We start from the raw sequence: 57671 nt of genomic DNA, 5'->3' as shown, positions 1-57671 counted from the left end.
TTTCGAACCCAATTCAATTTTATATCTAAAATCAATTCCAGACCTAAATAAGGTTATGATAGTAACTGATTTAAGTATGCTTAAGTTAGGGTTTGTTCAAAAAATCATTGATGTTTTGAATATGAGACACAACAAAGTTGATGTTCGTATTTTCTCTAGTGTAGAGCCAGATCCAAGCATAGAAACTGCAAAAGCAGGTGCCGAAACCATGAGAGAATTTAAACCCGATACTATTATTGCTCTTGGAGGTGGTTCACCTATGGATGCTGCCAAAGTAATGTGGTTGATGTACGAACAACCAGAAGTTGCTTTTGAAGATGTAAGACAAAAATTCTTGGATATCCGAAAACGTGCCGTGAAAATACCTAATTTGGGAGCTTTAGCTAAATTAATTTGTATTCCTACAACCTCCGGAACTGGTTCAGAAGTAACTCCTTTTGCGGTAATTTCAGATCATAAAAAGAATATAAAATATCCATTGGCGGATTATGCCTTTACACCAACGGTAGCAATTATTGACTCGGAATTAACTAAAACAGTTCCTCCTTTTATTACTGCAGATACAGGAATGGATGTGTTGACTCATGCTACTGAGGCTTTTGTTTCTATTGTTGCCAGTGATTATACCGATGGACTTGCTTTACAAGCAATCAAAATGGTTTTCAAATATCTCGAAAGAGCATACAAAGACGGTCACAATGATGATGAGGCACGTGATAAAATTCATAATGCTTCCACTATGGCAGGAATGGCTTTTGCCAATGCATTTTTAGGAATTTCTCACTCAATGGCTCACAAAATTGGAGGGGTTTTCCATACTGTGCACGGACGTACCAACGCAATTTTATTGCCTTATGTAATTCGTTATAACGGTGAAGTTCCTGGAAAACTTTCAGTATGGCCTAAATACACAAATTATAGAGCAGACGAAAGATATTTTGAAATTTGCCAAGCTCTTGGATTACCATCAAAAGGCCCAAAAGATGCACCTACAGTTTACGCTCAAGCTTGTTATGATTTAGCGGTGAAAGTGGGTATCAAAATGAGCTTTAAAGAGCAAGGTGTCGATGAAAAACAATGGCTAGAGAATATCAATACGATTGCTATGAATGCTTTTGAAGATCAATGTACTCCTGCAAATCCACGTTTGCCACTAGTAGCCGATATGGAAGAGATTCTTCGCAAAGCCTATTATGGAGAGGTTTAATGTCATAATAATTAAGTTTAGTTTTTTGAAAGCTCTCGGTTTTAATCGAGAGCTTTTGTATTTTCAATAAAAAAACCCTTGTTTTTACAAGGGCTATATTTGAAATTTATTAGTTGAGAATATTAATTTTTCAAATCTTTTATTACTTTAAAAGCAACATCAACTTCTTCTTCGCTAACCATAATGGTGAATTCGTTTGAAGTCGAAATTACTTCGTTGATGATGATTCCTTCCCAAGCCAAACGCTGAAAAATGAAATAGTAAATACCTGGTACCACAATATTTTCTTTTGGCAATTTTACGGTAATCGAAGCTAGATTTTCTAGTTTTTGAATTAGTTTTTCGGCAGCAAAATGTTTTTCAACCAAATGATTTACACTATTGCTTACTACAATATTAGTTTCGTTTACTCCTTTGGAGGAGGTATAAAAAATATCTGGTAACGAATTGATATCGCTAATTAAATCGGCTTGTTTGTTTAATACGGTATCCGAAACGGCAAAAGTGTAATCTGTTAGAGCAGAACGAACTGTTATTTCGCCAATATTTTTGATTACTTTGTTGATTTTGTGGTTGAGTCGAAAATCAAGTTCTTCGGTTAAACGTTTTAGAGCCATCACGACAGCTCCTTGTTTTACTTCTTTGCCGAATTCACTTTCTAATTCGGTCATAATATTTCTCGACAAAGAGGTCAAATTAATAATTCCTAACGATAAGGCGTTAAGTAAAAATGGTTTTGTTTTAATGTAATTTTCGACAATAGATGAAACGGTTTTCATAGCGGTTAGTTATTTTACGTAGTTTTACTTAGTTTTAGGAGCGCAAATCCAATGCAAATATACATAAAAAACATTTTGTTACAAATATAACATTGTTAAATTTTTTCAAAAGTGAAAAAAAGCATCTGTAAGGTGTTCAATTTCAAAGGTTTTTTTGTTGTTTTCATCTGAAAATGCAGGAATAACGGTTGCTGTGATGGCAATAATGTCGAAACGAATATCTAGATCTAGATCTTTTTGATTTACGTATGCATCTACGGCTTTTACCAAAAGTTGGATTTTTTTGGGTTTGACAAAATCTTGAGGCAATCCAAATGCTGTAGAAGAGCGGGTTTTAACTTCTATTATGGCCAAGGTATTGTCGATTTGTGCAATGATGTCGATTTCGGCTTTTTGAAAAGTCCAATTGGTTTCCAGAATAGAATAGCCATGATTTTGCAGATATTCTACGGCTAATTCTTCTCCTTTTTTTCCTAACTCGTTATGTTCGGCCATTGAGATTTTAGATTGAGGATTAACGATTTTAAATAACAGAAGAAAGAGAAAAGACTTTTGTATTTCTACTATTTCAAATTTATAATCCTGTTCTCTTTATTCTGCTCTCTTTACTCAAAAACAACCGTACCGCCTTTTTCATTTACTTCTAATGTCACGGTATTTCCCATGATTAAGGCTCTGTTGTCATGCAAATGTCCTGCTGGAAAGTTATAGAGTATAGGAATATTATATTGTTGGGTTACTTCTTGAACAATTTGGTTGGCATTTTTTCCCCACGGAATTTCATTGTCATTCATTTTTGTCATTCCTCCAACGATAATTCCTCGAATGCTCTCGAGGCAACCATTTCGTTTAAGGTTCATCATCATGCGATCGATGTGATACAGATATTCGTCTAAATCTTCTATAAACAATATTTTGTTGTCACAATCAATGGCCGATTTAGAGCCTAATAAGCTGTACAAAATGGATAAATTTCCGCCTACCAATTCGCCTGTGGCTTTACCAAAACGATTCATAGGAAAAGGATCTATATGGTAGGATAAAGGTTGGCCAAACAGAGCTGTTTTTAAAGACGAGATAGATTCTGGTGCTGTTCTTGCTATGCTTACAGGCATTGTACCATGTATAGATTTGAATCCCATTGTATTGAGATGATTGTGTAAAACCGTAACATCACTAAAACCAATAACCCATTTTGGATTTTGTTTGAATTTGGTAAAATCTAATAAATCAACAATTCTTACGGTTCCATATCCACCTCGTACACACCAAATTGCTTTTATATTAGGATTGTCCATTTGCTCCTGAAAATCTTTAGCTCGCTGTTCGTCTGTTCCTGCTAATTGATTTAAATTAAGTCCTATTGAACTCCCAATGACAGCTTCTAAACCCCAAGAATGTAATAAATCTAATGTTGGTTTTAGGTTATCTTCGATGTTTTTTCTTGCTGTTGCAACAATCGCAACAGTATCTCCTTTTTGCAAATAAGGCGGTGTAATCATAGTAGTTTGAGCTTGACAGTTTATAGTTTGTAAAATAAAAATAAGTAAAATTGTCGAATAGAATGTACTTCGTTTTTGGATGTAATTTTTGAAATGAATTTGTGGCTTGTACATTTAGAAATGATTTAATAGACTACTTATTTTGTATAAAACAAAGATAAGCAATTATAAACGGCAACAAATAAATGTAATCAAATTACTATATTTACTGAATAGCAACTCTAAAGTATTATAATAATGAAGTTTATAAAAGCAGGCATTTATCTCCTTTTATTGTTTTTTATTTTAAAGGGTAATGCCCAATCTAAATCCTTTGTAATTCATACTCTGGCATTTTATAATTTTGAAAATTGCTATGATACGATTAATGACCCTACAATTAATGATGAGGATTGGACACCAAGGGGTAATCAGCATTGGAACTCTAAAAAGTACCATCAAAAACTCGAAAATTTAGCTCGGGTTTTGTCTGAAATAGGTTCTGGAGAAAATTCGAATGCTCCAACATTTATTGGCGGAGCCGAAATTGAAAACCGAACTGTTCTCGAAGATTTAATCCAACAACCCAAATTAATTGATAAAGATTATGGAATTATCCATTTTGATTCTCCTGATAAACGCGGAATTGATGTAGCACTTTTGTATCAAAAAAAACAATTCCAACCCACTAGTTTTAGCAATATTCCATTGCATATTTATAGAGAAAAATCCGCTATTGATGGTGAATTAAAAACAGATGGTTCTGAAAATCTAGAAATTGAAGATGTTGTTCAGTTTAATTTAAAAAACAATAGAGTTTACACTCGGGACCAATTGTTGGTAAGTGGTTTTTTGAACGGTGAAGAGATTCATTTGATCGTAAATCATTGGCCATCACGAGCAGGTGGAGCCAAAAAATCGAGTCCGTTTCGAGAAGCAGCTGGAGCTTTGAATCGAAAAATTATGGATTCATTACAACGCATTAATCCGAATGCCAAAATTATCACCATGGGAGATTTAAATGATAGTCCGTTTAATAAGAGTGTAAAAAAAGTATTAGGGACAAAAGGGAAAATAGCAGATGTTCCTCAATTAGGAATTTATAACCCTTTTGAAGAATTGGCCAATAAAGGAATGGGTACAATTGCTTTTCGAGATGCCTGGGATATTTTTGATCAGATACTTGTATCCCAAACATTGCTGCAAAAAGATTATTCGAGTTTTCAATTTTGGAAAGCAGGAATTTATAAAAAACCATTTTTAATTCAAAAATCGGGAAGATACAAAGGTTATCCGTTAAGACACTCCCAAACCGAAATTGGTTTTAGCGACCATTTTCCAGTTTACATTTATCTGATTAAGGAAAAAAAATAAAGGTTTAAGACTCCATAAATGGTAATTACTATAAACCAAAGCGTCTGCCTTGTTCTGGAAAAATCAAATCAACTTCTAAATTGTTTTGTTTTTTCAATTGCTCTTTAATTTTTTGAATGTTTTTTGTTGGAGGTTTACGATGCGTAACGATAATTTTAAGGTTTTGCAAAGCTCCTTTTCCGGTAAATTCTTCTAATTTGCTAAGTTCTTTCATCAAATGATTTGGGGTCAAATGTCCGTATAAACTGTTATCTGGTTGTTCATTTGGAAACGAGACTTCGATAAAAATTCCTTTTAATTTTTTTTCTTTTACTAAAGGAGCAACAGTTTGCCATAGCGAACTCAAATCATTGCTTTTTTCGACAGCATCTGGTCCAGTATCACCCAAATAGAGAACGGTATCTTCTCCGTTTTTGATTAAAAAAGCTGTACTTTCAAAGGGTTTCCCGTGCGTTAATGGAAATGCTTTTACCGTCATTGTGGTATTGGTTAATTGCGTCTCTTCATCAAAATCTAATGTTTGAAAATGGTATTTTTTTATTTGATAACCAGGGCCTTGATCCCCAAAATTGGCCCAAGTTTCACCATTGAAATAGTGGTTTTCCATCATTTCCATACACTTTTTGGTAGCATAAACTGTTTTTGAAGAATCGGCAGGTGAGTTGATAATCAAACCAGAAACATGGTCTAGATGTGCGTGAGATATAAGGTATCCTTTGATGTATTTTCTAAGAACTTCACCAGCCGAAACCGAAAACACATTATTTGCAACGGCTTTTTCTATTCCCGCATTGATGGTTCCTGCATCGAGACAGATGTAGGCATCAGATTTGGTAGGGGCTATCAAATAAGCTGAAAGATTCGTTTCGTCAAGACCGCCTTTTACTCCCAAGGGAACAACATCAAAAGTTGATTTTTGAGCCAATAAAGATAATGATGTCAAAAGGAAACAGCTAAGACTATAAATGAAGGTTTTCATGATTAATTGAAATTATTTTGGTTTATAAAAATACTTCCTTCTTTTTTAATAGACGCATTTTTTTGTAAAAATAGCGTAAGAAAACATTTAGTAGCAAATAAGGATTGTTTCTAGATAAGGTTTTTAAAATCAAATTAAAGTTTAATAAGACTCAAGTGTTAAATTTGACCTTAAAATGATATCTTTACAATCAATATAACAATTTCAACCAAAAAAGTTACAATGACAACAATAGCGAATCAGTTTGGGATCAATGAGGCATTAGAAAAATTGGGAATAAAAGCCATAAATGAAGGAACTTCGACTGGAATTAATCATTTTTCGAGTGGAGATATTTTACAAAGTTTTTCACCAGTTGATGGTCAAATAATTGCTTCTGTAAAAATGACGAATGAGGCAGATTACGAAAAAGTAATGCAGACCGCTTCCGAAGCTTTTAAGAAATTTAGATTGATACCAGCGCCACAACGAGGAGAAATTGTACGTCAGTTTGGAGAGAAATTGCGCCAAAATAAAGAAGCTTTGGGTAAATTAGTTTCTTATGAAATGGGGAAATCTCTACAAGAAGGTTATGGAGAAGTACAAGAAATGATAGACATCTGTGATTTTGCTGTTGGCCTTTCTCGACAATTACACGGATTGACAATGCATTCAGAACGACCAGGACACAGGATGTACGAACAGTATCATTCTTTGGGAATAGTGGGAATTATTTCGGCCTTTAATTTTCCTGTAGCAGTTTGGTCCTGGAATACGGCTTTGGCTTGGATTTGTGGAGATGTTTGTGTTTGGAAACCTTCCGAAAAAACACCTTTGTGTGGAATTGCATGTCAAAATATAATAGCTGAAGTAATCCGTGAAAATAATTTGCCAGAAGGAATATCGTGTTTAATAAACGGAGATTACAAAATAGGAGAATTATTAACAGCAGATAAAAGAGTTCCTTTAATTTCTGCCACAGGTTCTACTCGAATGGGTAAAATAGTAGCGCAAACGGTCGCAGCTCGTTTAGGAAAATCATTGTTAGAATTGGGAGGGAATAATGCCATAATTGTAACGCCAGATGCCGATATTAAAATGACGGTAATTGGAGCTGTTTTTGGAGCCGTAGGAACAGCAGGTCAGAGATGTACTTCGACGCGTCGTTTAATTATTCATGAGAGTATTTATGATAAAGTAAAAGAAGCTCTGATTGCTGCTTACGGGCAGTTGAGAATCGGAAATCCACTAGACGAGAAAAACCACGTAGGCCCTTTGATAGACAAACAAGCAGTTGAGTTATATTCTAATGCATTGTCTCGAGTAGTGGCCGAAGGTGGAAAAATTTTGGTCGAAGGAGGAGTCCTCAAGGGGTCGGGTTATGAGAGCGGATGTTATGTAAAACCTGCCATTGTTGAAGCAAAAAACGCATTCGAAATTGTACAACATGAAACTTTTGCTCCAGTGCTGTATTTGATTAAATATTCTGGAACTGTTGAAAATGCAATTGAATTGCAAAACGATGTAGCACAAGGATTATCATCAGCCATTATGACAAATAATCTGCGCGAAGCAGAATATTTTTTGTCTGTTCAAGGTTCTGATTGCGGAATTGCCAATGTCAATATAGGAACTTCTGGAGCCGAAATAGGAGGTGCATTTGGAGGTGAAAAAGAAACTGGTGGTGGTAGAGAATCTGGGTCGGATGCTTGGAAAGTGTATATGCGTCGCCAAACCAATACCATCAATTATACCACCAATTTACCTTTGGCACAAGGAATAAAATTTGATTTGTAGGCGATTTAAGGTATAAAAAAAGCGTCTTGATTCAAAACCAAGACGCTTTCGTTTTTTATATTTTTTAGGATTAATTCAAATTGAATGACGCTCCAATAGTAAATGTAGTTTGATTGTTTAAGTGATCAAAAACTTTGTCATTGTCACTATATTTAGCAATAGGAAAACCTATTTCTGTAAATAGTCCAAATCCATCAGTGAAGAAATAACGACCACCAACATGACCTCCAAAATTACGCAATCCTAAGCTTAAACCAGGATAAATATCCAGTTGATCTACCCCAATTACACTACACAAATTAGCATTAATTCTGAACTTTGCATCAAAACGATCTTCAAATTCAGGTTTTTCTTCATAGTAAGGATTTCCATGATAAATACCTGTAAATTCATCAACGCCTAATAAGTAGCTGGCTACAAATCCGTATGAAAAGTTTTCACCAAGACCAAAATCAGCAGATCCTTGAATTCCAGTTCCTCCGTCTTGAAAATTAATACCCACATTAATTTTGGCATCACCTTTTCCTGAAAAGGCTTGTTGCGCATTTGTTAAACCAAAAGAAGCTAAAAATAAAAGTGTGATAATTTTTTTCATAGTTAATTATATAAATAGATATTAAATTTCTGGCAAAGATACTCTTTTAGATTTTATTTCGGCCTTTTTCAGTGGGGTATAAACTTGGGAGGGGTTCGCTTTGCCAAAATTCTTTGGTATCAATATCCATAATGGTCAATGGTCCTTTGAAAGCAGCACCAGTATCAACATTCCAGATATTGGCTTTTTGTACGGGTACAGTCATGCCAATTCGGGAAACTGGGGTATGGCCAATATAAATCTCGTTATATAAGGTAAAACGTTTAGGATAATAAGGATGATCGTTTTTCATTTTTGGATCCAATGCCAATGCGGTTTCCCACAGCGATCTGTCCCAATAAAACATTTTGGGGAAATACTCAAAATTTACTCCATTCATATTGGTAAAACCAGCATGAATGAACATTCTGTTTTGTTCATCTAGGTAATAATCCAGTAAAGATTCTAGAAATACAATGTGTTTTTGTTTGGTTTGATCGTTTATTTTTTCGTAAGCCAAAACTGTAGCTTCCCCTCCATGTTGGTACCATTGTTCATTGTGCGCATTGTCTTGAAGCCATTCTTTTAGTAAATCGTCGTGATTGCCACGCAGACAAATGACGTTATGAGTTTTTTGTAATGCAATTAAAAAATCAATTACTTGTGGCGATTGGCTCCAACCATCTACATAGTCACCCAAAAAAATGAGCTTGTCTTTTGTACTCACCTGTGCTCTTTCTAAGATTTGGTGCAAAGCTCTCAATCCGCCATGAATGTCGCCTATTACTAATGTTCTCATATTACCGATTTGTTCTTTTACAAAAATAACAGAAAAGTAACACCATTTTAAATTTTTCTAAAAAGTTGAAATTAATCAACAGGAGACAAAAAGGATTTCATGAGAAGGAAAAATTAGCATTGAGCAATATTTCTAAAAAGAGAATAGTAAATTTATGATTTCATTAAGACTTTTTCAGTCAAAAAGGGTTTTTTATCCGTTGAATTGCAATAGTTTCAATAAACAAACTAAGGGAAATTTGCTTACATTTGGGCTTCAAAATGAACTTTTAATATTTTTAAAATGAATGCATTATTAACCTTATTGCTTTTTGTGACCAATTTTGTATGTCAAGTTATTTTAGAAATTGTTACTTGGATAACTGGATTGTTTAGTTAATAAAAACAATCTAAAATGATTTGATGCCATTTTATTGAACATCATATTTCATTTTTCTAAGGATTCGCAATGCTTCTTTAAAAGAAAGATAAACTTGTGGATACGGTTTTAATATTGTTTTGGCATCTATCAATTTTTGCTTCGCATCATCAAAACCATTAATATAGCAAATCATAAGGGTCGAAGGTAAATGGTTCAGATCTTTTCGCTCTCTCTCCGAAAGATTCCTGTTTTTTTCTAATTTTTGTAATAAAGAGATGTTTGAGTTGTAAATGTGATACAACATTTTTTTATTGTATTCAGGTGGTTTAAAAAGAAATTCACGATCAATTTTATAATACCCGTTTTCATAAAAATGAATAATTTGTTGTTCCAAAGGGTAATAGCTCGTTCGGTCATTTAGTCCAAGAGGTACATATTCAATAATGGTAAAACTATCCTCATTATAGATAATTTCAACTACATCTTGAGATGAATAAAACAACTTGATTTGCTCGTTAATCAATTCAATATCAACTCGGGATAAATAGGTTTTGTTTCTGGATTTCTTGGCAACACCAGCCCAGCAAATCACAAATAATTCTTTAAAGACTTTATATTTTGGTGCCATATCTTTATGGCGATTATTCATAAAATCAATTACTCCGTCAAGAGTGTATTTGATACTGTTTCTGGAACTATTTTCAATATCAATAACGGTTTCAGTATTTTGAAAAACTTTTTCTATTTCACCTTCAACAGGCATTGTATTACTACCTCGTCTGATGAAGACAGTATTGGCTAGAATTGTGTGTATGCCTTTTTTAAAAAATGAAATTTTGGTATTGGGTTTTATCGTAACTAGCCCAACAACTTTGTCTTTTGGAAGATTAGGAAAAGGAATATTCTCGTATTGAATTCTAGGTGGATTTTCGAGAAAGGCATTTACTAAATTTTGAATCCGGCTATCATCAAAAAAATCATCGCCTACGATTTCATTGTTTTCATCTTCGACACCTACAACTATATAGGAATTGTTTGTGGGGTTTGAATTGGATAAGGCACAAATGTGTTTTAAAAATTTTCCTTTGCCTTCTCTAGTGTGTAAGTTAAGCTGTCTTTTTTTATCATAAAAACTACTCTCATCATTGTGAGCCAATAGGTTTTTGATAAGGAGACGTTTATTAATCATTGCTAAACGAAATCGTTACAATTTTAGATTCTAAATGTACTGATTTTAAATGAGGTCGCTCAAAAAATAACTTTATTTTCATATTATTATTTTAAGGAACTTCGTTACCAAGACTAGTAGTCCAAAGTTTAAACCAATCTTCTAATTCCATTTCAAAAGAGGTAGATTGCATTAAGTTGATAAGTCTATCTTTGTCAGAGGTGCCACAAACTGGTAAAATTCCCGAAGGATGTTTCATGATCCAGTTCAATAAAATAATATCATTGGTGACATTGTATTTTTGAGCCAATTGATTGGCAATTTTTAAAATTCGTTGGGCTCTCTCGTCATTATTCTTAAAAATTGTGCCGAGTGGTGACCAACACATTGGGGTAATACTATTCATCTGTATATGGTCTAGGGTACCGTCCAGCATCGGATTGAGTTGTGTTAACGAAAATTCTATTTGATTGTAGTTTATCTTGGTTTTGGTTTCAATTAAATCACTCTGGCTGGTTGTGAAATTTGACACGCCAAAGGATAAAATTTTCCCTTCAGTTTTTAGTTGAGCTACAGCTTCGGCAATTTCGTCAGCTTGCATTAATGGGCTAGGACGATGCAATAGCAAAAGATCTAAATAATCGGTTTGTAAATTTTTTAAGGATTGTTCGGCCGAAGCTATTATATGTGCTTTAGAATGATCATAATGTTTAATAGAATTGTTTCGATTATCAGCAATTAACTGGATACCACATTTAGAAATCAATTGAATTTTATTGCGATCAATTTTACTTTCGGAGAAAGCATGTCCAAACTCTTTTTCGGTAGTATATCCGCCATAAATGTCGGCATGATCAAATGAAGTAATACCGTTTTGTAGGCATAAATTCATCAAAGAAATCATTTCTTTTTTAGAACAGTTTTTACCCCAAACTCCCCAGGTCATTGTACCGGCAATAATTTTTGAAAATGGAATTTTGTTCATACTGCAATTTAGTATCTCCCCTTAGTATTTACGGGGTTTAGATTATTAATTTGTTCTTAATTATGAATACTTCTTAAAAATAGACAAATACAATCATAATTAGTCCTTAAAATTAGGGAATTCGTAGAAGTTTTAACCATTTTTTAACATCTTCTGTCTAAAAAAAAATTCAATTTGCACCGTAAAATTTAAGATACCAAAAACAAAGGGTTTAAAAATAATAATATGGAACAAAATTCTGCGACTTTAGACATTAGAGCTATCAATGAAAAAATAGAGAGAGAGAGTGCTTTTATAGACCTTCTGACAATGGAGATGAACAAAGTTATTGTAGGTCAAAAACACATGGTCGAACGATTGTTAATTGGTCTTTTGGGTCAAGGGCACATTTTGTTAGAAGGTGTTCCTGGATTGGCAAAAACATTAGCCATAAATACACTTTCTCAAGCCATTCAAGGTACTTTTAGTAGAATTCAGTTTACTCCAGATTTATTACCTGCGGACGTTATTGGTACAATGATTTATAATATTAAGTCGAATGATTTCTCTATCAAAAAAGGACCTATTTTTGCCAATTTTGTCCTTGCCGATGAGATTAACCGTGCTCCAGCCAAAGTGCAATCGGCTTTACTTGAGGCTATGCAAGAAAAACAAGTTACCATTGGCGATACTACTTTCAAATTAGATAAGCCATTCTTAGTATTAGCAACACAAAACCCTGTTGAACAAGAAGGAACGTATCAATTGCCAGAAGCACAAGTGGATCGTTTTATGTTGAAAACGGTTATCGATTATCCAAAAATGGAAGACGAACGTTTGGTAATTCGTCAAAACCTAAAAGGAAGTTTTGAGAAAGTAAATCCTGTAGTTTCTGTAGATCAAATTTTGCGTGCGCAAGAAGCGGTTCGTGAGGTGTACATGGATGAGAAAATCGAAAAATACATATTGGATATTATTTTTGCAACTCGTTATCCAGAGAAATATAAATTAGCTGATTTGAAACCTTTAATCAGTTTTGGAGCATCTCCTCGTGGAAGCATTAACTTAGCTACTGCTGCAAAATGTTATGCTTTTATCAAACGTCGTGGTTATGTAATTCCAGAAGATGTTCGTGCAGTTGTACATGATATTTTACGTCACAGAATTGGAATTACCTATGAGGCAGAAGCAGAAAATGTTACGTCTGTAGATATCATCAATAAAATCATCAACGAAATTGAAGTACCCTAATAGTAATTAGTAAAGAGTGATTGGTAATTGGCTTTTTTGCTTTTGCTATTCACTAATTACTATTCACTAATCACTAAAAGAATGGATACAAAAGAGCTTTTAAAAAAAGTACGTAAGATTGAAATTAAAACCCGAAGATTGAGCGATCATATCTTCTCGGGAGAATATCATACATCGTTCAAAGGGCGTGGTATGACTTTCAGTGAAGTTCGTCAGTATCAATTTGGAGATGACATTCGTAGTATCGATTGGAATGTAACAGCCAGATACAACGAAGCTCACGTAAAAGTTTTTGAGGAAGAACGAGAATTAACCATGATGTTGATGGTTGATATTTCGGGTTCAGAAAGTTTTGGTTCTAGAAATCAATTTAAGAAAGAAATCGTTACTGAAATTGCTGCAACAATGGCTTTTTCGGCTACTCAAAATAATGATAAAATTGGATTGATTTTATTTTCAGATCAAATCGAATTGTACATTCCGCCCAAAAAAGGAAGATCTCATGTACTTCGTATCATTCGTGAGTTGATAGAATTTGAACCCAAAAGTTACAAAACAGATATCGCTCAAGCTTTAAAATTTTTATCAGGTACACAAAAAAAGAAAGCTATCGTATTTGTTATTTCTGATTTTATGGCTGCCGAGTATGAGCATACTTTGAAAATAGCTTCCAAAAAACATGATATTACAGGTATCAGAGTTTATGATATTCGCGAAGAAAAAATGCCAGATTTAGGAATAGTTTCGATGCAAGATGCCGAAACGGGAGAAATAAGATTGATCAATACAGGTTCCAAATCAGTACGTGCCAACTACGAGAAGAACTATCACAATAATGTAAATTATTTCAAAGAAATTTTTAGTAAGTCTGGAGCAGGTGTTGTGAATACACGAGTGGATGAAAGTTATGTTACTAAATTATTAGGCTATTTTAAATCACGATAAGACAAACCTAACAGATTTTTAAAACCTATTAGGTTTAAAATAATATCTAAATGAAAATTAAACTTTACCTACTATTAATATTGTTTTCAACCTCAATTTTTGCCCAACAAAAAAAGGTTGAAACCTCTATAGATACAACAAAAGCTAAAATTGGAGCTGAGTTTAAATTGACTTTAAAAACTTCGGTAGATACGTTGTCTAAAGTGGTTTTTCCAAAACTTAAAATGATTGGAGCTCTTGAGGTAATTGAATCGTATCCGATTGATACAGTTAAGAAAGATGATCGCTATGAATTAATTAAAAAATATGGTTTAACCCAATTTGACTCGGGTAAATACACTATACCAAGCATTAGAATCTTAATCAACAATAAAGAGTTTTTATCCGACTCGATAAAAGTTGAGGTCGCTAATGTTCAAGTCGATACGTTAAGACAAAAAATGTATGACATAAAAGATATTGTGAAAGCACAAGAATCTAGTGACTGGTGGAAATATCTTTTAGGAATTTTGTTGTTAGTAGGCGTTGGTGTTTTTGTCTATTGGTATCTTAAAATTCGTCAGAAAAAAGTAATCGAAGAAGAAGTTTATAAAACTCCTATCGAGAAAGCTACTATTTTACTTAATAGCTTAGAGAAAAAAGAACTTTGGCAACACGGTGATATCAAAGCTTATTATAGCGAATTGACAGATATTGCACGAAATTATATCGAGGAAGCAATTGAGATTCCTGCAATGGAAAGCACTACTTCTGAGTTAATTGAAGGGCTAAAATCAGCTTCGCAAAAAAAGAAAATGAAGCTTTCACAAGAAACTATAGAAAATTTATTTGCTGTTTTAAAACAAGCTGATTTAGTAAAATTTGCCAAATCTACTCCTTTAGAATTTGAGATTACTGAGGATAGAAATAAAATCCAAAAGACAATTTTAACGCTCGATGAAGCAATTCCTGTTGAGGTACCTATTGAAGAAGACACTCTTTTAAACGAAGTACAAAAGCAAAAACAAATTCAAATATTACTTAGAAAAAAGAGAAATCAACGTATAGCGATTGCTGTAGGTTCTGTTGTTTTTTTACTTTTTGCAACCACAACTTATTTCATTGCCACCAAAGGTTTTGATTATGTAAAAGATAATCTACTTGGTCATCCAACCAAAGAATTATTAGAAGGCGAGTGGGTAAAGAGCGAATATGGAAATCCAGGTGTAATCGTTGAAAGCCCAAAAGTTTTAAAACGAATGGACTTGACCAAAACATTACCGAAAGAAGGTATGGCACTCATCAAAGAAATGCAATCCTTTGGGTACGGAAGTTTATTGGATAATTTTTACATCATGGTTTCTACGATGAAATTTAAACAAGAAACCACACTCGATTTGTCTAAAGCAATTGAAAGTTCTTTGAAAATATTAGAAACACAAGGGGCACAAAACATGATTGTTAAGGAAGAAGATTTCCAGACAAACAACGGAATAACAGGTAAAAAAGGATACGGAACATTTACTAGAATTGATAGTAATAGTCAAACAAGTACCAAAATATATTATGAAATTGTGCTTTTTGGACAAGCAGGAGGATTACAACAAATAATGATCCTTCATGAAGAAGGGGATAAATATGCAACAGAATTATCTGCCCGTATTTTGAATTCAATAGAACTTAAATTAGCAAGTAACTAATGGCAAAAATAACCTTTTTAAATCCAGAGTTTTTTTGGTTGTTTCTTCTAATACCTGTTGCAATTGCTTGGTTATTCTGGAAACGAAATCAGCAAACAGCCTCTCTAAAAATGAGTTCTTTGCAGGGATTCAAAGGATCCGATTCTGTATTAGCCAAATGCAAACCAGTTTTGGATGTAATGCGAATATTGGCATTATCATGTATAATTATCGCATTGGCAAGACCAAGAACGGTAGATATTAGTAATAGAACCAAAACAACTAAAGGAATTGATATTGTAGTGGCGGTTGATGTGTCCGGAAGTATGCTAGCCAAGGATCTTAAACCCAATAGAATGGAAGCCTTAAAAAGAGTCGCTTCGGTTTTTGTGGAGGAAAGACCCAACGATAGAATAGGACTTGTTGTTTATGCTTCCGAAGCTTATACAAAATCACCAGTAACCAGCGATAAAGCCGTAATCTTAGATGCTATTCGTAGTATAAAATACGATAATATTTTGCAAGATGGTACTGGAATCGGTATGGGATTGGCAACAGCTGTAAACCGATTAAAAGACAGTAAAGCCAAAAGTAAAGTAGTTATTTTGCTTACAGATGGTGTTAACAATGCAGGTTTTATCGAGCCAGAAACAGCATCAGATATCGCCCAACAGTATGGTATAAAAGTATATACTATTGGTATTGGATCAAACGGAATGGCCGAATCGCCTTATGCAATTGGAGCAAATGGACAATTGCTTTTCCAAATGATGAAAGTAGAAATCGATGAGCAATTGATGAAAAATATTGCCAGAAAAACAGGAGGAAAATATTTTAGAGCAACTAGTAATGATAAATTAGCACAGATTTATAACGAAATTAATAAACTAGAAACCACCGAAATCGAAGAACTGAAATTCTATGATTATGATGAAAAATACAGACCTTTTGCATTATTAGCTGGATTTTTATTATTAGTAGAAATTGGTTTACGCAAAACAGTTTATAGAAGTTTTATATAAAATAGTGTTGTTTGTCTCAGTTTTTTCTGTGACCAAATACTGAAAACAAAAGAATGGAATTAGAAGAGCAAAAATATTTATACTTACTTTTTATACTGCCCGTTGTGGTGGTCATTTTTCTGTATAATTTATATTGGAAAAAAAGAAAACAACGCGAGTTTGGCGATTTAGAAATAATCAAAAGACTTAGTCCAGAACGCTCTGTTTTTAAACCTATTCTAAAAATTATTGTTTTGCTTTTGGCATTAACAGCATTGATTATCGCATTGGTCAACCCAAAAATAGGAACCAAAGTAGAAACGGTAAAAAGAGAAGGTATAGACATTGTTTTTGCAATGGACGTTTCCAAAAGTATGTTGGCCGAAGATGTGGCACCAAACCGTTTGGAAAAAAGCAAACAAATCGTTTCTCAAATTATAAATCAATTAGGAAGCGACAGAATTGGAATTGTGGCCTATGCAGGAAGTGCTTTTCCAGTGTTACCTATTACCACTGATTATAGTGTGGCCAAAATGTTTTTGCAAAGCATGTCGCCAGGAATGGTTTCGTCTCAAGGAACATCTTTAGATGAAGCCATAAAATTATCAGGAACTTATTTTGATGACAAAAGCAAAACCAGCAAATTGCTAATCATGATTTCTGATGGTGAAGACCATTCAGAAGGAGCAACAGCAGCTGCTGAAGAGGCCAAAAAATTAGGAATGAAAATCGTTACTATTGGTCTTGGTACAGAGAAAGGTGGAACCATTCCGTTAAAACGAAACGGAATTGTGGAGAGCTACCAAAGAGATCAAAACGGTGAAATTGTAATTACCAAATTAAACCAAAACAGTTTGGCTACGATTGCCAAAATCACAGGAGGAGGTTATGTTAATGGAAATAATACGCATGACGTTATAGATTATATCAAAGCTACGTTAGATAAAATTCAGAAAACCGAATTTGAAGCTACCCAAATGGCCGATTTTGAATCGCAGTTTCAATGGTTTTTGGGATTTGCTTTTCTTTTGATTTTTGCAGATATTTTCTTGCTGGATCGCAAAACAAATTGGGTAAAGAAACTGGATTTATTTAATGAAAATAAATAAGCTATTAAAACAAGATATCCGTAATCTTTTTTTTGATTTATGTCTTGAAAGGAACCAAAGAAAATGAAAAATACAATTATATACTTACTAGTATTGCTTTTAACTTTTGTAGCCAATGCACAAGAGAAAGACAAAGTTTTGCCTGAAGCAAACGAGGAATATGTAGCGAAAAAATTTGTAGATGCCGAAGCCAATTACAGAATTTCACGCTCTAAATTTCCAAATAGAACAGTAGCTTCCTATAATTTAGGGAATGCCATTTACAGACAAAATCAATTTTCTGAATCTAAATTTGCGTATGCTAATGCCCTAAAAAACTTAAAAACAAGATCTCAAAAACACAAAGCATTTCACAATTTAGGAAATGTTTTTATGAAAGAGAAAGATTATACCCAAGCAGTTGAAGCGTATAAAAATGCATTGAGAAATGATCCTACAGATGAGGAAACACGTTATAATTTTGCTTTGGCCAAAAAAATGCTTAAAGATAATCCGCCTCCAAAAGACGATAAGAATAAAGATAAAAACAAAGACAAGGATAAGGACAAAGACAAGGATAAAGATAAAAAAGACGACAAGAAAGATCAAGACAAAAAAGACGGCGACAAAGACAAAAAAGACGATAAAAAAGAAGGCGATCAAAACAAAAACAACGATGGGAAACCCAAAGACGATCAAGGGCAACCCAAACCAAAACCAGGAGGAATTTCAAAAGAACGTCTAGAAAATCTTTTGGATGCGGTAAACAATGAAGAAAAGAAAATACAAGACAAAGTAAACGCTAATAAAGTAAAAGGAACACCTAGAAAAGCTGAGAAAGATTGGTAATCCTGATTTTGATAGGGTATAATTTTTGGATTAAAATTTAAAATACAAAAAGATAAAACAAATAATGAAGAAATTTTTTATTCTATTTTTATTCTGTTGTCAAGGACTTTTGGCTCAAGTACAATTTGAAGCAAGAGTAAGCAAAACGACGCTCGGACTCAACGAGAGGCTTCGTATTGATTTTGTGATGAATATTGATGGAGATAATTTTGTACAACCTAATTTTGAAGGTTTCAGGATTATAGCTGGGCCAAGTCAACAAGTGAGTCAATCTTGGATCAATGGAAAGACATCTTTTGAAAAAAGTTATTCCTATTTTTTATTACCTACTCAAAAAGGGACATTAACAATCAAACAAGCTGTTATCGAGTTTAACGGCCAGATTTATAAAACACAACCTATCAAAATAAATGTTACCGCTGCTACAGAACAACCAAGAGATCCTAATGATTCTCAAATTTCTGCAGATGATAATCTGTATTTAGTGGCCGATATTACCAATACAAATCCGTATATCAATCAGCCGATTACGGTAGTTTATAAATTGTATTTCAGTTACAATATTGGAATTTCAAACTGGAAAGAGCTTAGTAAACCTAAATACAATGATTTTTGGAGCCAAAACATTGATATCAAACAATTGGTTGCCGAAGAGGGAATGTTTAAAGGGGAAAGATATCGCTATATCGTATTGAAAAAGGTAATTCTATACCCTCAAAAATCAGGAAAACTTCTTATCGAACCATTAGCAATGGATATTGATGTGCAGTTGCCAACAAATCGTAGAGATATGTTTGGTCGTGTCTTGGTTACTGATGGAAATAAAAGAGTTTCGGCTGGAGCCAAAACCATTAATGTAAAAGCGTTACCAGAAGCAGGAAAACCAGTTGATTTTACTGGAGCTGTTGGGAAATTTGATTTCAAAGCAGTTCCTTCTAAAACCACTTTGAAAAACGGGGAAAGTTTAGATCTTGTTTTAAGTGTTGCCGGTACAGGGAATCTAAAATTATTTACGTTGCCTAAACCTGTAGTGCCTAACGCCCTAGAGATGTATGATCCTGTTCACACCGAAAAAGTAAACACACCATTGTCTGGAATGAATGGAAAAATCAGTGATTCCTATACCATTGTGCCTCAATATAAAGGGGATTATGTTATTAAACCATTACATTTTTCGTATTTTGATTTAAATACAGGAACTTACAAAACGATAAGTTCAGATGAGATAAAAATCAGTGTTTTAGATGGGCCTTCGCAATCTGCCGACGCGCAATCTACGGCTAGTGCTGGAAAAAACAGAATTGATCCTGTAGAGCAATTTAGATATATTGATTTAAGAACAGATCTTGTAACCAAAAATGAGCCTCCTTTTTTAGGATCTAATAAGTTCTACACACTATTACTTTTACCATTTTTATTGCTTCCGATAATTGTATTATTTAAGAAGAAAAAAGAAGCTATCGATAGCGATGTTTTTGGAAACAGAATTAAAATGAACAACAAATTGGCCAAGAAATATTTGTCCGAAGCCAAAAAACAGATCAATAACAAGGAGCCTTTCTATGTAGCGTTAGAAAAAGCAATGCACAATTTCTTGAAAGCCAAATTACATATCGAAACCTCTGAAATGAGCAAAGATAATATTCGAGAGTTATTGTTGTCTAAAAATGCAAATCCTCAGGTAGTTAATGATTTTATTGCATTGACTGAGAATTGTGAGATTGCTAGATACGCACCATCATCTAGTGCAACAATACAACACGATTTTGATAAAGCGGTGGTAATCATTTCTGAATTAGAAAAACAGATTTAATTTTCAAATTGCAATTTGATATTTATTTAAAATGAAAAATATTTTTTACATATTCTTATTCATCTCACAAGTTTTCTTTGCCCAAACTGGTTTTGAAAAAGGGAATGATTTGTATAAAGATGGCAAATATGAACTTGCTATAGAAGCTTATGAATCTGTTTTGAAAACCAATAAGGAGTCAGCCGAATTGTATTTCAATCTTGGAAATTGTTATTACAAATTACAAAAAACAGCTCCAGCGATTTACAATTACGAGAAAGCATTGGTTTTGGATCCTGACAATGCAGCAGCTCTAAACAATATAAAATTTGCTCAAAAGAGAACTATTGATGAAATAAAAGTCATTCCAAAAGTAGGTTTTGCAAAATTGCTTCGTGATTTTACAGCCATTTATTCATTTGATGGGTGGGCCTATATTTCAGTTGGGTTGGCAGTGGTTTTTTTGTTGTTATTTATTGGGTATTATTTTTCGCAAACCGTCTTAAGCAAAAGAATCTTTTTTGTATCCATGTTTATCCTCCTTTTATTGGTTCTAATGAGTGTTGCTGTTGCCTTTTTTGAAAAAAACCATTTTGACAACGAAAGAATAGCTATCGTTTTTGCAGAAGCTGCCGAAGTAAAAAGTGAGCCGCAAAATGGTAGTAACTCTATTTTTACCTTACACGAAGGAACCAAAGTTTATGTGGAAGAATCATTAGAAGGTTGGAAAAAAATTGAACTCACCGATGGTACCGAAGGCTGGATCGAAAGTAGTGCGATAAAGGAAGTGAAAGAATTTAAGAACTAAAAACTATTATTACTGATATAAGTTTTATCAAAAAGATATATAGTTTAAAAAAAATAGCCCATAGAATTTCTACTATGGGCTATTTTTTTTAAAGGAAAGAAATGTAATATTTCTTAATAAAAGGTATTTTAAAAATTACTTCCTTGTCTTATCATACCATTTCTCAATTGATGGGAAGATAAACCCAGCCGTTTTTTGAATTGGATTAAAAAAGATTGATTTGTCTAGAGTTTCTTTTTTGGCTAGATAATTTTTATAATTTATTTTTTCAAAAATAGTTAGAAAGATGCTGATGATTAAAACCGTTTTTAGTACCCTAAAAAGCCCGCCTCCTAAATAATTTATCCAACCCAAAAAGGCAAAATCAGCAACTGATGTCAAGAACTTTCCTAGCAAATAGATACCAATTACTACAATTATAAAAGTGAGTACAAAAGCAAATATTTGAATCGTATAAGGATTCCAGTGTAACCAACCAGATAAGATATTTTTTAGAATATCCGAAAATTTTATGGCTACATAAATACCTAAAAGGAGCGAAACAAAAGAAGCAAGTTCTACAAAAAGACCATTTCGAATTCCTTTGTACAAGGAATAACCTAATAATCCACCTACGATAATATCAAAAAATGTCATAATGTAATAGTGTAAAATAGCGCAAAGATAGAAGAATAAAGAAAATTGGGAAAAGAAAACAGAAAAGTCAAATATGCAGTGACTATCTTTGTCGAAATAATTTTAGAACATAGGAATGATTTTTTTTCGAATCATTAATCTTATATCAAAAATCAAATGTCAAGAGATATACAATTAAAAGAACGCTGGGAGCGTTTGGTCACCATACTTTCCAATCAATTTTCGCAAGGAGAAGACCTGGATTTGGATGCCATAATTTATTTAATCGGGGTTCAAGAACTAGGTCAGTTGCATCGTGAATTCAAAAAAGACGAAAAACTCAATTTGATGCACATTGCTATTTGTCGCTTATTAGAACCTTATGGTTTTTATGAATTCGATTTTTTTGATGACGAAGGTTGGCCTCATTATAAAGTGAAAGAACAATTACCATCGTTAAAAGCTGGTGAACAATCGGTTTTGATGAAAGAAGCCATTGTCAATTATTTTCTAGAAAGAGGCCTTATAGATTAGTAATGAATTCCAAATTTTATTTTGAACGGGTTTATTTTATTTAATTCTCACAGATATTTGATGCGTATTTTTACTCTAAATTTGCCCGTCCAAATTCGTTAATGCTATTATGTTTTTCAATTCACTGGCTTTTGCTGTTTTTTTACCTATTATATTTTTACTGTATTGGTTTGTTTTTAATAAAAATAAGAGCACCCAAAATGCAGTATTGATTATAGCCAGTTATTATTTTTATTCCTGCTGGGACTGGCGATTCTTGTTTCTGTTAGTATTTTCCACTTTTTTAGATTATTACACCGGAATTCGAATCGAAAGAAGTAATAAAGAGAGCGGTCGAAAGTTCTGGTTTTGGTTAAGTATTGTAATCAATTTAGGTTTTCTGGGAGTTTTTAAGTACTATAACTTTTTTGCAAGTTCATTTGCCGAATTGCTTACAGATGTTGGATTTAAAGCAAGTCCTCTTTTATTAGATGTTATTTTACCCGTTGGAATTTCTTTTTATACTTTCCACGGTTTGTCTTATGTAATTGATATTTATTACAAAAGAATCAAAGCCGAATATAATTTTGTGGATTACTCTCTGTTTGTGAGTTACTTTCCTCTTTTGGTGGCAGGCCCCATCGAAAGAGCAACGCATTTGTTGCCACAGGTAAAAGTAAAAAGAACTTTCAATTTTGAAACTGCCAAAGAAGGAATCTGCCAATTGATTTGGGGTTTGGTAAAAAAAGTGGTCATTGCCGATACTTGTGCTACTTATGCTAATGCCGTTTTTGACAATTATGCATCAATGAATTCATTGTCATTAATTCTTGGAGCGGTTTATTTTGCTTTTCAAATTTATGGCGATTTCTCAGGTTATTCGGATATGGCTTTGGGAATGTCCAAGTTATTTGGAATCGATTTGTTAAGAAACTTCAATTACCCTTATTTCTCTAGAGATATTGCCGAGTTTTGGCGCCGTTGGCATATTTCGCTTTCGTCTTGGTTTCGGGATTATTTATACATTCCGTTAGGAGGTAGCAAAGGAGGATTGTCAATGAAAATCAGAAACACTTTTATCATTTTTGTGGTTAGTGGTTTTTGGCATGGAGCCAATTGGACTTATATTGTTTGGGGATTTATCAATGCAGTGTATTTTCTGCCATTGATTTTATCCAATAGTAATCGTAACAATATGGGGAATATCGAATTGAAATTCAATTTCGATTCGGCCAAAGTACTTTTGAGTATTTTATATACCTTTTCTATTACATGTGTGGCTTGGGTTTTTTTCAGAGCCAAAACGATAACAGATGCGGTTTTGTATTTGAAAAGAATTGTAATGAACGGTGAATTTACCTCTCAATTCCTTACCAATCAACGATACAATTACGAACTATTGATTATGGTCTTACTTTTTGTTTGGATTGAATGGAACAATCGTAATAAAATTGAACCGCTATCGGGAAAACGAAGCTTGTTAAAATTAGCTCTTGCAATAACTACCATAATGGCCTTTGGAACTTTTACAGATTATAAAGAATTTATATATTTTCAATTTTAATGAAGAAATTTTTAGTTTACATAGTCAAAATTTTAGTGATACTAATTTTAGTAGCAGTGGTTTTGGATGTGCTTTATACTTTTGTTTATTTACAATCTAAAAACAGAGCCAAGATAGATTATGTATTCAATTCTAAAGAGAGAGCCTATGATGTGGTTATTTTAGGTTCTTCAAGAGCCAATAATCATTTTGTTTCTCAGATGTTCGAAGATAAGGGATTAAAAACCTTCAATTATGGAATGAGTGGCGGACATTTGTTTGAAGCAGATTTGTTATTGAAGTTGATGATAGAACGCCAGTATAAAATCAAAAACATAATTCTAGAAGCAGATTTAAATCTTTCTAATGAGCATAGAGCCGATGGGATTTCGGCAAAGTTTTTACCCTACTTGCACCATTCGGATATTATTAAAGAGCATTTTTCTAAAGAACCAGATTTTGATTATTTATACTATATTCCATTTTATAGATATATCGAATTTGATCCTCAAATTGGTTTTAGAGAAGTTGTAAAAACGACTCAGAAAGAAAAATCAAGTGCATTAGCAAATGATGGATATTATCCGTTGGTAAAAAATAAAAAAGGTAATATGAAAAACAATATTGTTAGTCTAAATCCTTTGCCACATAATAAATATTACGAAGACATTAAAAATATTTGCAAAGCCAATAATATTAACTTTATCGCAATAATGACACCAATGTGTGAAAATGTGACTGGAATGAATTATTTTGATAAAGTAAAAAAAACCTACCCAGAGATTTATAATTATGAAAATGTAGTCGTAGAAGATAAATATTTTTCTTCTTGCGGACATATGAATGATACTGGAGCAAGATTATTTACAGCCAGAGTCATTCAAGAATTTTTTTAGCAAATAGCTTAAAATGGACAAGGTTAGAATGTAACCCAAAATTTTGAAGAGAAAGTTTAAATTTTTAAGTCCAAAACTTGAAACAAATTGCTTATTTTTGCAACTTTAGTAAAAGACAGATGATAGATAAGATTAAAGAGTATATTGGTGAAGCACAGGCTTTCTATACTCAAAATCCAGCAGAATTAGAAGCATTTAGAATAAAGTTCTTAGGAAGCAAAGGTTTATTGAAAGACCTTTTTGCTGAATTTAAAAACGTTCCTAATGATCAAAAAAAGGAATTCGGTCAGGTAATTAATTTACTTAAAACATCAGCCGAAGATAAAGTAAAAACCATCCAAGAAGCCTTTGCCAATAATGAAGAAAGTAAAGGAATATACGGCGATTTAACGCGTACTTCCGAACCATCAATTATTGGTTCTCGTCATCCCATTTCATTAGTAAAAAATCAAATTATTGATGTTTTTTCTAACATTGGTTTCAATGTTTCAGAAGGTCCAGAAATCGAAGATGATTGGCATAATTTTACAGCATTAAACTTGCCGGAATACCATCCGGCTCGTGATATGCAAGACACTTTCTTTATTCAAACCAATCCAGATATTTTATTGCGTACTCATACTTCATCAGTTCAAGTTCGCTATATGGAGAATAACAAACCGCCAATTAGAACAATTTCACCCGGTAGAGTTTTTCGTAACGAAGCTGTTTCCTCTCGTTCGCACTGTATTTTTCATCAAGTAGAAGGATTGTATATTGACAAAAATGTTTCTTTTGCCGACCTAAAACAAACGCTTTTGTATTTTACAAAAGAGATGTTTGGAAAGTCTAAAATAAGATTACGCCCTTCTTATTTTCCTTTTACAGAGCCAAGTGCAGAGGTTGATATTTATTGGGGACTAAAAACAGAAACCGATTACCGTATTACAAAAGGAACAGGATGGTTAGAAATTATGGGCTGCGGAATGGTAGATCCAAACGTTCTTACCAATTGCGGAATAAATCCAGCGGAGTATAACGGTTTTGCATTTGGAATGGGAATCGAGCGTATTGCTATGTTATTATATCAAATTGGAGATATTCGTATGTTTTATGAAAATGATGTACGTTTCTTAGAACAATTTAAATCAAGTATATAAATCAAGTAACTATCAAATGGTGATTAGTGAGTTATTAAAAATATCTTACTAATCACTTTTGTTTTTTTTATTTAAATATGAAGAAAGACATAACTATTCCCGAAGTAGAAAACGTATTCATTGCCGCAGTCCAAGAATGGAGTGATGATTTTATGGAGAAAGTGTGGTATGCTTACTTGATAAATGACAGTGATTTTCAATTAGACAGCGTGATGGTTGTTTCAAAAGCTTTTGGAACCATTGATGGAGAAATGAAAAAGACATCACTTTTACGTCATGCTTTTATGGAAATTCCTGCTGTTTCAGTTGTAAAAATTGAAATGATAGAAAAAAGTGTTCTTGCGCTTAACAATGAGTTTATGGTTACTTACTTTATTGGGAATACTTTGTACGATAAGAAATTTATTTTCAAAGCAAATTCTATCAATGAAAAGGATACTGAAGAAGTGCCTATTTTATTTGTAGAGGGAGTTATGGTGAAATAAAAAAGGAGAATAAGTAAAAAAAGGCATTTTTTCAATTAGAAAATGCCTTTTTTGATTTTATAGGAACGATTGTTAATCTAGTTCTTCGGTTAATTTTTTAAATACAACTTTGGCATTTTTTCCTTCGTACAAAATGCTATAAACAGCATCGATAATAGGAGTTTTTGCGCCATAACCTTGGTTGAGTTTGTAAGCACTTTTTACGGCATAATATCCTTCTGCAACCATACTCATTTCCATCTGAGCTGATTTTACGGTATAGCCTTTACCAATCATATTTCCAAACATTCTATTTCTTGAAAATATAGAATAGCCTGTTACCAATAAATCTCCCAAATAGGCCGAATCATTGATGTTGCGTTTCATTTTGTGAACTTTTTTAATAAATTTTTTCATCTCACGTATGGCATTGCTCATAATTACAGATTGAAAATTATCGCCATAGCCCAGTCCGTGAGCGATACCAGCTGCAACTGCATAAATATTTTTTAGCATAGCCGCATATTCTGTTCCAATAATGTCATCAGATATTTTGGCATTGATATAATTGCTGGATAAATTTTTGGCCACAATCGAGGCTTTGTCAGGATCTCCACATGCAATGGTTAAATAAGAAAGTCTTTCTAGGGCTACCTCTTCGGCATGACAAGGACCGGTAATTACACCAATATTGTAATAAGGAATATCATATTTGTAATGAAAATGTTCACCAACAATTAAGCTCGTTTCTGGAACAATTCCTTTGATGGCTGAAAATATTATTTTGTTTTTTAAGGAAACGGTTAGTTTTTCTAACTCACTGTTCAAAAACGCTGAAGGAATTGCAAAAATGATATAATCAGCATAAGCTACAGCTTCGTTGATGTCGTTGGTAAGTTTGAGTTTTGTAATGTCAAATTCTACAGAGCTTAAATAATTTGGGTTGTGTCTGTGATTTTTGATGTGTTCTATTGCAGTGTCATTTCGCATGTACCATGAAATCTCAGGAAGATTTACACATAACATTTTGGCTATGGCAGTTGCCCAGCTTCCACCACCAATTACTGCAAATTTTAAATTATCCGCCATTCTTTAATTAAATTTCACCAAATTACTTAAAAATCCATCAATAAAGCAAATGTTTTTTTTGAGAGAAGCCTTGATTTTATAGGGTTTAGCAACGTTTTTGCTAAAAAAATAATTTTTTTTTAATTTTTTTTGATTTCTACACAATTTTTCTATAATCCTTACGTTGTTAGTTATAATAAAAATTAGGATTAGAATTTAATATGAAGATTGAGTTAGTTAGTTTTGTTTTAGTATTTTAAAAGGCGTTCTTACTGGTTATAAGATCGCCTTTTTTTATTTTATCACATTGTTAATAACTCATCGAGACTATTTCTTTCACTTTTTCTAAAGTAATATTTTGTTTTTCTCCCAGAGCTTTCCATCCTCTTTTTTCAAATCGATCTACAATAAATTCGGCTGTATTGTTTATGTTTTCAGCATTTTCTGAGAGTTGTGTTTTCATTCCCATGGTATGAAAAAAAGCAATAGTTTTCTCAATGGCTTGGGTTGCCATTTCGTTTTCGTTTCCAGTTAAATTAAACACTCTTTTTCCGTATTGAGCTAATTTTTCTTTTTTGGTTTCAAACATCACTTTATATAAGTTTGGCCCAATGATGGCTAGCGTTCTGGCATGATCGATTCCGTAAAGAGCGGTCAATTCGTGACCAATCATATGTGTTGCCCAGTCTGTTGGAACTCCTTTTTGAATTAATCCATTGAGAGCCATAGTACAACTCCACATAAAATTGGATGCCAAATCATAATTGGTTGGGTTTTCAGCAACATCAGGTCCTACCTGAATCAAGGTTTGTAAGATGCTTTCGGAAATTCGATCTTGTAAAAAGCCCGAATGTACATAAGTTAAGTATTGTTCTAAAACATGAGTGTAGGCATCTACTACACCGTTTTGTATTTGTTTTTTGGGTAATGATGTGATAACAGTTGGGTCGCAAATAGAAAATTTCGGAAACATAGCAGAACCTCCAAAATCTAATTTTTCTTGTGTAGTAGCAATGGTTACGACCGATCCAGAATTCATTTCGCTTCCAGTAGCAGGCAATGTCAAAACGGTTCCAAAAGGAATTACAGTTGCTCCTTCTTTGAAAATGATTCTTTTCTTAAGAATGTCGATCGGGTCTCCTTCAAAAGGAACGGCAGCCGAAATAAATTTTACGCCATCTATTACGCTTCCGCCACCAACAGCCAGGATAAAATCGATTTTTTGTTCCCGGATAATAGCAACTGCTTTCATTAAAGTTTCAAAATGAGGATTGGCTTCAATTCCGCCAAATTCGGTAATGTTATAACCTTCTAGACTCTTGCGAACTTGCTCGTGAACTCCATTTTTAAAAATACTTCCGCCTCCGAATGCCAAAAGAATTTTTGAATTTGCAGGAATTAATGTTGGTAATTTTTCTATCTGACCTTTCCCAAAAACCAATTTGGTAGGATTGTATAATTCGAAGTTTAACATAATTATTTATGTGTTTGCTGTTTAAACATCAAATTTAAGAAACCTTTACCCGAATGCTTTTAAAACTATGTTAAGACTTATCTTTTGAGAACCTTTTTACTTTTTATAAAAATTATTGTGGTCTATATAATCCCAAACTTTTGAGGGTAATAGAGGTTGAATGTTTTTGCCTTTTTTGATATTGTTTCGGATGAAAGTTGACGAAATTTCGACAATTGGGGCGTCAATTATTTGAACTTTTGGGTGCGATTTAAGTTCGAGATTTTCTTCTTCAGCTGAGAGTCTTGGATAAACGTAAATATCATGATTTTCTAAAATCACTTCATAGTTTTTCCATTTATGAAGTGTTTTTAAATTGTCTTCCCCCATTATCAATGAAAATTCATGTTGCGGATATTTATCCAGTAAATGAGCTAGAGTATTCACAGTGTAATTGGGTTGAGGTAATTTGAACTCAATATCTGATGGTTTTATTTTTGGAAAATCTTCGGTAGCCAAATAAACCATTTGCAGTCGCTGTTGATCGTCTAGTAAAGTAACTTTCTTTTTGAGTGGATTATGAGGGGTAACCACCATCCAAACCTGATCCAAATCGGCAAACTCAGCCATGTGATTGGCAATAATTAAATGCCCTACATGAATGGGATTGTAAGTACCGAAATAAAGACCGATTTTCATAAACTTAAATGAAAGATTTAAAAATTAAAAGATTTAAAAATTAAGTAGCTTTTCTCAGTTCTTCAATTATTAAATCTTTCAAATGTTAAATTATTTAGAAACAAAATTCTTCACTAATTGATGTGCCTCTTCTAATGCAATTTCCAAATCATAGTTTTTGATAACGACGTCAAATTGGGGTGCAGTTGCGAGTTCAACATGGGCTTTAGCAATTCGCATATTGATTTTGTCTTCGCTTTCGGTAGAGCGCTCTTTTAATCTTCTTTTAAGCTCATCTACACTTGGTGGTTTTACAAATACGGCAAGAGTTTCTTCTGGGAATTTATGTTTGATTCGTAAACCTCCTGCTACATCAATATCAAAAATAACGTTTTTGCCCAAGGCCCAAATACGTTCTACTTCGCTTTTTAGAGTGCCATAAAAATTATCTCTATAGACTTCTTTCCACTCCACAAAATCTTCGTTTCGAATATGGGATTTAAAGTCTTCTAGAGACATAAAATAGTAATCTTTTCCGTTGATTTCCTGTCCGCGAGCTTCACGAGTAGCGGCAGAAATTGAAAATTCTAATTCTAAATCTTCCTGTTTTAGTAAGTGCTTAACAATGGTCGTTTTTCCAGACCCTGATGGTGCCGAGAACACGATTAGTTTTCCTTTTTTCATCCCCTCCTGCCTCCCCGAAGGGGAGGAATTTTTAAGTTAATTTATAATTTATAGCCTCCTAATATAAGTTCCCCATTCGGGGGTTAAGGGGTTACAAAACATTTAATACCTGTTCCTTAATTTTTTCCAATTCGTCCTTCATCATTACGACCAATTTCTGCATTTGTGCATGGTTCGATTTGGAGCCCATAGTATTGATTTCGCGTCCCATTTCTTGGGTGATGAATCCTAGTTTTCTACCGTTGGCTTCTGTTCCGTTGATGGTTTCCAAGAAATAATCGAGGTGATTGGTCAATCGGACTTTTTCTTCGGTAATATCCAATTTTTCAAGATAATAAATCAATTCCTGTTCGAAGCGATTTTCATCAACATTCACTTTCAATTCAGTGATAGCAGTTTGTAAGCGATCTTTTATGGCTTGAATGCGTTCTGGGTCTAATGCCAAAGCGTCATTCATATATTGGCGAATATTGGTAATTCGTATTTGAAATTCTTTTTCTAATGAAAGTCCTTCGTCTTTACGAAAGCTCAAGATATTTTGCAGGGCTTCTTCTATAGTGGTTTGAATTTGAATCCAATCATTCTCGTCTATTTCTTCACGCTCGATTTTCATGGTGTCGGGCATGCGTACGGCCATTTTCATCAACTCGGTTTCGTCGGCATCTGCATAAACTTCTCTTAGTTGACTAATGTATGCTTTTACGATAGGAACATTTACTTTTGTAGAGGTTTGCTCTGCAGTATTTTCAATAAAAATAGAAAAATCTATTTTGCCTCTCTCTAATTTCAAAGCTATTTGGTTACGCAAACCCAACTCCATTTCACGGTATAGAGAAGGCATACGTACGTTTAAGTCTAAACCTTTACTGTTTAGTGATTTTACTTCAACTGTAATTTTTTTGGATGGTAATTGCAAAGTAGCTTTACCAAAACCAGTCATAGATTGTATCATATATTTTTCTAAAAGTGTTCAAAGATAGTTAAAAGTTTGGAGTGTTGCGTATTCCGTTTTTGGGAAGCTTTTGGAGTGGAATGCGATTGCAAAAAAATGATTGCTCTTTACTTTTTTCAATAAAAGGAAATTGAACAGACGAGATTTTTTGTGCCAAACAATATAAGGTCTTTACAACGCTAGATGTACCTGTTGTATGTTGTGTGAGCTGTTTCCAATATAAATTTTATCATTTATAATAAAAACAGGACGACTTAAAAAAGTATAATGTTCTAAGATGTATTTTTTATAATCATCCTCGGTAAGAGATTTGTTTTTTAGGTCTAGAGATTTGTACAATTGTGCTTTTTTGCTAAACAAAGCTTCGTAGCTCCCAGCAAGGCGATACATTTCTTCTAATTCTTCAGTCGTAATTGGATTTTGTTTGATGTCGTGCAAAACCAAATTATGATTTTCCGGTAATGCTTTTATGATTTTTCGACAAGTGTCGCAAGAAGAGAGGTGGTATATTTTGTTCATTTAATTTTTATTTAATTACAAAGGAAAACATTAGATGTGTAAAATGTTTAATTTTATACAAAAAAAACAAGTTATGAAAGAAACATTTGAAGTTAACCTTACAAGCAGAAAAATGCTTAATGCTTTTTTTGAAAATTATTCTTTAGAACAATTGAATAAAGTTCCAGAAGGTTTTACTAATAATTTAATTTGGAACTTAGGACATATTGTAGTGACTCAACAATTATTAGTTTATAAATTATCAGGATTACCCATGATGGTTTCGGACGAAATGGTTAACAAATATAGAAAAGGCACTAAGCCAGAGGGTGATGTAACTCAAGAAGAGGCCGATGAAATAAAAGATTTGTTATTTGATACTTTGCATAAGTTGGAAGAAGATTACAAAAATGGTGTTTTTTTAAATTATCAAGAATATCCTACTTCTACAGGTTTTATTTTGAAAAATGTTGTTGGAGCGATAGAATTCAATACTTTTCATGAAGGTTTGCATATTGGAATTATGATGAGTATTCGAAAATTTGTTTAATTCGGACTTTAAGTTTCCAATAGCCTAGAATTTAAAAACCCAACTTTGAAAAATCATCAAAGTTGGGTTTTTAAATTGTATTAATACATTTTACTCAGATAGATAGTAAATATATCCAACTCCAATATAAGTAAGCCAATCATTGTTTTTGTTTTCGTCGTAGATCTCTTTATTAGGATTAAGACCATCAACCCAATCCGAATTGAAATATTGTGCCTTTACATTAAAGATAAGGTCAGATAATGGACTCAGTTTATAACGGGTACCAAGGTTTAATGCAATAGAAAAAACAGCTTTATTTTCATTAGAAAATCCATAAGGATGTCCATCAGATGAGGTTAGGTATTTAGTAGGAGTAGTATCTGCAGTTCCAAGATTCCCTAATGTTGAGGTTGCTGTAGCAGAGTAAAAACTAATTTGAGGCCCTATGCCGATAAAAGGGGCAAAACTATTAGAAGTTCTTTCGAAATCATGAATGTGTACAAAGCTATATTCTAACATAGAACCAAAACTAAATATCTGTGTAGAACCACGCATTTCTTTTAATAATTTAGAGCCTAAACTATTTTTTTCTGTCCATTCACCATAATGTTGCAAATCAGATTTAATGTAAGACAATTCATTTCTTACTCTAAAATGCTGTGCAAAATAGTTGTTGTTGAAGTTCATGTATGAAAAATTCATGTAGTCAATAAGGGTTATTCCAAAACCTGTGTTTTTTATGTTGGTTTCGAAATCATTACGTTGACCATAGTCTGAGCGAAATTGAACCGCACCAGCTTCTACACCTATAGAATGGGAAATGCCACCCTGAGAAAAGGAAATAAAGGGTAGAGAAAATAAAATTAAAAACGCAATAGCTTTTAGTTTAGACATATATGGTGGTATTTTGGAGACTCGACAAAGATATAAAAACTGATAAGATTGAATTTGTTAAAATAAAAAAAATAAAATAAAAGTACATATCTTTATATTTGTTATCAATACTATATCGTTTTCGTAAAAACGATATTTCTTATGTTGAATTTTTTATAAATTCTTAATAAATGGATAATTTTGATTTAAAATAGTAACAAAAAAGTCAAAATAACTTTAAAATAATGTATGTTTGCTAAATAAATTAAACTAATCAATAAATTTTATACATTAAATTTCATGTCACAAAATATCAAAGATTTCATCGAATCTGTAGCAAAAAAAAACCCAAATGAACCTGAATTTTTGCAAGCGGTGACAGAAGTTGCCGAAACAGTGATCCCTTTTATTGCCGAAAACAAGAAATATCAAAATCAAATGCTTTTAGAACGAATGGTCGAAGCCGAAAGGGTTATTATTTTTCGTGTAGTATGGCTTGATGATAAAGGAATTACACAAGTAAACAGAGGATTCCGTATCCAAATGAATTCGGCAATAGGTCCTTATAAAGGAGGATTGCGTTTTCATCCATCTGTAAATTTGAGTATTTTAAAGTTTTTGGCTTTTGAGCAAACCTTCAAAAACAGTTTGACAACTTTACCAATGGGTGGCGGAAAAGGAGGATCTGACTTTGATCCAAAAGGAAAATCAGACAACGAAGTAATGCGTTTTTGCCAAGCTTTTATGATCGAATTAGCCAAACATATTGGAGACAATACCGATGTACCAGCAGGAGATATTGGAGTAGGAGGAAGAGAAGTTGGGTATATGTTTGGTCAATACAAACGATTACGAAATGAATTTACTGGAGTTTTAACAGGTAAAGGAATTTCTTACGGAGGTTCACTTATTCGCCCAGAAGCAACTGGCTATGGCGATGTGTATTTTGCACAAAGTATGTTGGCTACCAAAGGGGAGAATTTTACAGGGAAAACAGTAGTGATTTCAGGTTCTGGAAACGTAGCTCAATATGCAGCTGAAAAAGCCACACAGTTAGGAGGAAAAGTCGTAACATTGTCTGATTCTAGCGGATATATTTATGATGCAGACGGAATAGATGCCGATAAATTGGCTCATGTTATGTTGATAAAAAATGAATTGAGAGGAAGAATAAGTGACTATGTACAAAAATATCCTACTGCAAAATTTGTTGCCGGTAAACGTCCCTGGGAAGTAAAATGCGATATTGCCCTGCCTTGCGCTACTCAAAATGAATTGAATGAAGAAGAAGCTAAAACTCTTATTGCAAATGGATGCATTTGTGTAGCCGAAGGAGCCAATATGCCATCAACACCAGAGGCTGTTCATATTTTTCAAAAAGCCAAAATTTTGTTTGCTCCTGGAAAAGCTTCTAATGCAGGTGGTGTTGCAACTTCTGGACTCGAAATGTCGCAAAATTCATTACGTTTAAGCTGGACTGCCCAAGAAGTAGATGAAAAACTACAAGCTATCATGACCAATATTCACACTTCCTGTGTGAAATACGGTACAGATGCCACTGGTTACACAGACTATGTAAGAGGTGCAAATATTGCTGGATTTGTAAAAGTTGCCGATGCTATGCTAGCTCAAGGAGTAGTTTAATTTCAATTATTAATTTGACTAAAGCCTTTATCCATTTGGATAGAGGCTTTTTTTGTTTATAAACTATTTGATGAAGAAGATCAAAAAGGAGTAAACGAATGTGTTAAATTAAATTCAAAAAACATTTTCCTTTCCTTTGTGCTATATTTGTGTACCAATTTGTTGTTCTATGCCAAAAAAATTGCTTTCTCTCTTTTTTCTATTTGCGGTGAAAATGACTTTTGCTCAGTCAAATTTGTCTTGGCAAGGATATTTTTCGTATAACGAAATCAAAGCAGTTTCGGAATCGTCAAATACTATTTACGCTGCTTCCGAAAATGCTTTGTTTGCAAAAAACAACAGTACAAACATAATAAAAACATCGACTACAGTCGATGGACTGGCTGGAGAAACTATATCTGCTTTGTATTACAGTCCAACATTTCATAAGACAATTGTAGGATATGAAAACGGATTGCTAATTGTAATTAATGAAGCTGATGGATCGATGCTTAAAGTGGTAGATATTATCAATAAAAATTTGCCTTCTAATAGTAAAAAAATCAATAGTTTCATAGAATACAATGGGATTGTGTATGTCTCTACCGATTTTGGAATTGTACAATTCAATTTAAAAACATCACAGTTTGGTGATACTTATTTTATTGGCGATAATGGTGCTGAAATAAAGGTTTCTCAAATTGCTATTTATGAGGGGTTTATTTATGGGGCAACATCAAGCGGTATCCGAAAAGGAAATATCGCCAATCCTAATTTGATTGATTATAGTCAATGGCAAGTATCGACAGTTGGAGATTGGACAGGAATAGTAGCCTTAGGGACGGCTTTATATGCTGTAAATGCAACAGGAAATATACACACATACAATTCGGTTTCAAATACGTTTAATGCTGTTTTGCAGTTGTCAGAACCCGCTGTAAATTTAAAATCTGCCGCAGGTTATTTAATCATAACCACCACTAATAATGTTTGGATTTATAATGAACAAATGGTCTTAGTACGTCAAATATACAAGGACTTAATTGCAAATATGAATTCAGATTTTAGTTGTGCAACTATAATTTCAGAAACAATTTTCATAGGTACCACTCAAAACGGTTTGTTTACAACAGCATTAGCTGCAGGATCTCTATTTGAAAATATAATACCAATTGGTCCTTCCCAAAATAACATTTTTGCATTGCAAGCTACAGCCACACAGCTTTGGGCAGTATATGGTGATTATGATATTTATTACAATCCGTACCCGTTAGATGATTTAGGAATTAGTAAATACTCAACTTCAGGTTGGTTAAACATTCCTTTTAATGACGTTCTTGGAGCTAAATCGATCAGTAGAATTACCGTAAACCCTACCAATGAAAAGGAAGTCTATGCAAGTTCTTTTTTTTCTGGTTTATTAAAAATAGAAAGTGATGTACCAACAAACCTATACAATCAAAATAATAGCGATTTAGAATCCTTGGTTTTGAGTCCACCAAATCCAGATTATGTCGATATTCGTATCAACGGGACAGCTTTTGATAAATCTGGAAACTTATGGGTGACTAATTGTCGAGTTGCCAATGGTTTGAAAATGTTAAGTTCTGGAGGCCAATGGAAAAGTTATGCAATGGATAAAATTTTGACCACTTATTCCAGTAACGATTTTGGCAGAATCGTAATTGATAAATACGGAACAAAATGGATGGCGACCAATATCAATGGGGTAATAGGATTTAATGAAAGCACTTCAACCTTTAAGAGAATTACTTTCGGAACAGATTTAGGGAATTTGCCAGTTCAAGATGTTCGAGCTTTAACTGTAGATACCAAAAACCAACTTTGGATAGGAACTACAAAAGGTTTAAGGGTTTTGTCTAATGTGAATGATTTTCAAACGGAGAGCCAGTTAACCACCAAAAGTATTATCATAGAAGAAGATAATCAAGCACAAGAATTATTGTCTGAACAATTTATCACCGATATTGAAGTAGATGGAGCCAATGAAAAGTGGATAGGAACTGCTGATGCTGGAGTGTTCTTTGTTTCTTCAAATGGTCAAGAAACAAAATATCACTTTACCAAAGATAATTCTCCTTTGCCCAGTAATGTGATCAGTGATATAAGTATTAATGGCAGTACAGGTGAAGTTTTTATAGCAACTTCCAAGGGATTAATTTCGTTCAAAGGAATTGCAACAACAGCCAATGATAACCTAAACAGTGTATATGTATATCCAAACCCAGTTCGCCCAGAATATACAGGAACAGTAAAAATAAATGGATTACTTAATAAGGCCAATGTAAAAATAACCGACATAGCCGGTAATTTGGTTTACGAAGCTACAACCGAAGGAGGAACCTTAGAGTGGGACACCACAGCTTTTGGGAAATACAAAGTAGCCTCGGGAGTATATATGATTTTTATTTCGGCTCAAGATGGTTCGGAAACCAAAGTCAAAAAAGTAATGATTATTCGTTAATTTAAAGAGGTCATTGATTTTTTCAATCTTTAAATTTTTCAATCTTTAAATTAAAAATGCAAGTCAAAACCAAAGCCATCGTAATTTCGGCCTTAAAATTTCAAGAAAAAAGTCTGATTGTAAAATGTTTTACACTTTCTAACGGACTGAAATCGTATATTGTTCGGGATGCATTTTCATCTCGAAAAGGAAGTTCTAAAGTTGCCTATTTCCAGCCTTTGACAATTATTGATATCGAAGCGGTTCACAAAAACAAAGGAACCTTAGAAAATTTCAAAGAAGTAAAAATGGCTTCCCCTTTTCATTCGATTCATTCCGATATTTATAAAAGCACCATAGTTTTGTTTCTTTCAGAGGTTTTGCATCATTCCATACACGAGGAAGAAAAAAACGAAGCTTTGTTTACTTTTTTGGAAACGGCTTTGCATTGGTTGGATGAACATGACGAAATTTCCAATTTTCACTTGATTCTGATGTTGGAAATTTCCAAATATTTAGGTTTCTATCCAGACACTTCGGATATGGATATGCCTTTCTTCGAAATGATCGAAGGTGTTTTTACCCCTTTTCACGCCGTTAGCTCTTTAACGGAGCATGAGAGTCAGCTTTTCAAAAAACTGATTCAGTTAAAACTGGATAACAATCAAAAAGTTTTTCATGTGATCGAAAGACAAATACTCCTAAAAATCTTAATCGATTACTACAGTTTTCATCTCGACGGTTTCAAAAGGCCAAAGTCTTTGGATGTCTTGAAAGAGGTTTTTACGTGATATCTTAAAACATTTTTCCTTCTTTGGTATATTCTTTTTTTATGCCCTGAATTAAGTGTTGTAGTGGAATAGATTCGTTTTTGTCTTCTAATGTTTTGAGGCAGGCATACTGAATAATATTTACAATATTGGCTCCAGTAATATCATATTTTTTAGAAAGTTCTTTTAAGCAAACCTCATTAGATAATTTAATCCCTTTGGGAAGATTTGCTTCCCATAATTGCAATCGTTCTGAATATTGAGGCATTTCAAATTCGATTATAGTGTGAAATCTACGTGTAAAAGCAGTATCAATATTGCTCTTGAAATTAGAGGCCAAAATTACCAGACCCGGATGACTTTCGATGCGCTGCAGCAAATAAGAGACTTCCTGATTGGCGTATTTGTCGTGGGCATCTCTTACATTAGTTCTTTTTCCAAAAACAGCATCGGCCTCGTCAAAGAATAAAATCCAGTCTTTATTGATCGCTTTATCAAATAATGCTGATAGGTTTTTTTCGGTTTCTCCAATATATTTTGAAATAATCATCGAAAGGTCTATTCTGTAAACATCTCTATTGGTGTATTTCCCGAGCAGGGAAGCTGTCAGGGTTTTTCCCGTTCCTGGAGCACCATGAAACATGACTCTGTAACCGGGTTTTATTTTGGATTTCATGTTCCAATCGTGGAGTAATATGTCATTGAATTTAAGCCAGGTTTCAATTTCTTTTATTTGATTCAGAGTGTTGTTGTTGAGGACAAGATCTTCCCAGTTGAGTTTGGTTTCCAAAAGTTCGGCAGGAAAATTACTGCTCAATTTTGGTTTTAGGATTTTACCAGTTAGAAATTTTTCGATGTATTCCTCTTCCAAAATCAGCAAACCACTCAGTCTAGGTTCTCCAACGGGAACCGAATCAATTTTAATGATTCCTTTTTGATACAAAAAAGACTGATTGTGTAGGTAGTTGTAGAATGCAATTCGGTTCTCCAAATCGTTACCAGCAATAAGAAACTGTGCCGTTTCGCCTGTTGGTAAAATACCGCGATGGTTCTTTGATTTCACTCCCCCAAATTCCGGAAGTTCGCCACCATTGGGCAGATATTCTGAAATAATCGAACTTAAAAAATCAGGTTTGATATGCGGGATAAGTGCCAGTCCCAATAACAGCACCTCTATTTCGTTCAAGTCATTTTCGATAATGAACTCGTTGATAAACCCTTCAGAATCGATTTGATTCAAAACAGGTTTTTCTACAGGATTTTCAACCTGAAAAAGAGTGTCAAGCTGAAAGAGGAATTGGGATTTTAGGTGGGTGAGTATGGTTTTCATTTTTTTATTATAAGGGTTTAATTATTAGCTTATAGCTTATGTTGAGGGAATATTTTTATCCTGACTTTGTTGTTTTAAATTCTATATGGACTAGGTTTTTATTAAGTAAATTATTGATTAGAGAATGGATTGATTTCAAAGAAGTACACATATTAAAAAACACATATTAAGGAGTATTTGGAATTGATTTGCTAATTGGTAAATCAATAGATGTTGTTTTATCACTTGTTGCTGTTATTGCTATATAGGTTGGAATTGGGTTATTTCCATTGTAATTTACTGTGACCTGATAATCAACTATTTCTCCTGAGTCAATAGCATTTCGCACCTTAGTTTCTTCTGATTTCATTCCTGGATCATTTACGTGCGGGTATAATGCCGCAATATTTTCAATATTTCCACCACCTCCAAATTGTGCTCCTAATAAATGTCCTCTTTCATGAACTCCAGATATATAACCTAGAGGAGTAGCTCTAGAGCTATTATTTCTGTTTAAAGGTTTGCCTAATCTAGCAGTTACTCCTTTAGCTCTTCCTGCGTCAAGACTAGCAAAAGTGACGCTGTGAACTCCTGAACTGTAACTTTCCCAACCTCCATTATTATAGGAGTCTTCTCTTTTTCCATAAGTTACCCCATTATCAGCTCTTGCATGAACAAATTTATTACCAGTTAATATTTCATATCTTTGAAACATTGCTAAAACCCATTTTACTCCTGTAAATATTCTAATAGTTTCACCAGCAACTAGTGTAGGAATATTTCCAGTACTTGCAGTTGCAACTTTAGGTTTTTTATAGGCCATCATTTGAACGTAATTATAATCCCAAGTATCGCCACCATCAGTTACTGATGAAATATTAATGACTGAGGAATGGTCTGTATTGACTTTATTTTTAATGGCTTGAGCTTCTTCAAAAGTAATTTCTCCCTGATCTTTTTCCTTTTCTGATTCTGTATCAATTTCAGCAAGTGCTCCTGTAATCGGACCTGATGGTGTTGCTGCTTCGGGTTCACCTCTTCCCATCAGTCTATCCATCAAAGCCATTCCTCTATCGACCGCTTGGTTCACGAGCCAAGTAAGTGCTTGATCGACCATTTCTCTAACGGCTCCAATAATTTCGGCAATTCTTGCTCCAATACCTGTCAATCCTACTTGATTGGCCAAGAAACCAATCACGACTGGCATGGCTTGTCCCATAGTTCTTTCCAGATAATCTGCCGCTATAGTAACATTTCCCCTTGCCAAATCGGCTACTCCATTAACAAAAGAGTTGACCACTTCGAGCATTTCCCGGAGGTATTTTATAAAACTTTGCACTGCATTAAAGAAAGCCATGGCTCCGTTTATCACTGCCATAATTCCTGTTGGATCTAACATGCTCAAAAGTCGGGCGGTAATTCGGTTTACGATGCGTTCCATCACAAAGTTTTTCACGGCATCGAGAACGGTATTCCAAAGGTTGCTGAGTTGTTCTTGTATTTTATCCCAAATAGCGGCCATACCTCGCTCTTGCACATCTTTGATGAAAGTCCAAATGCCTTCGAGAGTATTAATCATACCTCGGATGCGGGCTACTCTCTCGGGACCAATTCTTGGATGTTCGGCCAATTTTTCCCAGATTCTTTCCATTGAGATGTTCAGTACTTCTAGTACCCAAGAGATTACTCCTTGTAGAGAAAAATCAGTTAGGACTGGGATATTGGCATCTCTCAATTCGCTCATAAGCCAACCCGTAACTCCGTTTATTAAATGGGTAACAATATTATCAAAGAACTGAACAAATCCTTGTTTTAAGGCTCTGAGTATATTTTTTAAGAAACCTATTGGATCTCGTTTAATGTCATCGATAGCTTCTAATGCTCTGGTTATGATGTTTCCGATGAGGTCAAAAGGGAAATTCATAATTTCGAGTATGGCAACAATGACGATTCGGATGATTTCGGCCACAAAAGCAATCAATCGCCCTATTGGCTCACCAAATTTTTCGATAATTCTTTCGAATGCATCTAGCGGATGTACCAAATCATCAATGGTCATAGAATCCCAAACATCCGTAAACAATTGTACAATAGATTGCGGAGTCATGTTGAGGGTTTCAACGGCAGCATTGATTTGGCCTACTATTCTGGCAATCGCACCAGATTCTTCCATTTGAGCATATTGTTCTTCTCCTCCGTCCATCAAGCTCATGAATCCTCGGATAAGATTAGGAACTGTTCGCAGTACTACTTGTTGTGTAAAGGGATCTTTCCCAATAATAACTTTTACTAATGAATAACCTCTTATACCACTGGCTTGTTCAGATAGCCAAGCCAATAGAGAATCTTTGACCAGTTCTAAAACTTTTAATGCTACACCCGAAGCAAAATCCCAAACCCTTTGCAAAAATTCTCCTGCTTGTGTAACTAGATTGGTTAGATTGTCTGATATATTTACAAGATTCTCGGGCTGAATAGCATCCCAGGCCATTGTGATTAAGTTGCCCAGATCGGTCAATAGTGAGTCGAAAGTACCTACTTGTGTATCCAGCCAATCGGCAGTCTCTTGTAGTGTTCCTTTTTCGCGCATTTGCTCAAGCTCGGTTTGCCTGTCAATCAATAGCAGAAAATCCTCCAAAATTTCTACAGTTGTTGCGTTTACTTCTTCGCCGCGTAAAGGATCGAAATGGATAATTTTTTTGATGAGTGACCAAGCTTTGTTTTCGGCCAAAAGCGGTTCTGCAACTTCAATTAATGCTTCTTTTATCCACGTGATAATTTGGTCTATTGTCGAGCCAACAAATGAAGTGATTCGGTCAACAATGGTATTAAATTTTTCAACAATTAAATCAATGATTCCTGTGTATGGAAATTGTAAGGCATGCCAAACTTCTTCAACCATATTTAAGATTCCGTCGATAGTTAATCCTAATTCACTTAATCGGCCTTTGACCCAATCAAAAACCTGTTGCAAAATATCGTACTCCTGAAGTTTATCGAATATGGCAGTTCCAAAAGGGACTAATCCCATAAGTCCTTCGATGAGATTAATTGGTGTTCGCTCAACATCGGTTTGACGGAGTGGGTCGTATTCTATGATAACTGTGAATAGGGTATAACCAGGAATATGTCTGGCATCATTGATGATCCAATCTGGGACATAGTCAAGGAATGACCCTTGAATCATTTCGGGGGCTGGTGTAATTTGAGGCTTCATTCGTACCGCAGCACCTTGTTGCACCGTATGGGTTAATTCATGTGCCAGTAGATGTTTACCACTTTGAGTGGAAGGATTGAATTTCCCTTCGTTGAAGTAAATATTATGACCGGTGGCAAATGCTTGTGAACCTAACTGTTTGTTCATTCTCACAGCATTGGCATCGTTATGAATTCGGATTTTGCTAAAATCGGCACCAAAGCCAGACTCCATTTCGGTTTTTATATTGTGAGGCAACGGCGAACCACTACCTTTGCTACTGTTTAAGGCATTTTCCAGATTGTCATCCGGATTGGCATCAGCACCTCCACTCATTTGTAGCGATTGTTCTTCTTCTGCTTTTCCTTGAGTTTCTGTTTCCTTTTTTTGTTGAACTTCTTCTTCGGTTTTTGATTGAATAATTGGTTTTGGCACTACCGAAATCTTAGGTTTTTCAGTTTTTGAGGACACTTCAGAAGTTGCCTTTTCAACCAAAGGTTTTTGTTGGATGGTTGCCTTTTGTTCCTCTTTGGGTTTTTCTTCTTTTTTCTGAATTTTTTCTTCCGGTTTTCTTTGAATTATTGTTTTTGGTTTAGAAAAAACAGAGCCAATTTCTCGTGTTTCTCTTCTTTGGAAATCGAGTTTATTTTGAATAGACAACTCTTTCAATTGAACAACTGGAGTAATGGTTTCAATTAAAGGTTTTTGTTGGATTTTCTTGTTTTGTTCTTCTTGTTTTTGAATAGAAGAAGCTAATTTTTTTTGGGTTAAAGGGGAAGGTGAAAAAAAGGAATCTTGGATTTTAGGTTGTTTTTTTTGAATGATTTGATCGGCAACTCTATCAGCTTCTATTTCATATTTATCATTAGATTTTCCAAAATTCAGTTTAGGTTGAATAAAGTCCTTATTCCCATTTTCTTTTTGAAAGGGAGAACTATGATTGCTTGATTTAGCTGATACTTTAGTATTTGAAACTGATTTAAACATTTCTTTTAAAAATTATTCTACCACAGTAACTTTTGTTATTTGAATAAAAGAGCCATTTACCAACTTAAGGTGATATTCTCCAGTACTTGTAAATAGTGCTTCGCCCAAAGGCCATTGCACTGTTTCTGATTTTTTTGGAGGTATGCTCAGGTTGATTATGGTTCCGTTGTGGGTACACAAATCCCAACTAATGCTTTTTATAGTATTGACAAATAAATTGGTTTTCGAAACATCAAAAAATTCAATTTTGTCATTGCTATTTGTAATTTTTAGACCAATCCTAAAATTGCTTAAATCATTAAAATTTATCTTATTCGAGGTAATGGCCAATTCTATTTTTATTTTTTCGAGCATGGCTTATATCACAAGATTGTTTATTGTTCTTATTACCGAAGCTCCAGCCTTAGTAATCATCATGGTTCCTGAAGGCATCATAAAAAAAGCTTGAACCGTATTGGTAAACAATCTTCCTTGACCCGATTCCCCATCTAACCTGTAATGATTTGGAATTACCCATTCAAAGGTTCCCAGAGAGAAAGGAGGAGGAACGGCTTCCCAGGCTGCATGGTCGTTTAAACCAGTATTATTATCATTAAAAGGTAAAAAATTGGGGTTAGGATTATGAAAAATAGTAGCTGCGGGAAATTGGTTAAAATAACCTGCAACATTGGTGGCAGGTCCAGGAATTTCAAGCCATTGAGTTCTGCCTAGATTTACATTCAACGGATTTACCGTTACATCGGTAATCATACAAGCGCCAGCAGTTCCAGTGGGTATTGCATCGTTTGCGGCAACAACCATGCTAAGTCCGTTGGGTGCAATTACAGTAAATGGAGTTACTTTTGTGCCACTGGGAGTTGTCAAGGTTATGGTAGGATTTGCTGCGATACCAGGAGCTTCCCAAATAATAGAGGCTCCATTATTCAGTCCGATGATATGACCCTCGGAAACCGTCCAAGTTCCGGCTGTATTAGCTGTTAGCCTCACTCTTTCACCAACACCTATTGTTGTTCGAGTATCAGGAGTACCATCTGGAGCCGATTTTATCGTTTCGGTAGTGATGGTAGGCGGTACAGTTGGTGCAGGATTTACAGGAATGGCAGGAGCGGGTTGAGGTACACCTTTTGTATAAAGACTATCTAATGCTGACATGGTATTAGAGTTTACAATTCCGTCGGCATTTAGCGAAGATGCTCTTTGGAAATTTTGTAAAGCAGATTTGGTTTCGTTTCCAAAAATACCATCGGCTCCAAAACGAGGTAATGGGAAGCCGGCATCTATCAACGCTTGCTGTACCAATGCAACCGGAGCTCCAGTACTACCATTCGATAATTGTTGTTCACTGTCTAAACAGGCTTCCAACACGGCATCTCCCGAAAATCTTGTGGATTGTAAATCATTACCGTCGCCAATAGTAAATTGTAATTTATCGGGAATCATTCCTTCTTGCTGAATAGTGTGAGTGAGTTCATGAGCCAGTAAATGTTTTCCTTCTCTGGATTCCGGATTGTATTTTCCTTGATTGAAATAGATATCGTTTTTATGTGTAAAAGCTTGAGCTCCCAGTTCCTGACTCATGTTTACCGCATTGGTATCAGTATGGATACGAACATTACTAAAATCGGCTCCAAAACCTGATTCCATTTCTTTTTTGATGTTTTTATCCATTTGGTTTCCACCACTCTTAGAGTTCGATAGGTTGTTTTCTACCTTGTTGTTTTGGATTTCAGGAGAAGTGTTGTTGCTTTTTGCTTGTACTGGTTTTTCTTCTTCCTCCTTTTTTTGCACAGGTTCTTCCTCCTTCATTTCCTTTTTTTGTACTGTATCTTCTTCCTCTTTTTTTTGTACAGGTTCCTCTTCTTTCATTTCTTTTTTTTGCAAAGGAGTTATGCTATTTGAGATGGATTTTTTTTGAATTTCTTCTTCTTTTTTGGTTTGCAAAAGCCCATTAGAAGAGTTCATTTTTTTGTTGACTACCTTGTCCGCAACTCGATCTGCTTCTATTTCATACTTATCTCCGGGTTGTCCAGTTTTTATCTTTGTTTGGATTTTTTTTCCAAAAAAAGGGCTTGAAGGATGATTCTCTATTTTTTTGTTTTCTAAGGCTCTCATAATTTGTAATTTTTTACCAATCGGTATAAATCAATTTTTCTATCCAAGGGATTTTGACCACACTAATGTTCCAAGGGATTTTATTTAATAATATATCTTGGGTTTTCTTTTCTACAGATAATCTTGGATTACCGTCCTGAATATCTAGTTTTCCTTCTCTTTGTAAAAATTCGTTTCGTAAAAGATCAGTTGAGGTGCTTTTTAATGCGTTCCAATGTTGCACTACAGCTTGGAGCATTTCTTCAATTTGTATTTTATGTAAATGATCAATTGTAATTTCTCTTCGAATCGGTTGGTGAATTGGGATGCCACATAAAAATTTTTCAAAAATCATAGCATGCTCGTAATCCTGTTCTTTTTTTGTAGCAACATAATGCAAAATATGTGCAGCCATCTCTTTGTCGGTGATGGTATTCTCGTTGTTGATGAGATGGCAGTTTTTGAGGAAGTCAATTAGAAAAGGATGAATGATAATTAAGCCTGCATTTTGAACATAAAGTCCTTTTTTGAAAACTTCATCACGATTGTTTTTCAAAAGAAATTCATTCTTTGTTTCAGGTTTTAAACCGTTAGCGATCTTTTCTCTGTTATCAATCTGAATAGAATTATTGGCCACAATTTGGTCGATACTACTTATAAATTCTTCAAAAGTTACTTTGGAGGTCTTAAATTTTTCGATGTTTTCAAAGTAGCAATCGATAATTGTGTTGGCATTTTTGTTTTTTAGATACATAAATACAGCTTTCCACAAAATTTTTTTTAGTTCAAAATCATTTTCTTGACTGAGATTCAAAATTATTTTGTTGCCCGGAAATAACTTTTTATAATGCGTTAGTGTTGAAATTATTTGAGCCAATTGTTGATTAGAAAATTGGTTGATTAGCCTTTCCTGAACAATGGTTTGATCTATTATTTTTTGAAACTGATATTTAAAGTTTTCTGAATCGAGAAAAGAATTTAGAGCAGAACTGTTAAAATCAACTTTGTCGTTTTGGGTTTTCCACCAAGGCATTTCACCATGAGTTAAATAGTAAATGAGCGTATTGGCTTTCTTTTCGGAATGAGAAAGTATTCGATTGCCATTTTCATCTTTATTTATGGTTGGGTTTAGTTGGTTTTTGGTAATCGTTAATTTTTTGGACAATTGATTTTTAATGATTTCTTTTAATTCGGAAGTATTTACAGTATCATTTTGAAACCTAATATTATCAATAGAAAGTTCCAGTTTTTCGATTTGCAATACTTGATTTTTATCTAAAAAAAATAGTTCAAGTTCCTGTTCAATCAATCGTAATAACTCATTTTTAATAAACACATCGATATTATTCTTTAGAGTATTTGCAACCTCTATAGAATCGGTATTAATCTCTAAAAAAACTTTCTCTATCAGATGGTTATTTTTTTTCATTTTTATTGTTTTGTATTGATATCTTTTGTACTTTAGCCTTATCCTTGATGGATTACTGGGTTTGTGTGTACTGCGTTTATTGTTTATGTTGCTAGGTGGTTATTTTTCTACTTTGTATCATTGTCGATTGATTATGTTCCTCCCCCCTTCGAGCTTCAGGTCTGCTAGCGGTTTTTTTGTGGCCTGAGGCTCTTTTTTATGCCTCATTCTTTCCTTCTAGCTTATAGGAATAAATATTCCTCCTGTTGGTTTTTGTAAATAAAACTCTGCCTTTGTTGCATACTTATTGAAAATAGGTGTCAATAGTGTTAGATTAAAGTTTGAAGTATTATTTATATGAATGATGTATTTACTTATTCCGTTTTCGTTGTGTAATTTTTTTCGAAGATTAATAAACAGAACCACATCATCATTTGTATTTCTTGAATTTAGAGCATAATGATTCATCATTGTCGTATTTACCCAATTTCCACTTGTCCAATCACCACCTATAGATACTTCTAAGTTAGCAAATGCCGTATGTGCACTTCGAATTTCTCTAGCAATTTGTTGTAGTTCTTGTCTAACAAATACAGTTGGGATATTTGTTGGGATATCATCAAAATGTTCAATTTTGGTAATAAAACGTTGGAATGAAGCTGTTACATTATTTGTTCTTAGTTTACTTCTTAATATTTCCCATTTTCTCCAATCTTCATTAAATCGGCCGTAATCATCATCTTTGTTTACAGGAGCATAATTGCTTTGTAGTATTTTATAAACGTCTTGTTGGTAAGCGTTTTTGATAGTTGTTGTAATTTGTGCCACTCTAAAAGGTCTGTTATTTCTGCTTATACCTGTCTCGGTAAATTTATAAACAGGACTGTTGGTGTTGAGTGTTATATCTTGTACTTCAAAAACAAATTTATCTTTCTCCAGTTTGGTTATTTTTAATTTTTTTTGTTCTTCGATAAAATCAAATACCAATCCTGCTGGGAATTGAAGATTTATTTTTTCCATCACAACATGTAGTCTTCGGAGTAAAAGGTCATTGTTTAAAGGAACACGAATAACAACAGGTTGGTTTATTAAACTCACCCCATTTATGCTGTAATTTCTAACATTTAATAAATAATGAGTTGGCATGGCTTTGACTCTGCTTTGAGTTCCTTTTATACTTCTGGATAAATTATTGATGTATTTCAGTGAGCTAATCCAAGGATAAATGCATTCGACAATGGTGCAACAACTTAGATCGTTGTCGTTTGTAATTTTATAGTCGATTGCAAAATCTGTTATAAAAGTGCCCCCTTCTTTAAGTAAGATTAAAGTTCCTCCTTTTTTTACCCCTGCTTTGTGTTCGAAAGAAGGATGATTTTTTAATAAAACTCTTAGGTCGTTTTTATCTTTAATGATGTCAATGATGATAAAATCAAAATCAAGTCCGAAGAAATTTCTTTGATCATTCAAAACAATATTTACATCATCGATACTATCGTTTAAATAGCCTTCAATTCTATAAAAATCATAATCATCCAAAGAATATTTTAGTGGAAATTTGACATAGTCATCGTTTAATAAATTAGTAATATGATAGCTTAAATTTGCTCTCTGCATATAGATATTATTCTTGTCAAAATCCCATGAATTCAGGAATGGAATATCAACATTGTAATAATATGGAATTGATTTTTGCCCTAATTGTCCAAGGGTCTTTGAAGGTGTAATTTTGACATAATTGGCCGTAGCAATAATGCCGTATTTTTGGGTTATTGAAAGTAATCGTTGTACTAGAAGGGTAAATTTTTTGAAGGTTTTGTTTTCATTGTCAAGTATAGAAGATTTGTAAAACCTGTGACGATAGGATTTGTAATCTCCAGGATCTTCAACCAACCCAATCATCAAATGCTTTGGAAATGATCCTAAAGGGAGATTGCATTGTGAACAAAGTTGAATGTATAAATCTTTTAGTTCTTTATACGTTGCCACAATATCTTTTAACGCATCATATCTATAGTGAATATCATTCGGAATGCTTACGATATTGAATAATGTTGTGATCCCAGTGTTGATTGTTGTGGCTTCGGTGGCGAATCCTAAATTTGTAAGTAGGGTTGAAATGCCGTTCTTCAAGCTGTTTTTAAATGCATTGTCACTTACTACTGCATTAAAAACTTGTTTGATTTGATTAGCAGTTTGCGAGGTATTGTAAGTAGGAACTACCTTTTTGACACCTAGTTCAGGAAGTGATTGATAATTATTAAAATAATTGTATTTGCTAAAAAGAGCATCATTAGAGATGATAAAATCGGCACTGGCCTTGCTAGCCAGAAGAACTTTTAGATTAAAAACTTCTTCACGTCCTTGATTGTAGCAATCGATTTGGCTGCAAAGTGAAGCATCTTTCGAGTAGTTTTCCAGATATAAAACAATTACATAATCTTTTATATTGGCAAAATCAGGAAATGAAGTTAAGGGTTGTTCGCCGACTTCGATTTCTTCTCCTTCCAATTTTTCGGGCAATAATTCCCAAAGAGGTAAAATAGTATTGTTTTTTATAAAATGGGCATAGTTTGCTTTATCTATTGCAAAGGGTTTAAATGATTTATAAGTTACACTAGAACCGTTTACTGTGAAAAGTTTTTGTTTGGTTGTTAGTATTTTATTTTCATCAGCAGATTTTTCTTGAAGTTTTATCAAATCACCATCGGTTGTAATTCCTGTTCCTTGCGAAATGGTAATAAACGTATGTGCTGGTGTAGTAGAAATAATAAAGCCACAAGTTATTCCAGGCCCCGTCAAAAAAACATTCTGTAAACGATTTTGATCATCAAAATAATCGATGGTTTCGTTTAGTTGATAATGTGTTAACACCTGATCTTCTACATAACTATGATATTGTCCTGTAATATTATCGAGTCTATTAGTTGTCATGGCCTTAAAATTTTATAATGTTCCTAAATTTGTTTTTCCCAGTATTATTTTTCCATCGAGTTCCTCATTTTCATTTTCACAATTATAAAGTCTTCCTGAAGGGAAAATCGAATTTAATTTTGTTAATGTTTTTATGAATTGAGGTAATTCATCTTGATTATTATTGCTCTTATTGATTAAAAAGTTTTTGAAGTCTTTTTCAAAATCCATTAAATCATTGTCAACTGTATTGATATGACTTTTTCTATGACCAATCCAGCAGATTTTACCCAAAATATGAGAAGGAATTTCTTGTCGGATAACATCCTCGGCATAATTTCTAAAGTTGATATCCGAAAACCTAAAAGTATAACCCGGAAGAATGACGCTAATTTTGAATGAATAGGGATCAGGAATGCAGCAGTCTTCAAGACAATCGTCTATACAGATGGGCATAAAATGATCCTCAGTCGTGGTTTCGTCATTTTTTGGAAGTAAAAGAATATGCTCTACTAAAAACACACCTTCTTCACTAAATTCTTCTTTTAAAAATTGGATTAATTCTAGTATGGCAGTTTTGACTTCATCAAGGGTATCATAGAATTTGTATTGTTTTGCAACTATTCTCTTTGGGTCGCTGTGATTTGGAATTTCTGGATTGATGATATGAAACGAGAATTTTCCGCTATCAGCTTGATGAATTTCAAAGGAATGAATCACTTTTTTGGTAAAAGGAATTTTGAATCCGTCTTTGATTTCACTTTCACTGGTTTCTAGAATTTTTAGAATTGCAAAATAAAGCTCGTTGGCAGCGATAGATTCTGATTTGTAATCATCGGTTGCTGATAATACGATATGATTTTGACTGTTTTTTATTCTCCATCTATAATTTATAGCTGGAGTGGCTGGTGTTGGATCATAAATTTGAATAAATAAATTTGATAGATTTTTTCTTTTGATGACTCTTTTACCAGTACTAGGATTCACATCTCCTCTGATGCCCAAAAGTCCGGCAATTCTATTTTCTAAACCTGTTACATTAAATGTATTCCATAAGTTGTTGTTAGGTTGTTTGTAATAGTTAAAACCAGAACCACGTTGGCTACTTATGGTATTATAATTGGCTAGGAAATTGGATTTGTTTTGCAAAACAATTTCGTCCGAAACGGTTCCATATAGGGTTTTCATCAAGAAAGCATATTCTGCAAAGCGTTCTGCAAATCGAGAAATCAAATGGTCTTTTAATAGATTGTTTCGTTTTATGGTATCATCTAAATTTTCAAATAAATTTTCGGAGAGCAAATCAGCGTCCATATCGTAATGATTTACTAAATCCTCAAAACCAGTTACATCATTTACAACTTGTGTGAAATAGGTTTTGATAAGCGAATTATTGATAGAAAGCAATTCTTTTACATTGCTGAGGTGTTTGAAATAGGAGGCAAATATTTGATCAAAAAACAATAAATATCCTTTGAGCTGTTTGGCTTTAGTTTTTCTTTCAACACTAACAGTTTCGGATAATCCGATTTCCCCAACTCCATAGGTTTCTGGGAAATCATTGGTAATACTGGTGTATAAATTAGAATCGACAATTTTGCCTTGAGGCACTTTTAAGTCTTTATTTTCCGATGATTTTTTTTGTGAAATTGCAAGGTCGTTTTTAAGCTCTGCCAGGTATTCGGCAGCTTTGGTTTTGTTTACATTAATGGGTAGAATTCCTTTGGTAAAATTAAAAGTACTTTTGTCGCACAACATTGGTTTTTTACTTTTATCAATACATAAAATCCATTCTTTGGTATTGTTATCAATAGAATTGCAATAATTTATGGTGATGTCTTTTATTTGTCTAACCCCTTCAATATTCATAATGATTTGGATAATATCCGAGAGACGAATTTCGGTTCTCAAAGACGAATTGATGAGTTCTTGGGTGTCTATAAACCCTTTTTCTAATAATGGGCCTTCAAAAATTTGATCGCTTGTATATCCTCTTTCAATCATTTGCGATAGCGAATAAAAAGTGATTGTTGGTGATAAATAATTTTCAAGTGCCAAAGTGATTAAGGCATGAATGTATTCTTCATCTGATTCTGGAGCAACATCTATTTGAGCACAAATAGCAATAGGCTGTATCTCGATTTCTTGAATTTCGACAATATCCTCACAAAGGTTTCTATACTGTTGAAATTTTTCAAAAATTTGTTTTTTTAAGGCAATTTTTTTGGCCAAATCTTGCTCGTTAATATCTACTAAAATGGTATATAACCCTTTGATATCTATCTCTCGTATGAATTCTGGAAGCGTGTCGCTAAAGTCATTTTTATCAAATGAAAATTTTGCGGTTTTACAGTTTACATACAGTTTTTTGGAATACTTTTCTAGCCAACAATTTTTGATACGATTGTCGATGTCTAAAATTATTTTTCGGTAATCCAAAGCCGTAACAGGGTTATTCGGTAGGATTTCGGAAGCTTTAAAAAATTGATTTTCGTAATTGCCCGTTATTGAGTTACTCAACAAATCCTGAATAGGAAGGTTAATCCGCAAACCTAAATCGGTAATAGCATAACATAATACTTCCAAAATGGTAATTCCCGGATCATGTGTGTTGTAATCTGTCCAAAATTTACTTCCTAAAGATTCGATATATTCGATTCCTTTTTTGCGCAAGAAATCAAAGTTCAAATCATCATTCGAACTTATATTTTTTGGGATAGTACTATTTTTATTTACAGTTGACATTCTTCGTTATCTTCAATTGTTATTTCATTACAACCTATGATGGTGGTACTTATAATATGCTCGTTTGGTTTTGCGGCAACCAAGATTGATTTTGGATTCGAGGGAGAAACTGTCTTTTGATCCTGAACACCATTTTTTATTAGTTTCACATTTTCCAAATAATCCACATAGCCTAATTTTTCCAGATAGTTAATCAAAATGCTAATGTTGATACTCGCTCCGAAAGTTATTGGGATACTTTTGTCATAGGCCCATGGAGACAAAAATTTCGTGATATCATTCCCGAGTTCCTGAGTATAAAAATTGATGTCAAATCCAGCTTTGAATTTTACGGCCAGACTCACTTTAACCACTTCATAATTTGGATTCATCACAATTGTATTGATGTGCATCGAATTGAGTTGGTTGATATGATTCTGTATTTTATTTAAAGTTGCTGTGCTTACTCGAGGTTGGTAAATATCGAATACGTTTTTATTTACAGTGTCCGGAATTACAACCAGAGTAACATTTCCAGGGGCTTGAAATGAATTTTCGGAGGTATGGTTTAAGCATTTTACTTTGTAAAGTTCTGGAAATTCTTGTAACAAGATATTTTCATAGTCCCACATCGTAATCGCACGATTTTTATGTCGGAGTCTTTCGCTTATTCTTCTATAATAATCGGTATCGGACTCTGAGGGTTTGTAATCAAAGCTGTTGTAGGGTTGCGAAACCGATTTTACAGTACTGATTCTTTCTGTTAATTTTGAAATAGTTTTTGCCGAAAGTCCTTTCTCTAAATGGGAAAGGTCGTTCGAGTTATCTTCAAAAGTGGCCAAAACAACCTGTGCATGAATCCCCGTCATTTTGCAAACGACATCATAATTTTTGTGCATTTTGGCTTTGAGCCAAATATAATTTTCTGGTAAAGTGGTATTGTTTTGTGTTGCTTCTTTTGGAAGATTAAATCGAAAGATTCCTGATTTCAAGAAATTATCGGTTTCATTCAGCAGGATGTGGGTAGCGTCAAGAATTTTCCATTCATTGTTACCGAGAACAGACCATTCTATTTTTTGATTTCCTGTAAAAGAAGGTGTCAACGGATTTTCGCTTCCTTCTAAGACCTGGAATAATAGTGTTATCTGTTCCAATTCATTGGTGTTTTCAAGGCCAATTAATAGCTCACCTCCTTTGCAATAGGCTGGGAGTAAGTTGGTCTTTTTATTGTCAACAAAATCTAATATTGATTTAAAATAAATGTGCTCTTCAGAATATCCAAATGGGTGAATGTGGAAGAGTTTTGTTTTGTTTCTTGTGTATATTTCTTTGAGTGTTAGCCCAGATTCCTCAGTAAACAGACTCGATTCCGAAGCTGTATAACTCAATGTTACATTTTCGGCCAATGGGGTATAAGGTTCATTTGGTAATAGTACGTTTTTGTCACCTGTAGCAAGTGCCAATGCGTATATTTTTGGGTACATGCTATGCAGAAAAGATGTTTTTAAAACCATTTTCAGCTTGCTGCTTTTGTCCGTTATATAATTTGTTGAGATAGTAAAATCTGTCTTGTATGAGTCTGAACCTTGACTTTTTGAAAATAAAGATTGATTATTTTTTGATAGGACATCAATCCAAACGTTATTAGATAATAGGTCTAAATCATATTTAAAATCTTGATCGCTGGTTATGATTTGATCGTTAGGTAAATAATTATTATTATCATTTACATTAATCAAATAAGCAAGAAAAGAAGATGGACTAATAGAGGGGATATATGGACTTTTATATGTTTTATAATGTTCTTGAAAATCTGCGGGGGTATTTTTCCAACTAAGGTTTACATCTATTGAGTCCCATTTTTTTGCAAAAGCTTCCTCATATTGAATATAAAAACTGGATCCAATAACAGGAATTGGTGTAAACGGATAGAAAGGTTTTAGAGCATTTATAGTACTATTGTCATTTTCCAGAATAACATTTTTTACATTTTGGACATCAATTTTTGTGCTAATGAATTTCAGTTGGTTTTTTGCCAATGATCTGTACAATTCATAACCATTGACTTTGGAAGTATGAATTATAAATTTTGCAACAGGGAGAGTACTTTTAAATTCGTTTCCTAAAACTTTGGCATTGTAGTTGGTTATAGCATCTACATTTTCGTCGAGTTGAAACGCAATCGTCATATTTTTTGTAATGACAGTAGTCTGAAAAATTTCTTTTTTGCCTGTAATAGATGCTTTTATTGGAACTTCATGCCAACCTTTTTCTGTAGTAAGAAAAACCGATACATTAGCAATGATATCATTAGCAGTGATATTGGCTAGGTTTTCTTGAAAATTGAACTTTATTTCTATACTTCTTTTTCCTTCGCTGAGTAATAGAATGGGCGAGGCTACTGCAAAACCCAAGGTAGCATTGGGTAATTCGGGAAAATGACTATTAGAAGTATGACCAAATGGCCAATACTGGATGTTCTCATTTGGAAATTTTTCGCCTAAGCCATCAAAAGAGTTGGCTATTGGACTAGCAACAATCTTTTTGTTAGAACCATCATGATAGATGTTTTTTAATAAAGCAACATTGGTCTTATTGGCAATTAATTCTTCGGATGTTTTGTATATTCTGTTTCTACCAATTAAATCTTTCCCCCCGTCAAAAGCAGTCTGAATATCTATTTTTTGTTGCGTAGCATTTTTGGCCAACTCAAAAAGCATATATACTTTATCGGGTGTAGCGGGTAGTTTTTCTATCTGAAGTATTTCTTTGTAATAAAAATCAAGATGACGCTTGGTAATAGCATTGAATCTTTTTTTGCTATTTTCTAAAAGGAGCAGGAATGCAACAAATAAGGTTAAATGTGGAGTAAGCGATGATTCTTGTTTGTGGTTTTGGATTAAAGCATTAATGTCTTTTTTGATTCTGTTGAATTCAAAACTTTTTTTAAAATTAGGATTTTTGCCTTCTAATTGGAATTCATTAAAAAAGTCTTTCCAGTCACCGGCTATTTTGGTTGGGTCATTTGTTTCAAAATAGTTAACGTAGCCTGCAAAATTGTAGGCAAACAAAATCCAGTCTGAGATTTCCAAATCAAAGAGTTGAATATTGTTTGGTTGTAATGCATCTATAAACCTTTGTTTTTGGGATGTCCCATTTTTGGTCAAAACGCTTAAAATAGTTTTACAATCATTGCTCATTTTATGAATTTTTATAAGTCGGTTCCTTCACCTTTATAAAAAGGATAAACCATATTAATTCTTGAGTTTGTTGCTCTTATTTTATAATCTAAAATCACCAATAGCTCTCCGTTTAAATCATCTCCTTGGGTAATGTCTATTTGTTCAACGTCAATTCGTGGTTCATGATACAAAATGGCGGTTTTAATCAATTCTGAGACATACGTTTTCAAAGTGCGATTCAGCGGGTTGAAAATCAATTCGTCCAAATTGCATCCGTATTTTGGTTGCATAATACGTTCTCCAATTTTGGTCGATAATAAAATTTCTAGGCTGCTTTTAATGTCTTCCTCGTTCGAAATCATCACAACAGAATTTGTTGTTTTTTTAAATTCGGGAGGAAAACTCCAACCAGTTCCCAAAAAAGCTTTTTTATTTTCCATTGTTTATCCTATTAAAACTGTTGGTGCTCCTACCATAATTGTACCTCCGTGTGCAGTTGGATCTCCCAATCTGGCAGCAGGCATTCCGCCAATAAGAACTGTGGCAGACCCCATAATGATAGTGTCTGGTGGTCCTACGCATGTTACCGTATCTCCCAATCTGGCAGCGGGCATTCCGCAAATGAGTACTGTGGGTTCTCCCATTAATATAGGTCCTCCTACATGTGGAACTGTTCCTGTAACCATTGGACATACATGCATATCTAGAATTCTTGCTGCTGGTGCTCCCATTTTTTATTAATTTATTTGAACAATACCTCCTTTTAATACTGCCGATCCACTAGATGACATTTCGACGCCAGCATTTCCTTCGGCTTTGAATTGTGTATTGGCTTTGATGTTTACATTGGCTCCTTCGATATTGATATCTCCAGAAGCGATTAATTCTATCTTACCGGCACTTTCCATTTTGATTCCATTACTGTCTATCGTAATTACATTTGAGTTTTCGTCTTCAATTACAATTGTGCCAGCATCTTCATCCATTACTATTTTTTTTCCTGCTGGGGTTTCTATATTGATGGATTTCTTTTTGTCATCAAATAATAATTTCATTTCGCTTCTCGTAACAAATCCTTTTTCATCATTATTGTCACTGGCGGTTATGGGGGCTGGTTTTGCGCTACTGTGCAGCATTCCTAGAACTATTGCGTTGTTTGGGTCTTCGTTGATGAACCCAACAATGACTTCATCTTCTATTTCAGGTCTAAAAAAAGCACCCCGTTTATCGCCGGCATCCAAAGAAGCAACTCTGCACCAAATTCCTTGTTCGTCTTTATTGATGATGGGGATTTTTACCAAAATTCTATCTTCACCATTGGGGTCGCTTTCTAATTGCGTGACTATCCCAACATGTAACCCCTTTATGGCAGGGATAATCCCAGAGGCGGATGGTGTGTGAATGTCGTATGTTTCTGAAAACCATTCTGGATTTATTCCAAATTGAGCATCAATAGTCCAGTTTCCTTCTGATATTTGATGAAGAACACTAGTGATATAGGCTTTTCCGCTAAATCGGTCGCCAACACCCTCCAAGGTTATTATGGTGTCTGGTTTTATATTTGGAATTCCTTGAAATTTGACTCTTCCCCTAACTTTTGATAATTGTTGAAACAGTAATTTGGCATCGGCCCAATCTTGCAATTCGGTTTGAGATATATTCCCTCCATGACGCAATTCGAAGTTTTCTAATTGGATTGTTTGAGCCAAATCAGATGAACTTAGATTTCCGTTTAATGACACATTGGGATTTGTCGCTTCAATTTCGGTTATTTCTTGATCGGCATAATTCCAACTATAGGAGGACACTTTTGAGAACTGATTTCTAGCATCAATCTCAGCATCAAAATCCAAAATATTGGCACCAAATATTACCGTCTCTAAGGGATTTGAGGATAAATTTGGTTTTTTTATTGTTATTGTACTGTTTTCTACAAAGCAAAGTTTACCATTTGCTTGCGCTCTTGAAATGATAAAATCCCAATCGGAAGTATTGTATTGCACCAATTCTTTGTGCATGAAGTTGGTTGTTTCTATGCTTTTGTCGAATCCGTAAGTGCCTATGATTTCTTCAAAAATTTCATTATCTTTCTTTTCATAAAAGTATTTGCTTTTTCTTCCGATGGTTAGTTTTACTACTTCGTCTTTGCACTCGATGATTAAGCAAGCGAAGTTGTCTTTGATTTTGATGTTGTGCTTGATGATAATGCCTTTGTAAATGGTTTCCTCATCGGAATGATAGCC

47 protein-coding genes (2 of these 47 only partly in view) are annotated in these 57671 nt (G+C 33.8%); 20 read left to right on the top strand and 27 right to left on the bottom strand.

What is annotated here, in order from left to right; translation table 11 throughout:
- On the top strand, window positions 1–1207 hold the 3' end of the coding sequence (gene adhE, locus ABEB18_RS10735; RefSeq protein WP_348799303.1) for a bifunctional acetaldehyde-CoA/alcohol dehydrogenase. Its footprint begins 1487 nt before the window's first position; the window shows 1207 of its 2694 coding nt (coding positions 1488–2694); the start codon falls outside the window, past its left edge; the stop codon is at window positions 1205–1207.
- Window positions 1208–1329: 122 nt separating this feature from the next.
- Here adhE and ABEB18_RS10730 read toward each other — a convergent pair whose 3' ends face one another.
- From ABEB18_RS10730 to ABEB18_RS10720, 3 genes are all read right to left on the bottom strand, one after another.
- Complete coding sequence (locus ABEB18_RS10730; RefSeq protein ID WP_348799302.1) at window positions 1330–1986, bottom strand: aspartate kinase; 657 nt, start codon at window positions 1984–1986, stop codon at window positions 1330–1332.
- Between the two features lie 105 nt (window positions 1987–2091).
- Window positions 2092–2481, bottom strand: a complete 390-nt coding sequence (locus tag ABEB18_RS10725) for a YraN family protein (RefSeq protein WP_348799301.1) — start codon at window positions 2479–2481, stop codon at window positions 2092–2094.
- A gap of 110 nt (window positions 2482–2591) precedes the next feature.
- Window positions 2592–3488, bottom strand: a complete 897-nt coding sequence (locus ABEB18_RS10720) for a S66 peptidase family protein (protein WP_348799322.1) — start codon at window positions 3486–3488, stop codon at window positions 2592–2594.
- 237 nt (window positions 3489–3725) lie between these two features.
- Here ABEB18_RS10720 and ABEB18_RS10715 point away from each other — a divergent pair, with 237 nt between their 5' ends.
- Window positions 3726–4841, top strand: coding sequence for an endonuclease/exonuclease/phosphatase family protein (locus ABEB18_RS10715; RefSeq protein WP_348799300.1), 1116 nt, complete (start codon window positions 3726–3728; stop codon window positions 4839–4841).
- 28 nt (window positions 4842–4869) lie between these two features.
- Here ABEB18_RS10715 and ABEB18_RS10710 read toward each other — a convergent pair whose 3' ends face one another.
- Entirely contained in the window at window positions 4870–5820 is a 951-nt protein-coding gene (locus ABEB18_RS10710) for an MBL fold metallo-hydrolase (RefSeq protein ID WP_348799299.1), read from the bottom strand.
- Window positions 5821–6042: 222 nt separating this feature from the next.
- On the opposite strand from ABEB18_RS10710, the gene amaB reads away from it, so the two are divergent.
- Entirely contained in the window at window positions 6043–7596 is a 1554-nt protein-coding gene (gene amaB / locus ABEB18_RS10705) for an L-piperidine-6-carboxylate dehydrogenase (RefSeq protein WP_348799298.1), read from the top strand.
- Window positions 7597–7666: 70 nt separating this feature from the next.
- On the opposite strand, the gene ABEB18_RS10700 is transcribed toward amaB, so the two are convergent.
- The 4 genes from ABEB18_RS10700 to ABEB18_RS10685 all read right to left on the bottom strand — a co-directional run bounded on the left by ABEB18_RS10700 (window position 7667) and on the right by ABEB18_RS10685 (window position 11482).
- The gene (locus ABEB18_RS10700) at window positions 7667–8191 is read right to left on the bottom strand and encodes a DUF6646 family protein (protein ID WP_348799297.1); all 525 of its coding nucleotides are present in this window, start codon (window positions 8189–8191) and stop codon (window positions 7667–7669) included.
- A 46-nt stretch (window positions 8192–8237) separates the two neighbouring features.
- On the bottom strand, window positions 8238–8969 hold the full coding sequence (locus tag ABEB18_RS10695) for a metallophosphoesterase family protein (protein WP_348799296.1): 732 nt from the start codon (window positions 8967–8969) through the stop codon (window positions 8238–8240).
- Window positions 8970–9378: 409 nt separating this feature from the next.
- A complete protein-coding gene (locus tag ABEB18_RS10690) occupies window positions 9379–10518 on the bottom strand; it encodes an ATP-binding protein (protein ID WP_348799295.1) in 1140 nt (379 codons plus the stop codon).
- 91 nt (window positions 10519–10609) lie between these two features.
- Window positions 10610–11482 (bottom strand): aldo/keto reductase, encoded by an 873-nt coding sequence (locus ABEB18_RS10685; protein ID WP_348799294.1) that lies wholly within the window; start codon window positions 11480–11482, stop codon window positions 10610–10612.
- Window positions 11483–11707: 225 nt separating this feature from the next.
- Between ABEB18_RS10685 and ABEB18_RS10680 the strand changes: the two genes are divergently transcribed.
- The 8 genes from ABEB18_RS10680 to ABEB18_RS10645 all read left to right on the top strand — a co-directional run bounded on the left by ABEB18_RS10680 (window position 11708) and on the right by ABEB18_RS10645 (window position 20853).
- Window positions 11708–12712, top strand: a complete 1005-nt coding sequence (locus ABEB18_RS10680) for an AAA family ATPase (RefSeq protein ID WP_348799293.1) — start codon at window positions 11708–11710, stop codon at window positions 12710–12712.
- 81 nt (window positions 12713–12793) lie between these two features.
- Entirely contained in the window at window positions 12794–13657 is an 864-nt protein-coding gene (locus tag ABEB18_RS10675; protein ID WP_348799292.1) for a DUF58 domain-containing protein, read from the top strand.
- A 50-nt stretch (window positions 13658–13707) separates the two neighbouring features.
- Window positions 13708–15336, top strand: coding sequence for a hypothetical protein (locus ABEB18_RS10670; RefSeq protein ID WP_348799291.1), 1629 nt, complete (start codon window positions 13708–13710; stop codon window positions 15334–15336).
- The gene (locus tag ABEB18_RS10665; RefSeq protein ID WP_348799290.1) at window positions 15336–16337 is read left to right on the top strand and encodes a vWA domain-containing protein; all 1002 of its coding nucleotides are present in this window, start codon (window positions 15336–15338) and stop codon (window positions 16335–16337) included. The genes ABEB18_RS10670 and ABEB18_RS10665 overlap by 1 nt, the downstream gene beginning before the upstream one ends.
- A 53-nt stretch (window positions 16338–16390) precedes the next feature.
- The gene (locus tag ABEB18_RS10660) at window positions 16391–17425 is read left to right on the top strand and encodes a VWA domain-containing protein (RefSeq protein WP_348799289.1); all 1035 of its coding nucleotides are present in this window, start codon (window positions 16391–16393) and stop codon (window positions 17423–17425) included.
- 63 nt (window positions 17426–17488) lie between these two features.
- Window positions 17489–18253 carry a tetratricopeptide repeat protein gene (locus ABEB18_RS10655; protein ID WP_348799288.1) on the top strand — a complete coding sequence of 255 codons (765 nt, stop codon included), beginning with the start codon at window positions 17489–17491 and terminating at the stop codon, window positions 18251–18253.
- Window positions 18254–18317: 64 nt separating this feature from the next.
- Window positions 18318–20066, top strand: a complete 1749-nt coding sequence (locus ABEB18_RS10650; RefSeq protein ID WP_348799287.1) for a BatD family protein — start codon at window positions 18318–18320, stop codon at window positions 20064–20066.
- A 31-nt stretch (window positions 20067–20097) separates the two neighbouring features.
- Entirely contained in the window at window positions 20098–20853 is a 756-nt protein-coding gene (locus ABEB18_RS10645) for a tetratricopeptide repeat protein (RefSeq protein WP_348799286.1), read from the top strand.
- 135 nt (window positions 20854–20988) lie between these two features.
- Here the strand turns inward: ABEB18_RS10645 and ABEB18_RS10640 are convergent, their stop codons facing one another.
- Window positions 20989–21489: a CvpA family protein gene (locus ABEB18_RS10640; RefSeq protein ID WP_348799285.1), complete on the bottom strand. Its 501-nt coding sequence runs from the start codon at window positions 21487–21489 to the stop codon at window positions 20989–20991.
- Between the two features lie 156 nt (window positions 21490–21645).
- Here ABEB18_RS10640 and ABEB18_RS10635 point away from each other — a divergent pair, with 156 nt between their 5' ends.
- From ABEB18_RS10635 to ABEB18_RS10615, 5 genes are all read left to right on the top strand, one after another.
- A complete protein-coding gene (locus ABEB18_RS10635; protein WP_348799284.1) occupies window positions 21646–22002 on the top strand; it encodes a hypothetical protein in 357 nt (118 codons plus the stop codon).
- A gap of 109 nt (window positions 22003–22111) precedes the next feature.
- Window positions 22112–23545 (top strand): MBOAT family O-acyltransferase, encoded by a 1434-nt coding sequence (locus tag ABEB18_RS10630; protein WP_348799283.1) that lies wholly within the window; start codon window positions 22112–22114, stop codon window positions 23543–23545.
- Window positions 23545–24420: a hypothetical protein gene (locus ABEB18_RS10625; protein WP_348799282.1), complete on the top strand. Its 876-nt coding sequence runs from the start codon at window positions 23545–23547 to the stop codon at window positions 24418–24420. The genes ABEB18_RS10630 and ABEB18_RS10625 overlap by 1 nt, the downstream gene beginning before the upstream one ends.
- A 119-nt stretch (window positions 24421–24539) precedes the next feature.
- Window positions 24540–25559: a phenylalanine--tRNA ligase subunit alpha gene (pheS, locus tag ABEB18_RS10620; RefSeq protein WP_348799281.1), complete on the top strand. Its 1020-nt coding sequence runs from the start codon at window positions 24540–24542 to the stop codon at window positions 25557–25559.
- Between the two features lie 77 nt (window positions 25560–25636).
- Window positions 25637–26044, top strand: coding sequence for a hypothetical protein (locus ABEB18_RS10615; RefSeq protein WP_348799280.1), 408 nt, complete (start codon window positions 25637–25639; stop codon window positions 26042–26044).
- Window positions 26045–26116: 72 nt separating this feature from the next.
- Here ABEB18_RS10615 and ABEB18_RS10610 read toward each other — a convergent pair whose 3' ends face one another.
- The 6 genes from ABEB18_RS10610 to ABEB18_RS10585 form a co-directional block, all read right to left on the bottom strand.
- Window positions 26117–27112 (bottom strand): NAD(P)H-dependent glycerol-3-phosphate dehydrogenase, encoded by a 996-nt coding sequence (locus ABEB18_RS10610; RefSeq protein ID WP_348799279.1) that lies wholly within the window; start codon window positions 27110–27112, stop codon window positions 26117–26119.
- Window positions 27113–27401: 289 nt separating this feature from the next.
- Window positions 27402–28565 carry an iron-containing alcohol dehydrogenase gene (locus tag ABEB18_RS10605; protein WP_348799278.1) on the bottom strand — a complete coding sequence of 388 codons (1164 nt, stop codon included), beginning with the start codon at window positions 28563–28565 and terminating at the stop codon, window positions 27402–27404.
- Between the two features lie 96 nt (window positions 28566–28661).
- Window positions 28662–29243: a nicotinate (nicotinamide) nucleotide adenylyltransferase gene (gene nadD / locus ABEB18_RS10600; protein WP_348799277.1), complete on the bottom strand. Its 582-nt coding sequence runs from the start codon at window positions 29241–29243 to the stop codon at window positions 28662–28664.
- Window positions 29244–29333: 90 nt separating this feature from the next.
- The gene (gmk, locus tag ABEB18_RS10595; RefSeq protein ID WP_348799276.1) at window positions 29334–29906 is read right to left on the bottom strand and encodes a guanylate kinase; all 573 of its coding nucleotides are present in this window, start codon (window positions 29904–29906) and stop codon (window positions 29334–29336) included.
- Window positions 29907–29997: 91 nt separating this feature from the next.
- Complete coding sequence (locus ABEB18_RS10590; protein WP_348799275.1) at window positions 29998–30858, bottom strand: YicC/YloC family endoribonuclease; 861 nt, start codon at window positions 30856–30858, stop codon at window positions 29998–30000.
- Window positions 30859–31029: 171 nt separating this feature from the next.
- On the bottom strand, window positions 31030–31377 hold the full coding sequence (locus ABEB18_RS10585) for an arsenate reductase family protein (RefSeq protein WP_348799274.1): 348 nt from the start codon (window positions 31375–31377) through the stop codon (window positions 31030–31032).
- 73 nt (window positions 31378–31450) lie between these two features.
- On the opposite strand from ABEB18_RS10585, the gene ABEB18_RS10580 reads away from it, so the two are divergent.
- A complete protein-coding gene (locus ABEB18_RS10580; protein ID WP_348799273.1) occupies window positions 31451–31906 on the top strand; it encodes a DinB family protein in 456 nt (151 codons plus the stop codon).
- Window positions 31907–31996: 90 nt separating this feature from the next.
- Here ABEB18_RS10580 and ABEB18_RS10575 read toward each other — a convergent pair whose 3' ends face one another.
- The gene (locus tag ABEB18_RS10575; RefSeq protein ID WP_348799272.1) at window positions 31997–32782 is read right to left on the bottom strand and encodes a THC0290_0291 family protein; all 786 of its coding nucleotides are present in this window, start codon (window positions 32780–32782) and stop codon (window positions 31997–31999) included.
- 279 nt (window positions 32783–33061) lie between these two features.
- Between ABEB18_RS10575 and gdhA the strand changes: the two genes are divergently transcribed.
- From gdhA to recO, 3 genes are all read left to right on the top strand, one after another.
- Window positions 33062–34405: an NADP-specific glutamate dehydrogenase gene (gdhA, locus tag ABEB18_RS10570; RefSeq protein WP_348799271.1), complete on the top strand. Its 1344-nt coding sequence runs from the start codon at window positions 33062–33064 to the stop codon at window positions 34403–34405.
- Between the two features lie 169 nt (window positions 34406–34574).
- On the top strand, window positions 34575–36869 hold the full coding sequence (porZ, locus tag ABEB18_RS10565; RefSeq protein ID WP_348799270.1) for a type IX secretion system anionic LPS delivery protein PorZ: 2295 nt from the start codon (window positions 34575–34577) through the stop codon (window positions 36867–36869).
- 56 nt (window positions 36870–36925) lie between these two features.
- Entirely contained in the window at window positions 36926–37639 is a 714-nt protein-coding gene (recO, locus tag ABEB18_RS10560) for a DNA repair protein RecO (protein ID WP_348799269.1), read from the top strand.
- Window positions 37640–37643: 4 nt separating this feature from the next.
- Here recO and ABEB18_RS10555 read toward each other — a convergent pair whose 3' ends face one another.
- From ABEB18_RS10555 to vgrG, 11 genes are all read right to left on the bottom strand, one after another.
- Window positions 37644–38948, bottom strand: coding sequence for an ATP-binding protein (locus ABEB18_RS10555; protein ID WP_348799268.1), 1305 nt, complete (start codon window positions 38946–38948; stop codon window positions 37644–37646).
- A gap of 166 nt (window positions 38949–39114) precedes the next feature.
- On the bottom strand, window positions 39115–43110 hold the full coding sequence (locus ABEB18_RS10550) for an eCIS core domain-containing protein (RefSeq protein ID WP_348799267.1): 3996 nt from the start codon (window positions 43108–43110) through the stop codon (window positions 39115–39117).
- A 12-nt stretch (window positions 43111–43122) separates the two neighbouring features.
- Window positions 43123–43464: a hypothetical protein gene (locus tag ABEB18_RS10545; RefSeq protein WP_348799266.1), complete on the bottom strand. Its 342-nt coding sequence runs from the start codon at window positions 43462–43464 to the stop codon at window positions 43123–43125.
- Between the two features lie 3 nt (window positions 43465–43467).
- Entirely contained in the window at window positions 43468–45222 is a 1755-nt protein-coding gene (locus ABEB18_RS10540) for an eCIS core domain-containing protein (protein WP_348799265.1), read from the bottom strand.
- A gap of 13 nt (window positions 45223–45235) precedes the next feature.
- Window positions 45236–46630, bottom strand: coding sequence for a contractile injection system tape measure protein (locus ABEB18_RS10535; protein ID WP_348799264.1), 1395 nt, complete (start codon window positions 46628–46630; stop codon window positions 45236–45238).
- Between the two features lie 216 nt (window positions 46631–46846).
- Entirely contained in the window at window positions 46847–49543 is a 2697-nt protein-coding gene (locus ABEB18_RS10530; RefSeq protein WP_348799263.1) for a hypothetical protein, read from the bottom strand.
- A 12-nt stretch (window positions 49544–49555) separates the two neighbouring features.
- Window positions 49556–52267 carry a baseplate wedge protein gene (locus tag ABEB18_RS10525; protein WP_348799262.1) on the bottom strand — a complete coding sequence of 904 codons (2712 nt, stop codon included), beginning with the start codon at window positions 52265–52267 and terminating at the stop codon, window positions 49556–49558.
- The gene (locus tag ABEB18_RS10520) at window positions 52255–55446 is read right to left on the bottom strand and encodes a baseplate J/gp47 family protein (protein WP_348799261.1); all 3192 of its coding nucleotides are present in this window, start codon (window positions 55444–55446) and stop codon (window positions 52255–52257) included. Before ABEB18_RS10520 ends, ABEB18_RS10525 begins: the two co-directional genes overlap by 13 nt.
- A gap of 11 nt (window positions 55447–55457) precedes the next feature.
- Entirely contained in the window at window positions 55458–55868 is a 411-nt protein-coding gene (locus tag ABEB18_RS10515) for a GPW/gp25 family protein (RefSeq protein WP_348799260.1), read from the bottom strand.
- Window positions 55869–55871: 3 nt separating this feature from the next.
- Window positions 55872–56159, bottom strand: coding sequence for a PAAR domain-containing protein (locus ABEB18_RS10510; RefSeq protein ID WP_348799259.1), 288 nt, complete (start codon window positions 56157–56159; stop codon window positions 55872–55874).
- Between the two features lie 6 nt (window positions 56160–56165).
- A protein-coding gene (vgrG, locus tag ABEB18_RS10505) for a type VI secretion system tip protein VgrG (protein ID WP_348799258.1) crosses the window boundary here: on the bottom strand, window positions 56166–57671 show its 3' portion. Its footprint extends 240 nt past the window's final position; the window shows 1506 of its 1746 coding nt (coding positions 241–1746); its start codon lies off the right edge, out of view — the gene reads right to left on this strand; the stop codon is at window positions 56166–56168.

This window comes from Flavobacterium adhaerens (genome assembly GCF_040045115.1).
Classification (GTDB): domain Bacteria; phylum Bacteroidota; class Bacteroidia; order Flavobacteriales; family Flavobacteriaceae; genus Flavobacterium; species Flavobacterium adhaerens.
Note: the sequence above shows the minus strand (reverse complement) of the source record. Positions and strands in the feature narration are given on the sequence as shown.

Excerpts from the sequence above, each read along its gene's own strand:
- ABEB18_RS10545 (WP_348799266.1), bottom strand. The coding sequence starts at position 43,464 with ATGCTCGAAAAAATAAAAATAGAATTGGCCATTACCTCGAATAAGATA.
- porZ (WP_348799270.1), top strand. The coding sequence starts at position 34,575 with ATGCCAAAAAAATTGCTTTCTCTCTTTTTTCTATTTGCGGTGAAAATG.
- ABEB18_RS10640 (WP_348799285.1), bottom strand. The coding sequence starts at position 21,489 with ATGACATTTTTTGATATTATCGTAGGTGGATTATTAGGTTATTCCTTG.
- ABEB18_RS10655 (WP_348799288.1), top strand. The coding sequence starts at position 17,489 with ATGAAAAATACAATTATATACTTACTAGTATTGCTTTTAACTTTTGTA.
- ABEB18_RS10710 (WP_348799299.1), bottom strand. The coding sequence starts at position 5,820 with ATGAAAACCTTCATTTATAGTCTTAGCTGTTTCCTTTTGACATCATTA.
- ABEB18_RS10510 (WP_348799259.1), bottom strand. The coding sequence starts at position 56,159 with ATGGGAGCACCAGCAGCAAGAATTCTAGATATGCATGTATGTCCAATG.
- ABEB18_RS10670 (WP_348799291.1), top strand. The coding sequence starts at position 13,708 with ATGAAAATTAAACTTTACCTACTATTAATATTGTTTTCAACCTCAATT.
- ABEB18_RS10665 (WP_348799290.1), top strand. The coding sequence starts at position 15,336 with ATGGCAAAAATAACCTTTTTAAATCCAGAGTTTTTTTGGTTGTTTCTT.
- ABEB18_RS10555 (WP_348799268.1), bottom strand. The coding sequence starts at position 38,948 with ATGAAAACCATACTCACCCACCTAAAATCCCAATTCCTCTTTCAGCTT.
- ABEB18_RS10610 (WP_348799279.1), bottom strand. The coding sequence starts at position 27,112 with ATGGCGGATAATTTAAAATTTGCAGTAATTGGTGGTGGAAGCTGGGCA.
- ABEB18_RS10685 (WP_348799294.1), bottom strand. The coding sequence starts at position 11,482 with ATGAACAAAATTCCATTTTCAAAAATTATTGCCGGTACAATGACCTGG.
- ABEB18_RS10520 (WP_348799261.1), bottom strand. The coding sequence starts at position 55,446 with ATGAGCAATGATTGTAAAACTATTTTAAGCGTTTTGACCAAAAATGGG.
- gdhA (WP_348799271.1), top strand. The coding sequence starts at position 33,062 with ATGTCACAAAATATCAAAGATTTCATCGAATCTGTAGCAAAAAAAAAC.
- ABEB18_RS10615 (WP_348799280.1), top strand. The coding sequence starts at position 25,637 with ATGAAGAAAGACATAACTATTCCCGAAGTAGAAAACGTATTCATTGCC.
- ABEB18_RS10530 (WP_348799263.1), bottom strand. The coding sequence starts at position 49,543 with ATGACAACTAATAGACTCGATAATATTACAGGACAATATCATAGTTAT.
- ABEB18_RS10715 (WP_348799300.1), top strand. The coding sequence starts at position 3,726 with ATGAAGTTTATAAAAGCAGGCATTTATCTCCTTTTATTGTTTTTTATT.
- ABEB18_RS10575 (WP_348799272.1), bottom strand. The coding sequence starts at position 32,782 with ATGTCTAAACTAAAAGCTATTGCGTTTTTAATTTTATTTTCTCTACCC.
- ABEB18_RS10645 (WP_348799286.1), top strand. The coding sequence starts at position 20,098 with ATGAAAAATATTTTTTACATATTCTTATTCATCTCACAAGTTTTCTTT.
- ABEB18_RS10700 (WP_348799297.1), bottom strand. The coding sequence starts at position 8,191 with ATGAAAAAAATTATCACACTTTTATTTTTAGCTTCTTTTGGTTTAACA.
- ABEB18_RS10690 (WP_348799295.1), bottom strand. The coding sequence starts at position 10,518 with ATGATTAATAAACGTCTCCTTATCAAAAACCTATTGGCTCACAATGAT.
- ABEB18_RS10540 (WP_348799265.1), bottom strand. The coding sequence starts at position 45,222 with ATGAGAGCCTTAGAAAACAAAAAAATAGAGAATCATCCTTCAAGCCCT.
- pheS (WP_348799281.1), top strand. The coding sequence starts at position 24,540 with ATGATAGATAAGATTAAAGAGTATATTGGTGAAGCACAGGCTTTCTAT.
- ABEB18_RS10650 (WP_348799287.1), top strand. The coding sequence starts at position 18,318 with ATGAAGAAATTTTTTATTCTATTTTTATTCTGTTGTCAAGGACTTTTG.
- ABEB18_RS10630 (WP_348799283.1), top strand. The coding sequence starts at position 22,112 with ATGTTTTTCAATTCACTGGCTTTTGCTGTTTTTTTACCTATTATATTT.
- ABEB18_RS10525 (WP_348799262.1), bottom strand. The coding sequence starts at position 52,267 with ATGTCAACTGTAAATAAAAATAGTACTATCCCAAAAAATATAAGTTCG.
- ABEB18_RS10660 (WP_348799289.1), top strand. The coding sequence starts at position 16,391 with ATGGAATTAGAAGAGCAAAAATATTTATACTTACTTTTTATACTGCCC.
- ABEB18_RS10720 (WP_348799322.1), bottom strand. The coding sequence starts at position 3,488 with ATGATTACACCGCCTTATTTGCAAAAAGGAGATACTGTTGCGATTGTT.
- ABEB18_RS10580 (WP_348799273.1), top strand. The coding sequence starts at position 31,451 with ATGAAAGAAACATTTGAAGTTAACCTTACAAGCAGAAAAATGCTTAAT.
- ABEB18_RS10535 (WP_348799264.1), bottom strand. The coding sequence starts at position 46,630 with ATGAAAAAAAATAACCATCTGATAGAGAAAGTTTTTTTAGAGATTAAT.
- ABEB18_RS10515 (WP_348799260.1), bottom strand. The coding sequence starts at position 55,868 with ATGGAAAATAAAAAAGCTTTTTTGGGAACTGGTTGGAGTTTTCCTCCC.
- recO (WP_348799269.1), top strand. The coding sequence starts at position 36,926 with ATGCAAGTCAAAACCAAAGCCATCGTAATTTCGGCCTTAAAATTTCAA.
- ABEB18_RS10590 (WP_348799275.1), bottom strand. The coding sequence starts at position 30,858 with ATGATACAATCTATGACTGGTTTTGGTAAAGCTACTTTGCAATTACCA.
- ABEB18_RS10725 (WP_348799301.1), bottom strand. The coding sequence starts at position 2,481 with ATGGCCGAACATAACGAGTTAGGAAAAAAAGGAGAAGAATTAGCCGTA.
- ABEB18_RS10625 (WP_348799282.1), top strand. The coding sequence starts at position 23,545 with ATGAAGAAATTTTTAGTTTACATAGTCAAAATTTTAGTGATACTAATT.
- ABEB18_RS10635 (WP_348799284.1), top strand. The coding sequence starts at position 21,646 with ATGTCAAGAGATATACAATTAAAAGAACGCTGGGAGCGTTTGGTCACC.
- amaB (WP_348799298.1), top strand. The coding sequence starts at position 6,043 with ATGACAACAATAGCGAATCAGTTTGGGATCAATGAGGCATTAGAAAAA.
- ABEB18_RS10585 (WP_348799274.1), bottom strand. The coding sequence starts at position 31,377 with ATGAACAAAATATACCACCTCTCTTCTTGCGACACTTGTCGAAAAATC.
- ABEB18_RS10675 (WP_348799292.1), top strand. The coding sequence starts at position 12,794 with ATGGATACAAAAGAGCTTTTAAAAAAAGTACGTAAGATTGAAATTAAA.
- gmk (WP_348799276.1), bottom strand. The coding sequence starts at position 29,906 with ATGAAAAAAGGAAAACTAATCGTGTTCTCGGCACCATCAGGGTCTGGA.
- ABEB18_RS10550 (WP_348799267.1), bottom strand. The coding sequence starts at position 43,110 with ATGTTTAAATCAGTTTCAAATACTAAAGTATCAGCTAAATCAAGCAAT.
- nadD (WP_348799277.1), bottom strand. The coding sequence starts at position 29,243 with ATGAAAATCGGTCTTTATTTCGGTACTTACAATCCCATTCATGTAGGG.
- ABEB18_RS10680 (WP_348799293.1), top strand. The coding sequence starts at position 11,708 with ATGGAACAAAATTCTGCGACTTTAGACATTAGAGCTATCAATGAAAAA.
- ABEB18_RS10695 (WP_348799296.1), bottom strand. The coding sequence starts at position 8,969 with ATGAGAACATTAGTAATAGGCGACATTCATGGCGGATTGAGAGCTTTG.
- ABEB18_RS10605 (WP_348799278.1), bottom strand. The coding sequence starts at position 28,565 with ATGTTAAACTTCGAATTATACAATCCTACCAAATTGGTTTTTGGGAAA.
- ABEB18_RS10730 (WP_348799302.1), bottom strand. The coding sequence starts at position 1,986 with ATGAAAACCGTTTCATCTATTGTCGAAAATTACATTAAAACAAAACCA.